General features: G+C 46.6%; 51 protein-coding genes, 1 tRNA gene and 1 pseudogene. 28 read left to right on the forward strand and 25 right to left on the reverse strand.

Annotated features, from left to right (window positions below; translation table 11 throughout):
- Nucleotides 1-119 precede the first annotated feature (119 nt).
- Nucleotides 120-989, reverse strand: a complete 870-nt coding sequence (folD, locus tag QUA56_RS09445) for a bifunctional methylenetetrahydrofolate dehydrogenase/methenyltetrahydrofolate cyclohydrolase FolD (protein WP_333356280.1) — start codon at nt 987-989, stop codon at nt 120-122.
- A 154-nt stretch (nt 990-1,143) separates the two neighbouring features.
- Between folD and QUA56_RS09450 the strand changes: the two genes are divergently transcribed.
- From QUA56_RS09450 to QUA56_RS09480, 7 genes are all read left to right on the forward strand, one after another.
- Complete coding sequence (locus QUA56_RS09450; protein ID WP_333356283.1) at nt 1,144-1,587, forward strand: DNA-binding protein; 444 nt, start codon at nt 1,144-1,146, stop codon at nt 1,585-1,587.
- Between the two features lie 210 nt (nt 1,588-1,797).
- A complete protein-coding gene (locus QUA56_RS09455) occupies nt 1,798-2,244 on the forward strand; it encodes an NUDIX hydrolase (RefSeq protein ID WP_333356286.1) in 447 nt (148 codons plus the stop codon).
- A 133-nt stretch (nt 2,245-2,377) separates the two neighbouring features.
- Complete coding sequence (locus QUA56_RS09460; RefSeq protein ID WP_333356288.1) at nt 2,378-4,639, forward strand: terpene synthase family protein; 2,262 nt, start codon at nt 2,378-2,380, stop codon at nt 4,637-4,639.
- A 31-nt stretch (nt 4,640-4,670) separates the two neighbouring features.
- The gene (locus QUA56_RS09465) at nt 4,671-6,965 is read left to right on the forward strand and encodes a family 2 encapsulin nanocompartment cargo protein terpene cyclase (RefSeq protein ID WP_333356291.1); all 2,295 of its coding nucleotides are present in this window, start codon (nt 4,671-4,673) and stop codon (nt 6,963-6,965) included.
- A gap of 326 nt (nt 6,966-7,291) precedes the next feature.
- On the forward strand, nt 7,292-8,701 hold the full coding sequence (locus tag QUA56_RS09470) for a family 2B encapsulin nanocompartment shell protein (RefSeq protein ID WP_333356294.1): 1,410 nt from the start codon (nt 7,292-7,294) through the stop codon (nt 8,699-8,701).
- A gap of 285 nt (nt 8,702-8,986) precedes the next feature.
- The gene (locus QUA56_RS09475; protein ID WP_333356296.1) at nt 8,987-10,393 is read left to right on the forward strand and encodes a family 2B encapsulin nanocompartment shell protein; all 1,407 of its coding nucleotides are present in this window, start codon (nt 8,987-8,989) and stop codon (nt 10,391-10,393) included.
- Between the two features lie 314 nt (nt 10,394-10,707).
- Nucleotides 10,708-11,157, forward strand: a complete 450-nt coding sequence (locus QUA56_RS09480; RefSeq protein WP_333356299.1) for a hypothetical protein — start codon at nt 10,708-10,710, stop codon at nt 11,155-11,157.
- Nucleotides 11,158-11,606: 449 nt separating this feature from the next.
- Here the strand turns inward: QUA56_RS09480 and QUA56_RS09485 are convergent, their stop codons facing one another.
- Entirely contained in the window at nt 11,607-12,152 is a 546-nt protein-coding gene (locus tag QUA56_RS09485) for a LeuD/DmdB family oxidoreductase small subunit (protein WP_333356301.1), read from the reverse strand.
- A 178-nt stretch (nt 12,153-12,330) separates the two neighbouring features.
- Here QUA56_RS09485 and QUA56_RS09490 point away from each other — a divergent pair, with 178 nt between their 5' ends.
- From QUA56_RS09490 to QUA56_RS09500, 3 genes are all read left to right on the forward strand, one after another.
- Nucleotides 12,331-13,206 carry a hypothetical protein gene (locus tag QUA56_RS09490; RefSeq protein ID WP_333356304.1) on the forward strand — a complete coding sequence of 292 codons (876 nt, stop codon included), beginning with the start codon at nt 12,331-12,333 and terminating at the stop codon, nt 13,204-13,206.
- Between the two features lie 531 nt (nt 13,207-13,737).
- Complete coding sequence (locus QUA56_RS09495) at nt 13,738-15,966, forward strand: GAF domain-containing sensor histidine kinase (RefSeq protein WP_333356307.1); 2,229 nt, start codon at nt 13,738-13,740, stop codon at nt 15,964-15,966.
- Nucleotides 15,967-16,514: 548 nt separating this feature from the next.
- Nucleotides 16,515-18,194, forward strand: coding sequence for an AarF/ABC1/UbiB kinase family protein (locus QUA56_RS09500; RefSeq protein ID WP_333356310.1), 1,680 nt, complete (start codon nt 16,515-16,517; stop codon nt 18,192-18,194).
- A gap of 527 nt (nt 18,195-18,721) precedes the next feature.
- Here QUA56_RS09500 and QUA56_RS09505 read toward each other — a convergent pair.
- The 5 genes from QUA56_RS09505 to QUA56_RS09525 form a co-directional block, all read right to left on the reverse strand.
- Nucleotides 18,722-18,794, reverse strand: a tRNA-Glu gene (locus QUA56_RS09505).
- 84 nt (nt 18,795-18,878) lie between these two features.
- Nucleotides 18,879-19,925, reverse strand: a complete 1,047-nt coding sequence (locus QUA56_RS09510; RefSeq protein WP_333356313.1) for a M42 family peptidase — start codon at nt 19,923-19,925, stop codon at nt 18,879-18,881.
- 231 nt (nt 19,926-20,156) lie between these two features.
- Entirely contained in the window at nt 20,157-20,372 is a 216-nt protein-coding gene (locus QUA56_RS09515) for a hypothetical protein (protein ID WP_333356315.1), read from the reverse strand.
- Between the two features lie 418 nt (nt 20,373-20,790).
- Nucleotides 20,791-21,357, reverse strand: a complete 567-nt coding sequence (locus QUA56_RS09520; RefSeq protein WP_333356318.1) for a transposase — start codon at nt 21,355-21,357, stop codon at nt 20,791-20,793.
- Nucleotides 21,344-21,895 (reverse strand): hypothetical protein, encoded by a 552-nt coding sequence (locus tag QUA56_RS09525; RefSeq protein ID WP_333356321.1) that lies wholly within the window; start codon nt 21,893-21,895, stop codon nt 21,344-21,346. Before QUA56_RS09525 ends, QUA56_RS09520 begins: the two co-directional genes overlap by 14 nt.
- Before the next feature lie 129 nt (nt 21,896-22,024).
- Here QUA56_RS09525 and QUA56_RS09530 point away from each other — a divergent pair.
- Nucleotides 22,025-22,129: pseudogene (locus QUA56_RS09530) on the forward strand (IS5/IS1182 family transposase); the annotation flags it as partial.
- Between the two features lie 73 nt (nt 22,130-22,202).
- A complete protein-coding gene (locus QUA56_RS09535) occupies nt 22,203-23,921 on the forward strand; it encodes an ATP-binding protein (RefSeq protein ID WP_333356324.1) in 1,719 nt (572 codons plus the stop codon).
- Nucleotides 23,922-24,309: 388 nt separating this feature from the next.
- On the opposite strand, the gene QUA56_RS09540 is transcribed toward QUA56_RS09535, so the two are convergent.
- The gene (locus QUA56_RS09540; protein WP_333356326.1) at nt 24,310-24,489 is read right to left on the reverse strand and encodes a hypothetical protein; all 180 of its coding nucleotides are present in this window, start codon (nt 24,487-24,489) and stop codon (nt 24,310-24,312) included.
- Between the two features lie 285 nt (nt 24,490-24,774).
- Between QUA56_RS09540 and QUA56_RS09545 the strand changes: the two genes are divergently transcribed.
- Complete coding sequence (locus tag QUA56_RS09545; RefSeq protein WP_333356329.1) at nt 24,775-25,521, forward strand: FkbM family methyltransferase; 747 nt, start codon at nt 24,775-24,777, stop codon at nt 25,519-25,521.
- A gap of 564 nt (nt 25,522-26,085) precedes the next feature.
- On the opposite strand, the gene QUA56_RS09550 is transcribed toward QUA56_RS09545, so the two are convergent.
- A complete protein-coding gene (locus tag QUA56_RS09550) occupies nt 26,086-27,009 on the reverse strand; it encodes a histidine kinase (protein WP_333356332.1) in 924 nt (307 codons plus the stop codon).
- Between the two features lie 831 nt (nt 27,010-27,840).
- Nucleotides 27,841-29,268, reverse strand: coding sequence for an S-layer homology domain-containing protein (locus QUA56_RS09555; protein WP_333356334.1), 1,428 nt, complete (start codon nt 29,266-29,268; stop codon nt 27,841-27,843).
- Between the two features lie 75 nt (nt 29,269-29,343).
- Here QUA56_RS09555 and QUA56_RS09560 point away from each other — a divergent pair, with 75 nt between their 5' ends.
- The 5 genes from QUA56_RS09560 to QUA56_RS09580 all read left to right on the forward strand — a co-directional run bounded on the left by QUA56_RS09560 (nt 29,344) and on the right by QUA56_RS09580 (nt 35,102).
- Nucleotides 29,344-29,883 (forward strand): hypothetical protein, encoded by a 540-nt coding sequence (locus QUA56_RS09560; RefSeq protein WP_333356337.1) that lies wholly within the window; start codon nt 29,344-29,346, stop codon nt 29,881-29,883.
- 33 nt (nt 29,884-29,916) lie between these two features.
- On the forward strand, nt 29,917-30,078 hold the full coding sequence (locus QUA56_RS09565; RefSeq protein WP_333356340.1) for a hypothetical protein: 162 nt from the start codon (nt 29,917-29,919) through the stop codon (nt 30,076-30,078).
- Between the two features lie 247 nt (nt 30,079-30,325).
- Nucleotides 30,326-30,808 carry a BON domain-containing protein gene (locus tag QUA56_RS09570; protein WP_333356343.1) on the forward strand — a complete coding sequence of 161 codons (483 nt, stop codon included), beginning with the start codon at nt 30,326-30,328 and terminating at the stop codon, nt 30,806-30,808.
- A 545-nt stretch (nt 30,809-31,353) separates the two neighbouring features.
- On the forward strand, nt 31,354-32,562 hold the full coding sequence (locus QUA56_RS09575; protein WP_333356346.1) for a general stress protein: 1,209 nt from the start codon (nt 31,354-31,356) through the stop codon (nt 32,560-32,562).
- 1,478 nt (nt 32,563-34,040) lie between these two features.
- Entirely contained in the window at nt 34,041-35,102 is a 1,062-nt protein-coding gene (locus tag QUA56_RS09580) for a pentapeptide repeat-containing protein (protein ID WP_333356349.1), read from the forward strand.
- 33 nt (nt 35,103-35,135) lie between these two features.
- Here the strand turns inward: QUA56_RS09580 and QUA56_RS09585 are convergent, their stop codons facing one another.
- Nucleotides 35,136-35,315, reverse strand: a complete 180-nt coding sequence (locus QUA56_RS09585; protein ID WP_333356352.1) for a hypothetical protein — start codon at nt 35,313-35,315, stop codon at nt 35,136-35,138.
- Between the two features lie 168 nt (nt 35,316-35,483).
- On the opposite strand from QUA56_RS09585, the gene speD reads away from it, so the two are divergent.
- Nucleotides 35,484-35,906 (forward strand): adenosylmethionine decarboxylase, encoded by a 423-nt coding sequence (gene speD / locus QUA56_RS09590; RefSeq protein ID WP_333356355.1) that lies wholly within the window; start codon nt 35,484-35,486, stop codon nt 35,904-35,906.
- Between the two features lie 84 nt (nt 35,907-35,990).
- Here the strand turns inward: speD and QUA56_RS09595 are convergent, their stop codons facing one another.
- A complete protein-coding gene (locus QUA56_RS09595; RefSeq protein ID WP_333356358.1) occupies nt 35,991-36,596 on the reverse strand; it encodes a hypothetical protein in 606 nt (201 codons plus the stop codon).
- A 144-nt stretch (nt 36,597-36,740) separates the two neighbouring features.
- On the opposite strand from QUA56_RS09595, the gene queF reads away from it, so the two are divergent.
- A complete protein-coding gene (gene queF, locus QUA56_RS09600) occupies nt 36,741-37,160 on the forward strand; it encodes a preQ(1) synthase (RefSeq protein WP_333356361.1) in 420 nt (139 codons plus the stop codon).
- 350 nt (nt 37,161-37,510) lie between these two features.
- On the opposite strand, the gene QUA56_RS09605 is transcribed toward queF, so the two are convergent.
- Complete coding sequence (locus QUA56_RS09605; RefSeq protein WP_445242886.1) at nt 37,511-37,645, reverse strand: transposase; 135 nt, start codon at nt 37,643-37,645, stop codon at nt 37,511-37,513.
- 549 nt (nt 37,646-38,194) lie between these two features.
- On the opposite strand from QUA56_RS09605, the gene QUA56_RS09610 reads away from it, so the two are divergent.
- The gene (locus QUA56_RS09610; protein ID WP_333356364.1) at nt 38,195-38,443 is read left to right on the forward strand and encodes a hypothetical protein; all 249 of its coding nucleotides are present in this window, start codon (nt 38,195-38,197) and stop codon (nt 38,441-38,443) included.
- A gap of 648 nt (nt 38,444-39,091) precedes the next feature.
- Here the strand turns inward: QUA56_RS09610 and QUA56_RS36795 are convergent.
- The 9 genes from QUA56_RS36795 to ndhC form a co-directional block, all read right to left on the reverse strand.
- Nucleotides 39,092-39,325, reverse strand: coding sequence for an IS1/IS1595 family N-terminal zinc-binding domain-containing protein (locus tag QUA56_RS36795; protein WP_445242887.1), 234 nt, complete (start codon nt 39,323-39,325; stop codon nt 39,092-39,094).
- Between the two features lie 238 nt (nt 39,326-39,563).
- Nucleotides 39,564-39,800 carry a hypothetical protein gene (locus tag QUA56_RS09615; protein ID WP_333356367.1) on the reverse strand — a complete coding sequence of 79 codons (237 nt, stop codon included), beginning with the start codon at nt 39,798-39,800 and terminating at the stop codon, nt 39,564-39,566.
- A 32-nt stretch (nt 39,801-39,832) separates the two neighbouring features.
- Entirely contained in the window at nt 39,833-40,081 is a 249-nt protein-coding gene (locus tag QUA56_RS09620; protein WP_333356370.1) for a DUF4926 domain-containing protein, read from the reverse strand.
- 368 nt (nt 40,082-40,449) lie between these two features.
- Nucleotides 40,450-41,829: a class I SAM-dependent methyltransferase gene (locus tag QUA56_RS09625; protein ID WP_333356373.1), complete on the reverse strand. Its 1,380-nt coding sequence runs from the start codon at nt 41,827-41,829 to the stop codon at nt 40,450-40,452.
- A 149-nt stretch (nt 41,830-41,978) separates the two neighbouring features.
- Nucleotides 41,979-42,164, reverse strand: coding sequence for a hypothetical protein (locus QUA56_RS09630; protein ID WP_333356376.1), 186 nt, complete (start codon nt 42,162-42,164; stop codon nt 41,979-41,981).
- A gap of 236 nt (nt 42,165-42,400) precedes the next feature.
- Nucleotides 42,401-42,658 (reverse strand): hypothetical protein, encoded by a 258-nt coding sequence (locus QUA56_RS09635; RefSeq protein ID WP_333356379.1) that lies wholly within the window; start codon nt 42,656-42,658, stop codon nt 42,401-42,403.
- Between the two features lie 35 nt (nt 42,659-42,693).
- Nucleotides 42,694-43,197 (reverse strand): NAD(P)H-quinone oxidoreductase subunit J, encoded by a 504-nt coding sequence (locus QUA56_RS09640; protein WP_333356382.1) that lies wholly within the window; start codon nt 43,195-43,197, stop codon nt 42,694-42,696.
- Nucleotides 43,190-43,915, reverse strand: coding sequence for a photosynthetic/respiratory NAD(P)H-quinone oxidoreductase subunit K (gene ndhK / locus QUA56_RS09645; protein WP_333356385.1), 726 nt, complete (start codon nt 43,913-43,915; stop codon nt 43,190-43,192). The genes QUA56_RS09640 and ndhK overlap by 8 nt, the downstream gene beginning before the upstream one ends.
- Nucleotides 43,906-44,268, reverse strand: coding sequence for a photosynthetic/respiratory NAD(P)H-quinone oxidoreductase subunit C (gene ndhC, locus QUA56_RS09650; protein WP_006635500.1), 363 nt, complete (start codon nt 44,266-44,268; stop codon nt 43,906-43,908). Before ndhC ends, ndhK begins: the two co-directional genes overlap by 10 nt.
- Before the next feature lie 544 nt (nt 44,269-44,812).
- Here ndhC and QUA56_RS09655 point away from each other — a divergent pair.
- From QUA56_RS09655 to QUA56_RS09685, 7 genes are all read left to right on the forward strand, one after another.
- Entirely contained in the window at nt 44,813-45,148 is a 336-nt protein-coding gene (locus QUA56_RS09655) for a rubredoxin (RefSeq protein WP_015176848.1), read from the forward strand.
- Entirely contained in the window at nt 45,135-46,148 is a 1,014-nt protein-coding gene (locus tag QUA56_RS09660; RefSeq protein ID WP_333356388.1) for a photosynthesis system II assembly factor Ycf48, read from the forward strand. The genes QUA56_RS09655 and QUA56_RS09660 overlap by 14 nt, the downstream gene beginning before the upstream one ends.
- Before the next feature lie 56 nt (nt 46,149-46,204).
- Nucleotides 46,205-46,453, forward strand: coding sequence for a cytochrome b559 subunit alpha (gene psbE, locus QUA56_RS09665; RefSeq protein WP_333356392.1), 249 nt, complete (start codon nt 46,205-46,207; stop codon nt 46,451-46,453).
- Nucleotides 46,454-46,473: 20 nt separating this feature from the next.
- Nucleotides 46,474-46,611 (forward strand): cytochrome b559 subunit beta, encoded by a 138-nt coding sequence (psbF, locus tag QUA56_RS09670; RefSeq protein WP_006635504.1) that lies wholly within the window; start codon nt 46,474-46,476, stop codon nt 46,609-46,611.
- Between the two features lie 9 nt (nt 46,612-46,620).
- Nucleotides 46,621-46,743 (forward strand): photosystem II reaction center protein L, encoded by a 123-nt coding sequence (locus tag QUA56_RS09675; protein WP_333356395.1) that lies wholly within the window; start codon nt 46,621-46,623, stop codon nt 46,741-46,743.
- A 69-nt stretch (nt 46,744-46,812) separates the two neighbouring features.
- Nucleotides 46,813-46,932 (forward strand): photosystem II reaction center protein J, encoded by a 120-nt coding sequence (locus QUA56_RS09680; RefSeq protein WP_333356398.1) that lies wholly within the window; start codon nt 46,813-46,815, stop codon nt 46,930-46,932.
- Between the two features lie 337 nt (nt 46,933-47,269).
- Entirely contained in the window at nt 47,270-49,522 is a 2,253-nt protein-coding gene (locus QUA56_RS09685; protein ID WP_333356401.1) for a transglycosylase domain-containing protein, read from the forward strand.
- Nucleotides 49,523-50,023: 501 nt separating this feature from the next.
- Here QUA56_RS09685 and QUA56_RS09690 read toward each other — a convergent pair.
- The 3 genes from QUA56_RS09690 to QUA56_RS09700 form a co-directional block, all read right to left on the reverse strand.
- A complete protein-coding gene (locus QUA56_RS09690; protein ID WP_333356403.1) occupies nt 50,024-50,614 on the reverse strand; it encodes a cytochrome b in 591 nt (196 codons plus the stop codon).
- A gap of 291 nt (nt 50,615-50,905) precedes the next feature.
- Entirely contained in the window at nt 50,906-51,715 is an 810-nt protein-coding gene (gene cobA, locus QUA56_RS09695) for a uroporphyrinogen-III C-methyltransferase (protein ID WP_333356405.1), read from the reverse strand.
- A complete protein-coding gene (locus tag QUA56_RS09700) occupies nt 51,712-52,446 on the reverse strand; it encodes a sirohydrochlorin chelatase (RefSeq protein ID WP_333356552.1) in 735 nt (244 codons plus the stop codon). Before QUA56_RS09700 ends, cobA begins: the two co-directional genes overlap by 4 nt.
- Nucleotides 52,447-52,518 lie beyond the last annotated feature (72 nt).

The raw sequence follows: 52,518 nt of genomic DNA on the forward strand, positions 1-52,518 counted from the left end.
CGACAATATTCAACTACGATATACAATCTCACAGCGACGCACCCTACAGTGGAGTAAGGTGCGTCGCCAGCGACAATCTTCAAATCCAATATAAAATCTCACAGCGACGCACCCTACTTCTACTTGATGCTGTAACTCGAAACGGTATTTTCCAAAAGCATCGCAACAGTCATCGGCCCGATTCCTCCCGGCACCGGCGTGATAAATTCGGCTACTGTTTTAACAGCATCAAAATCAACATCTCCGGCCAAACGGCTAGTACCGTCTGGATTGACAACGCGGTTAATACCGACATCGATTACTACCGATCCAGGTTTGACCATATTAGCTGCAATCATTTCTGTGCGGCCGACTGCGGCTATTAGAATATCGGCTTGATTGGTGATGGATTCTAGGTTTTGCGATCGAGAATGAGCTACTGTCACAGTACAATCGGCTTCTAAAAGCATCAGCGCCATCGGTTTACCCACCAAAATACTGCGGCCCAAAACTACAGCGTTTTTTCCTTTCAAATCAATCTGGTATTCTTGCAAAAGCCGCATCACTCCGGCGGGAGTACAACTCCGCAAACCTTCTTCCCCTCGCACGAGACGGCCTAAATTTACAGGGTGAAGCCCGTCAGCATCTTTATCGGGAGCAATTTGGTACAGCAGGGAAATTGCGTCTAAGTGCTCTGGTAGCGGCAGTTGCACTAAAATGCCGTCTACTCGATCGTCCTCGTTTAGTGCATGAATTGCAAGTTCTAGTTCGGCTTGAGTGACGTTGGCTGGGTAGTGCTGGCCGAAGGAAGCTATGCCAACTTTAGCGCAGGCTCGCTCTTTATTGCGAACATAGGCTGCGCTAGCTGGGTTGTCGCCCACCATCAGCACCGCAAGTCCCGGAGGACGACCCTTTTGCGGTTCTAGGGCGCGGACTCGATCGCTCAGCTCGCTTTGGATCTTTTGGGCTAAAGCTTTACCATCTAATATGCGAGCAGTTTTGGCTTCCATTGTAGACTGTGGGTTTGGGGTAAGAAACGGCTGACGATTTTAGATTTTAGCTTAACCGCTGACAAGCACTGTGCAGCAGTCTCTTCTGAGTTGCGATCGATTTTTCTAATTCTGTTACAGTAAGTCGTATCTCAAATTTAAAATCATTTGACTGATGACGACTGCAATTAAGCAAGTTTGGGTTAAGTTTTTTATCAGAGAGGGCTGCATCGGCTCTTTATCGCTCATGTTCGCCAGCGCTTTGTTCAGTTGTGGCAATTTACCTCTGTCTCAACTTAATCTAGGCTTTAATGTGGCTAGCATTGGCGAGGTTCAACAAAAGCGGCAAGTGGATGCTGAAGTTTATCTCCGGGGAAAGGTGGAAAATCGCGCTCCGTTTGTGGGGAATGCAGCTTATCAACTTGAGGATGGTACTGGCAGTATTTGGGTTTTAACCAAGCAAGATTTACCAAAGCTTGGGGATGAAGTGTTGCTTAAGGGCGAAGTCCGGTATAAAAGTATTACGTTGAAGGAATTGGCAGGTAAGGATTTAGGTGAGGTTTACGTTGAGGAAATAGAACAGTTACAGCGCACTCCCAGTTCAGAAAAGGGGAAATAGGCAGAAGGTAATTGGTTGTTTGTTATTTGTTATTTGTTATTTATTAATTGCTCCTGTTTCGTTCTTCATTCTGCGTTATTCCTTCTTCCTTCTTCCTTCTTCCTTCTTCCTTCTTCCTTCTTCCTTTTTCATTCTTCCTTCTTCCTTCTTCATTCTGCGTTCTGCGTTCTGCGTTCTGCGTTATTCCTTCTTCCTTCTTCCTTTTAATTGATGACTAAAATTCACGTTGCGATCGCGATTTTGTACCGAGACGGCAAGTTTCTCTGCCAGTTGCGGGACGATATTCCTAACATCAGGTATCCGGGACATTGGGCGTTGTTTGGCGGACACTTGGAACCTGGAGAAACGCCGGAAGTTGCCTTACTTCGGGAATTGCAAGAAGAAATTAGTTATGCTGCTCCTCCTCGAAGTATCTCTCTTTTTTGTTGCGATGTCGAAGGAGATGTTGTCCGCCACGTTTTTTATTCACAACTTAGTGCGGATGTCAAAGATTTAGTTTTGCTTGAGGGTTGGGATATGAAGTTGTTGGCGCCGTCTGATATTCGGGCCGGCAAATGCTTTTCTGAGCAGTCAGGAGATGTGCGACCTTTTGGGATTGCTCACCAACGTATTTTGTTAAATTTTATTGACTCGATCGCTACCGTGAATATGAACTAGCGTACAGTACAATCACTAACAAACCACATATGAGACCTGGCTAGGGCGGCGAGAATGTTCGCCAACTGCCACAGCTCAGCCGTTGGTCGGCAAAAAATATCAACAAGACCCAACAGAAGGTTACGCGCAGATAATGCAACCCTTTAAACTGCCAGATTTTTATATGCCTTGGCCGGCGCGGCTGAACCCAAACCTGGAAGCGGCGCGAGTGCATTCCAAGGCGTGGGCCTATGAGATGGGCATACTTGGTTCAAAAGAGGAAGCGCAAGGGCAGCCTATTTGGGACGAACGCCAATTCGATGCCCATGACTACGCTTTACTTTGCTCTTACACCCATCCAGATGCACCAGGGACGGAACTTGACCTAGTAACCGATTGGTATGTGTGGGTATTCTTTTTTGACGATCACTTTCTGGAAATCTATAAGCGCAGTCAAGACTTGGTTGGGGCGAAGGAATACCTCGATCGACTACCCGCATTTATGCCAGTTTACCCCACAGAAGCCCCTCCCGTTCCCACCAACCCGGTAGAGCGAGGCTTGGCCAACCTGTGGTTTCGCACCGCTTTTACCAAGTCCGTGGAATGGCGGCAACGGTTCTTCGAGAATACCAAGCACCTCTTAGATGAGTCGATGTGGGAACTCGCCAATATCAATCAAAATCGGATTGCCAACCCGATCGAATATATCGAGATGCGGCGCAAAGTCGGCGGCGCACCCTGGTCAGCCAATCTCGTCGAACACGCTGTGTTTGTAGAAGTTCCGGCTAAAATTGCCGCCACTCGACCGATGCGAGTCTTAAAAGACACATTTGCCGATGGAGTGCATCTACGCAACGACCTATTCTCCTACCAAAGAGAAGTGGAAGATGAAGGTGAAAATTCCAATTGTGTGCTTGTACTTGAGAAATTCCTCAATGTTGACGCCCAAGAGGCCGCTAACATCACCAACGATTTGCTCAGCTCGCGGTTACACCAATTCGAGAACACCGCAATCACTGAACTTCCCCTGCTCTTTGCAGAGAACGGCATAAACCCCGTAGAGCAGGTAAACGTTCTCCTATATATCAAAGGACTTCAGGATTGGCAGTCGGGCGGCCATGAATGGCACATGAGATCGAGCCGCTACATGAACGAAGAAGCGGAAAATTCTTCAGCCACAGGGCGATTGGCGATCGGCCCCACAGGGCTGGGAACTTCCCTAGCGAAGATTTTTGATTTACCAAGGGATACCAAGCGTCCAGGAGGATTGAAGACACCGGAGAAAGTCAAGGACGAGTTCACATACGAGTTTGCATTTCCCAACTTTTATATGCCGTTCTCAGCCCAGGTCAACCCCCACCTGGAAGCAGCCCGCGTGCATATCAAGGCGTGGGCTTCTGCAATGGGGATGTTAAGCCCCGTAGAGGATACACTGAACCTTGGCATCTGGGACGATCGCAGGTTCGACTCAATGGATCTCGCTTTCTTTGCAGCAGCAACCAATCCAGATATGACCGTTCTGCAACTGGAACTGGTGGCCGATTGGTGTGTCTGGATGTTCTTCGAGGATGACTACTTCCAGGAAAGATATAAACGACCTCGGGATCTGGTGGGGGCCAAAGATTTCATCAACCGAATACCAGCCTTCATGCCAGTGGACTTAACCCCTCCCCCTGTGCCAACCAACCCCTTGGAAAGGGCTTTGGTCGATCTATGGCCCCGCACAGCCTCCCACCTGCCGCTGGAATGGCGGCAAAAGTTTGCTAACCATATGCAAAACTACGTTGATGGGGAATGGTGGGAAATTAGCAATGTCGTCCAAGATCGAGTCCCTGAACCAGTGGACTACGTTGAGATGCGTCGCCAGACTGCTGCCGGAGAGATTACGATCGCCCTGGCTCAATATGACCTCAGCGACGACATCCCGCCGGAAGTTCACTCTAGCCGACAAATACAATCGCTAAACCACATCACAATTGATTGGATCGGTTTATCAAACGACATTGTTTCTTACCGGAAAGAAATGGAGTTTGAAGGCGGAATCCACAATAGCGTGTTAGTCATCCAGCGATTTCTTGACTGTCCTTTACAGGAATCGGTCAACATTGTTAACAATCTCTTGACCGCTCGATTGAATGAGTTTGAACATATCGTCGCCGAGCTACCAAATCTCTTTGACCAGCTCAACCTAGACGCAAATGCCCGCGAGCAATGCCTTGCCTATGTCAAAAGATTGAAGATTTGGATGGCGGGTAATTTTGTTTGGACTCAAAAAACTCGCCGCTATACCGACTTTCCTTCCCCCAATCTTCCGAAGGCACAGCCAGGAGTCAGCACTCCCAAATGGCTCGGAAATTCAGCTTTCAATATCGGCTCTTTCGTCGGTACGAGCAATCCTTTTGTCAACAATCGCTAGACAAGACTTGAGAATAGTTTAGACACAAATTATGCAACCATTTAAACTGCCAGATTTTTATATGCCTTGGCCGGCACGACTGAACCCAAACCTGGAAGCAGCGCGAGTTCATTCCAAGGCTTGGGCTTACGATATGGGAATACTTGGCTCAAAAGAGGAAGCGCAAGGGCAGCCTATTTGGGACGAACGCCAATTCGATGCCCATGACTACGCTTTACTTTGCTCTTACACCCATCCAGACGCACCAGGGACGGAACTTGACTTAGTAACTGACTGGTATGTGTGGGTATTCTTTTTTGACGATCACTTTCTGGAAATCTATAAGCGCAGTCAAGATTTGGTTGGGGCGAAGGAATACCTCGATCGACTACCCGCATTTATGCCGATTTTCCCTAACGAAACCCCTCCCGTTCCCACCAACCCAGTAGAGCGCGGTTTGTTAAACCTCTGGTCTCGCACTGCCTTTACTAAGTCTGTGGAATGGCGGCGGCGATTCTTTGAGAGTACCAAACACCTCTTAGATGAGTCGATGTGGGAACTCGCCAATATCAATCAAAATCGGATTGCCAACCCGATCGAATATATCGAGATGCGGCGCAAAGTCGGCGGCGCACCCTGGTCAGCCAATCTCGTCGAACACGCTGCGTTTGTAGAAGTTCCAGCTAAAATTGCCGCCACTCGACCGATGCGAGTCCTCAAAGACACATTTGCCGATGGAGTGCACCTTCGCAACGACCTGTTCTCCTACCAGAGAGAAGTGGAAGATGAAGGTGAAAATTCCAACTGCGTGTTGGTTTTGGAGCGTTTCTTGAATATTAGTACCCAAGAGGCAGCTAATCTCACCAACGAGCTGCTGAACTCGCGCTTGTATCAGTTTGACAACACTGCTGTTACCGAGTTGCCCTCCCTCTTTGAGGAGCACGGAGTAGACCCCGTAGAGCGTGTGAACGTTCTCCTCTATATCAAAGGACTTCAGGATTGGCAGTCGGGCGGTCACGAGTGGCACATGAGGTCGAGCCGCTACATGAACGAGGAAGCGGGTAATTCTGCGACACCGACGCTGAATCTAGGCCCCGCAGGGTTAGGGACATCGGGGTTGCGGTTGGAATCGTTATACGCCGCCTTGGGTTTGGGAAGGTTCAATAGCTTCACTCACGTTCCATACCAGCACGTAGGCCCAGTAAAGCTGCCCAAGTTTTATATGCCCTTCTCTACCACTTTGAATCCCAATCTGGATGAGGCCAGGAAGCATTCCAAGGACTGGGCGCGCCGGATGGGGATGCTGGACGAGCTACCGGGCGTTCCTGATGGCTTTATCTGGAATGACCACAAGTTTGATGTTGCCGATGTCGCCCTATGCGGTGCGTGGATTCATCCCAAAGGGTCTGAGGATGAGCTAAATCTGACAGCGTGCTGGCTGGTGTGGGGAACCTATGCTGACGATTACTTCCCAGCAATCTACGGAAACAACCGAGACATAGTTGGTGCGAAAGTGTTCAACGCCCGAATGTCGGTCTTCATGCCTCTCGACGACTCCACTCCCCCTGCCGTGCCGACTAATCCGGTGGAACGGGGCTTGGCAGATATTTGGTCTCGCACTGCTGGCCCCATGTCCCTCACCGCGCGGACTGAGTTCCGCCGTGCGATTCAGGACATGACTGACAGTTGGGTGTGGGAACTCGCCAACCAGATCCAAAATCGGATTCCTGACCCGATCGATTACATTGAAATGCGCCGCAAGACGTTCGGGTCGGATTTGACGATGAGCTTGTCCCGACTAGCCCAGGGCGGCGAGATCCCGATGGAGATTTACTACAGCCGGCCGATGCGATCGCTGGAAAATTCTGCGGCAGACTTTGCCTGTTTCACTAACGACATATTCTCTTACCAGAAAGAAATAGAATTCGAGGGCGAAATCCATAACGTCGTGCTGGTTGTTCAAAATTTTCTCAACTGCAACATACCCCAGGCTGTCGAGATTGTGAACAATCTGATGACCGATCGGGCAAAACAGTTTCAACACATCGTCGCTACTGAATTGCCTGCCCTTTTCGACGATTTCAACCTGGATGAAAGTACCCGCGAGAAATTGCTGGGATACGTCGAGAAATTAGAAAATTGGATGTGCGGCGTACTCAGGTGGCATATCAAGGTAGACCGCTATAAGGAATTTGAATTGCGTAATAGTGCTTCCCCGATAGCGCGAGTCCTCGGCGGCCCCACAGGGCTGGGAACCTCGGCGGCACGTATTGGATCGTCGATCGGCGGGGGACTCAATTTTGTCAGTAATGGATCTAGCAATTCAAACCTTTCTGTAAGAGAATAGGTTTTGCTGCTGCAAGTTCTTTTGTCAGCATTCGGTCATGTAAACCATTGGTAACAAGTTCAGCTAAGAAAGCATTTGTCAATCAGCAATTATGCTCAACATTTACTCGGATTTTGGGCCCAAAACTGAGATTTGGGCGATCGTGCGATCGTGCCGAGAGTGATATTTATATCTACTCCCTCTCAAATCGTGAATGTTCCACTCCTAAACAAGCAGTTTTTTTGAGTAATATTACTGATTGACAAATGCAATGAACTCTTAACTTGTCACCAATGCCTGTAAACCAGCATTGTTTTTGGACTAACTAGATATTTGAGGATTAAGTTGTGACGTATTCTAATGATCCCAATGCAGATGTTGAAGGTCAACGGCCCCAGTTAAGTTTGGGGACAGCCGCCGCCCGTAATTTGGCAACGACGACCAAATCTGCACCGCAGATGCAGGAGATTACCTCCCGGTGGTTGTTGAAGCTATTGCCTTGGGTGCAGACAAAGGGTGGCGTGTTTCGAGTCAACCGTCGGTTGAGTTATACCGTAGGTGATGGGCGCGTCACTTTCACCAACACCGGATCGACGGTGCAGGTGATTCCCCACGAACTTACTGAGTTGCCCTTGCTGCGAGGGTTTGACAACCTTGATGTGTTGACTGCGCTGGCAAATCAGTTTGTGCAGCGGGAGTACGCCCCAGACGACGTGATCGTCGAGATTGGTCAGCCGGCCGATCGGGTGATCCTGATTGCTCATGGCAAGGTGAACAAGATTGGTGTTGGCAAGTATGACGAGCAAATCGTATTGGATGTGCTCGCCGACGGCGACCATTTCGGCGATGAAACTGTGGTGCAGTCCGACGACACTTGGCAGTACACCCTCAAGGCGATTACCAGAACCATAGTGTTGTCGCTACCCCAACAGGCGTTTGAGCAGTTGATCGACCAGTCGGAAGCGTTGCGAACTCATGTTGAGGAGTTCAGAGCCAGCTTGGAACAGCCGCAGAACATGCACGGTGAAGCCTGCATCGACCTGGCAGCGGGACATCTCGCGGAGACCGAGTTGCCGGGAACCTTCGTCGATTACGACCTTGCACCCCGGGAATATGAATTGAGCATCGCCCAAACTGTGTTGCGGATCAGTACCAGGGTAGCCGATCTCTACAATGAACCGATGAATCAGACCGAGCAACAATTGCGGCTGACCGTCGAGGCATTACGGGAACGTCAAGAGTACGAGTTGATCAACAACCCAGATTTTGGGTTACTGCACAACGCTGACCTCAAACAGCGCATTTACACCCGTGGTGGCACACCCACCCCCGACGACCTCGACGAACTGCTAGCAACGGTATGGAAGGAGCCAGCGTTCTTCCTAGCTCACCCCCGCACGATCGCAGCCTTCGGTCGGGAGGCCAACCGCCAGGGCCTCTATCCACAAAGCGTAGATATGAACGGCGCTCAAGTGACGGCTTGGCGCGGCGTACCCATATTCCCCTGCAACAAGATCCCCATCAGCAATGCCCGCACCAGTTCTATCCTCTTGCTCCGCACTGGTATGGAAAAACAAGGGGTGATCGGCTTACATCAAACGGGTATCCCCGACGAATACCAACCCAGCCTCTCTGTCCGCTTCATGGGTATCAGCGAACAAGCCATCATCTCCTACCTCGTCACTGCTTACTACTCGGCAGCCGTCCTAGTACCTGACGCACTCGGCATCCTCGAAGATGTCGAAATCGGGCGCTAAGAATTCCTGAGAGGTTAAGGGAAATGACTTTTGTCAATGAGTAATTACGCTTAAAATCGATCGTAAAATCCAGTAATTCTTGACAAAAGCCTTATAACTTACATCTTGCACCCTTCTCAGAAACGGGCTCTCCGGCCCGTTCCACAAAGAAAGCTTTTTTTTGTGGGGTGGGCCGAAGAACCCGCCCCTGAAAGCCTTATTGATAATGGTGCAAGATATGAGTTATCACCTTAACCTCTTATTTATTGGCTCGGGCACTTTTGTTAGTAACTAGAGGATGAGGTAATGACATATTCTAATGATTCGGATTTGGATGTTGAGAGCAGACAACATCAACTGAGTTTGGGTACAGCCGCCGCCCGTAAGTTGGCGACGACGACCAAATCTGCACCGCAGATGCAGGAGATTACATCGCGGTGGTTGTTGAAGATGTTGCCGTGGGTGCAGACGAAGGGTGGCACCTATCGGGTTAACCGTCGATTGACCTATACGGTGGCGGATGGCAGGCTAACTTTCACCAACACCGGATCTGTGGTGGAGGTAATTCCCCAAGAACTTTGTCAGTTGCCATTGCTGCGAGGGTTTAACGACAGCCAGGTATTAAGCGCATTGGCGAGTAGGTTTGTCCAACAGGAGTTCGCACCGGACGAAATCATTGTGCAGTCAGGTCAGGCAGCCGATCGGCTTTTCTTGATCGTTCATGGCAAGGTCAACAAGGTGGTTGTTGGCAAGTATGGCGATGAGCCTTTGCTGGATATGCTGGCAGATGGCGACCATTTCGGCGATCGAGTGTTGGTGGAGTCAGAAAGCACTTGGAAGTTTACAATCAAGGCTGTGACCCGATGCACCGTATTGGCGCTACCACAACAGGCGTTTCGGGAACTGCTCAACCAGTCGGGCGCTCTGCAAGCTCAGGTTGAACAGTTTAGGACTCGTGCCGAACAACCGCAGAACAAGCAGGGCGAAGCTGCGATCGCACTGTCTGCCGGTCATCTTGCGGAAACCCCGTTGCCAGGGACTTTCGTTGATTACGAACTCTCGCCCCGCGAATATCAATTAAGCATTGCCCAAACTGTCTTGCGGGTGAATACTCGCGTCGCGGATCTGTACAACGAACCAATGAACCAGACGGAACAACAAATCCGACTGACCGTGGAGGCATTGCGGGAACGTCAAGAACACGAGTTGATCAACAACCGGGAATTCGGGTTGCTGCACAATGCTGACCTGAAACAGCGTATCTACACCCGCAGCGGTCCTCCCACCCCCGACGATCTTGATGAATTGATTACTCGTCGGAGGAAGTCGAAGTTCTTCCTCGCTCATCCCCGAACTATTGCGGCCTTCAGTCGGGAGTGCAACCGCCAGGGCATTTACCCAGACAGCATTGACATGGATGGTAGCAAGGTAATCACTTGGCGCAATACACCCATTCTTCCCTGTAACAAGATCCCAATTACCAAGAACCAGACCAGTTCTATCTTGGTGATGCGGACTGGTGAGGAAGACCAGGGCGTGATCGGTTTGCACCAAACGGGTATCGCCGACGAATACCAACCTGGCCTGTCTGTCCGATTGATGGGCATCGAGGAAAAGGCTATTATTTCTTACCTGGTCAGCGCCTACTATTCGGTTGCCGTTCTTGTTCCCGACGCCCTCGGTATCCTTGAAGATGTTGAAATCGGGCGCTAGGAGAGTTTGAGGTTTTTTGACCCTGAAAGACGATCGCAAATATTAACGATCTAGGGCACAAAAGTCCTTGCATTTTCGTAAAAATTGAGAAAAGATAATAAACGTTGCGTGCGCTGATGAAATACATCCAAAGCAACTTCTAGCCTCCTTCGATAAGAGTTTAAACTCGGCGTGGTGGCTAGTTACAGAGTGGCTACTTTTATGCCTGCAAAGGCGAAATATATTTTCCTCCTCTGAGTAGACACTAAATATCCCCTCGCAAGCATGGATGTGTCTTTGTTCGTGCATCGCTACCGTTAATTTCTTTGGTCTAAATGCAAGAACCATACTTGCAGACCAACAAGTCAAGTCAATTTAAAGTTAGGAGAATTTCCACAATGAGAAAGATGCTCGTTGCATTGTTATTAGTGCTGGCTTTGACTCTATCACTAGGTCAGGAAAAAGCGTTAGCTGACTGTAGCAACGAAACAATAAATACGGGTGCAGCAACCGTTGTTACTCAATTGTACGAAAGCCAGTGTGCGATTCTTGGTTGGAGTAGTGGTGTGATCACAAAAGATATGACGGCTAACTGCTGCGGTCCATCTGCCGTAATCAGAGTTAACGGAAATGACTGGAATAAACTTGTTGGTGAGGGAAAACTAGATGGTCTTCGCTATGTACGTGTGTCCAAGAGTAACGAGGGTGCGTATCAGATCGAGCCAAGAAAAGTGACAACTGGCGGTAAACCTGTGACTATATCAGGAGGGGATTTTTTCAAGTAAAGAAAACATCGAACTTAGAAATTTCTAGCAAGTGAGTAGAGTTGCGTTAGCTGATGAGGTACAGCTATGGAGCAGGTTCTGTTGCAAAAATTGTCCGATCCGAGACCCCGATTGCTTCCCCTAAATCCAGATCGCTAGCCAAGAAAACCTTCACTCAGCAACGCCAGAGTTCCCACAAAACTCTAGGATATCTCATTACTTTAGGAATTGCGGCAGTGTAACAAGTAGTAAGGTGCTCTACTATCCCAAACTTTCGAGCGTCGCCCTATAACGAAAGTAGTAGAGTACCCTACAATTCCATAGAAATGAGCCACTTGCGTAATGTTTATACTGTTAGGCACTACTAACTTTCAAAATTAAAGTAGGCGGACATCAATAAAAACAAAATTAAGAAACCCGGTTTTTGTAGGCAATCCCCCCGTGCTTGCCCTCGGGTTTCTTTGCAGTTTTTACCTAGCAGCAATCATTCCCGTTTGGCGCGCGTAGTCAAACAATCCTCCGGCATCAATTACCGGGCCTACTTCTCCTAAAGGTTTGAGCGAGAAAGTTCGATCGAGAGTGTGGTTGATAATTTGCTCTGCTGTAAAATCGATCGTCACTTCTTGCCCCGTTACAAACAAGTCGCACAGCCGCTCGACTGATTCTATCGGGTACAATTCGCCAGTAGCCGAGCAATTGCGAAAGAAAATGCGCGCGTAAGACAAAGCCACCACTGCTGTGACGCCGGCGGCCCCCAGAGCGATCGGAGCGTGCTCCCGCGAAGAACCGCAGCCAAAATTTTCCCCGGCAATTATAATCGGATACCGGGTTTTCTGTTCGCCGGATTCGATAAACTTACCGTAGCGATCGGGCAACCCAATCATCGCATAACTGCCTAGTTTCTCGTACTCGTCCGGCTTCGAGGGAACCAGGGTCAGGTATTCGGCAGGGATAATTTGATCTGTATCGATGTTGTCGTCTACAACAAAAATTTGACCGCTAATTACTTTACCCATAGTTTATTTCCTGTTAGCCTCGCTCGATGCTGTGGTGATAATTTTAAGTGGATCGGTATGCAAAATTTGCATCTGTTCATTTTAACCTGGCAGTGTCAGTGATAACCTGTATGAGTAAAAATTAGATCCGAGACTTTGGGTTAACAATTAACGGCTTGCTAAGCGTCAAGATAGTTTTATGGCGAATCCAATAGATGACATTGCTCGACAAGCTCGCGAGGGCTCGGTTGCAGCGATTATTCAAATCCTTAACGACAAACTGGCACAGGTAAGTGTCAGGGCCAGAGCCGTGTTTGCAGAGGGTGTGCTGCAACTGCTGTGCGAAGCTGCAACACCTCAACTGCTCGAACAGTCTAGCTTGGTCGATCGAGTCCGAGAAATATTGGAGGGCATTTCGCCCCACAATATTCGCCGAGTCAACATCAACAGCCGGCTTGTCCGAGAACACCAATTGCTGTGGCTCGAAGAAATTAGCCGCGATCCCGAGAATCAACTGTTGTGGTCTCAAGAAATTAAGCTCAGAAAGCCCAATTTGTTTAAGCGTTTGGCCACCGCCCATCACGAACGCCAAGCTCTTGCAAGCAAGCGGGCTTTGCCGAGAATGGCTGTACCTCGATCGATGCAGGAACCGCGGCAATTTCAGCGCGGTATCGTCGGCGGCATCAGCTTGACCGTGCTGTTGCTCGGGGCCGCGGCCGCCATCTACAAAGGACTCAATTTCCAAGCGCTCAACAGCACACAAGCCACCAGCCCAGCAGTTGCTACTGCTGCTCCCTCGGAGGCAAAAGCTGTTTTGAAAATTTCTAAGGAGACTGCTAATTCTGCTGTTGACTCTTTTGCACAAGCAGTGCGAGTCGCCTCGCAAGCAGCCACCGACAGCAAAACCGCTCAATCTCGCGAGGATTGGTTAGTCGTAGCTGCTAAGTGGCAGCAAGCTTCGGATTTGATGGCCGCCGTGCCCTCTAAGCATCCCCGCCACACAACGGCTCTGAACCGGACGGCACTTTACCGCCAAAATAGCGATAAAGCCCAACAGGAAGCACAAAATAAGTAAGCAGCTAAGTCGGATAAATATAAGCAGAGAGCTTGCCCCGCTGCTCTAGGAGTTGTGAAAAATGAGTTTTTGAGAAAAAACGTCGGAAACTCTCAGCTATGTTATGAGTTATAATTTTTTGATTTTGAATTTTTTGCGCTCGGCATCACTCGATCGGCGGATTTGTATCACAAGAAAAATTTGTTAGGATCGCAAACTTAAAGAGGAAACATCACAGAGTGAGGAGAGGGGTATCACTAAGCGGTCTCTAGAAAAGCTTCATACTACTAATAACGGTCAAAATTAGCGGGAATGGGAGAAATCCCGCTTTCCTAAAAGATGGTAAAGTTCGTCCCGTACAGATCGAAGGGTAGAAAACAGGAAAATAGAAATCGGTCAGCTCTGGGTATATTTTCACATATCTAGTGACCCGCCGACGGGCTGCACAAACACAGAAAGCACGATCGTAACAGTGAAGCCGACAGTTGTGGATAGGTTCTATATTTGCAGCGCGAGTCGGCTCAAACATCTTAGAATAAAGGCTTGGTTGCCATGATAGATCGCCAGGGAAATCAAGACTTTACTCCGATCGACCGATCGCCGTCAGAGTCTTGCACTTTGCATTTACCGCCAATCGCAGAACCAGTATCAGTCCAAAACTTTTTGGATCGTCTTATGCAGTACCAGGTCGATCCTGCCCTTCTCGGGTGGCAAATTTGCCAAATTCTCGCGACCAGCTTCGATCGAGAAATCCTGCAGCAGCAAATAGCAAATACTTTGGGGGTTGCTTTTCAGGCAGATTTCTGTTTCGTTGCTGCTGTGGTCGATCGGAAAGTAGTAAATCCGAATGCTTGCTGGCAAAATAGGAGCGATCGTCCAAATGCTGCCGGTGCAACAGCGGATTCAACTCAAACACCGGAACACTCCCAAACCACAAGATTAAAATCGCCTAGCATATCACTCGAACATCCCGTCTTGGCAAACGTGCTAGCAAACGGCGAGATCGTGGCGATATCCGACTATCTTGACAGTCCGGCAGCTTCATCGCCCAATTCCCCTGTGACACCGCTGCCTTTTCGGGCAATTTTGGCAGGGCCTGCGCGATTTGGAGGGGCTGTAAATGGCATGATGATTGTTGGTAAGTCGCAACCTCACGAGTGGTCGGCAGGCGATCGGCAGCGCCTTGAAGCAGCATCGGATGCGATCGGCATCGCGATTTCTCACATTCAAAAAAATCAAGAAATTGCCACTTTAAACCAACAGTTACAGCAACAAGCTAAATACAAAAATCTCCTCGACTCAGTTGCTGCTTCGATCGACACCAGTTCAGAAATCGATCGAGTTTTGCAGCAAGTTATTGAAAATACCGTTGACACCCTGGAAGTAGATAGAGGTCAAATTCTGCTGTTGAAATATACAGACCCCCTCTTAAAACCTTCCTCCCCCAATCAAACACCCAAAGCAAAAATTGTATTAGCTTGCGAATCTGTTTTGACAAAAAATGAAATAAAACAAGCAATAGAACAAAACGATGGAGGTCAACAAAGCTCGACAGCCAAAACAAAAAACAAGGAAAAAACTGCTAATTCCCAATCCCAAATCCCCAACTCAACATCAAATAACTCTCCCGCTTTTTGGATGTCGGAATCTAATTTGTTCGACAAAGCATTCCACAGCGCACCCAAACCAATCGCCCTCGCTGACGCAGGCGAATTAATCGGCAAGGAACAAGAGGGCGTCGCAGAAATCTTGAAACTCCAAGGCATTCGCGCCCTGCTGCTGGTTCCCCTCACGGGCGGTCGCTGCCAGGAAACCGTCTTGGGGTTCTTGGTTTTGCAGGACTCCGAGCCGCGCGCCTGGAGTCCTGAAGAATTGGAAGTTCTGGAATTAGTCTGCGCTCGATCGAGCAGGGCGATTATCCAAACTCAGACGCTCAAGGAAGCGCAAACCCTAGTCGAAGACAGAACCACTCAGTTACAGCAAAGTCTCGACGTGCAGGCGAAACTGTACGAACAATCTGCCATTCAACTAGACCAACTGCGAAAATTGAAGCTGATTAAAGACGAGTTTCTCACCAATATGAGTCACGAGTTACGCACCCCTTTAACAATCATGAAGCTGGCGATTCTGATGCTCAAACAAGTTGAACAGCCGTTAGCAAGTCGGGCTAAGTATCTCGACATTCTAGAGCAGCAGTGTTCTAAGCAAACCTCTCTGGTTAACGATTTGCTGGCCCTCAAGCACTTTGAGCCTCAACAAGCCCCTATTTCTCTAATCAAAATCGACCTCAAGCGTTTAATTCAAGATTTAGCTAGGGATTTTGAGAAACAGTGGGCGGATAAGGAATTGACTCTGAAGTTAGATTTGCCCAAGTTTGCCCCTTGCTTGGAAACCGACCCAGACAGTCTCAAGCGGGTGCTGCTGGAACTGCTGACGAACGCTGGAAAATACTCGGCTTCTGGAACTGCGGTAGTTTTCGAGGCGTCTGAGGCGGCCGGCTGTATTGTCCTGAGCGTTTCTAATTTCGGGCCCGGCATTTCTGCTGCTGATTTGCCCCACATCTTTGAAAAGTTCCGCCGCGGTACTGGCATTACTGACCAAGCTATCGCCGGTACGGGTTTGGGTCTGGCGCTGGTAAAGTGTTTGGTGCAGCACTTGAATGGTACTATTGATGTGTCTAGCAGTCCGGCAAAAAGTTCTGAAACTGACGAGTTGTGGCGCACATCTTTTACTCTGACTCTGCCACAATTTCCAGCGGAACTTTGTAATCTAGAATCATAGTTCGGTTGAGAAGCGGCCTTTCATTGGCAGCGAACAGGCGAAGACTTGCCAGAAGAGGGAGATTTGGAAATATTGCAAACGCTATAAAATCCTCCTTTTTGATTTGTTTTTCTGGTTGCCGGTCTACATTGTCAATTCTCCATTGCTAGTTCTCCCCAGGACTTATATGATGTCCACTTATTTGCCCGTAATTAGCGCCTGTTTGTAGTGAGTACGATCGTCTTCTATTTATGAATAGATCGGGACTAAAGTCCTTGGTGCGAACTGAATTATCGTTGTATAGCAATCCTTGCAGGAGTCGTAATTTTTTTACCCCACCCCAACTCTCCCCGAAGCCGCGGGGAGGGAGTAAGAAATTCACAAATGATGCGAGGATTGCGATATAACCAGAGATGATATTACGCAGTCTTGACCGCAGAAACGGGGTTTTTTAACTCTTTCAAAGGCTTGCAACGAAGTGTTTTTTTATTACATCGAAGCCGATTTCTGCGTCCAGGAATGTCCCCCCTAAAAATTGTCGCGGTGCATGGAACTAGATATTGAATATTATGCTAACAAAAGCTGCACCGAAACTCCTGCGTTGGCAACGTTCTAAATATTCGCCGCTAGCACGACAAATAGACGTTTTTGCAGCGGCGGGAAAGTTTATGTTTTTTTTGTGGTGGGATGGACTGCTGCAAAATAATTCTCCTCATACTAGAAGAATTCGCGCTCATTGGTTGGTCAATACTTTGCTGAATTTAGGCCCGACTTTTATTAAAATCGGGCAGTCTCTCTCGACTCGGGCGGATTTGCTGCCGCTGGAGTATGTGAAGGAGTTGGAACAGTTGCAGGATCGGGTTCCTCAATTCAGTTCCGAAGAGGCGATCGCTCTTGTAGAATCAGAGTTAGGCAAGGATATTTATGCTTTGTACCGCGATTTTGACCCGTTGCCGATCGCTGCTGCGAGTTTGGGACAGGTGCACAAAGCGAGGCTGCACACCGGGGAAGATGTGATTGTGAAGGTGCAGCGTCCGGGTTTGGAAAGTTTATTTGATTTGGATGTGAAGGCGGTTCGCCAAGTAATGCGTTTTTGCGATCGCTATTTGCCTGGGACGCGCAAGTACGATCTGGAATCAATTTATATCGAGTTTTTTAAGATTTTATATCAAGAAATTGACTACGTGCAAGAAGGTAAAAATTCCGATCGCTTTAGCCATAATTTTCAAGAATATCCTCAGATTATTGTCCCGAAAGTCTACTGGCAATACACTACTAAAAAAGTGCTAACTGTAGAATACGCTCCCGGTATCAAGGTGGACGACCGCATTAGTTTAGAGGCGATTGGAGTAGATATTGCGAAGCTCAATCAACTCGGAATTTGCTGTTATTTGAAACAGTTGTTAATTGACGGGTTTTTTCAAGCTGACCCGCATCCGGGAAATTTGGCTGTGAAAGAAGATGGCAGCTTGATTTTTTACGATTTTGGGATGATGGCTGAGGTTAAGTCTCTGGCTAAAGACCAAATGGTCAAGACTTTTTTTGCTGTGCTGAGAAAGGATACTGACGAGGTACTCAATACTTTAATTACTATGGGCTTAGTTGAGCCGATGCCGGATATGATGCCGGTGCGCCGGCTGATTGCTTTTTTGTTGGATAAGTTTATTGATAAGCCGATCGACTTTCAAGCTTTTAATGAAATTAAGAACGAACTTTATATCATGTTCGAGCAGCAACCGTTTCGCTTGCCAGCAGAAATGATGTTTATTGTCAAATCGGTGACGACTCTTGACGGCATTGCTAGAACTCTCGACCCAAACTACAATTTCATAGCATCCGCTCAGCCTTTTGTCAAGAGTATTGCGGTGAGCAAGGGGCGGGGAAATGCGATCGGAGAATTGGCAAGGCAAGCGCGAAGTTTTATTACATATAAGTTGCAGCAGCCGAGCAAAGCGCAAGTTTTTCTCAAGCATTTGGAGCAGCGAATTGAAGATGGCGAATTGCAAATTAGAGTGCGAAATATCGAGAGCGAAAGAGCCTTGAAACGGATTAATTTAGCTTTGAAAACTCTGATTTTTGCTTGTCTGACTGGTTTTGCGCTGCTGTCGGGTGCAGTGCTGCTGGTGGGGAGATATCAAACGGGGGCGATCGTCGCTTTTGCGGTTTCGGGATTCGGCGGCTTGTTTTTGCTGCGATCGCTGTTACATTTGTTGGTTAGGGAAAAGCTCGATCGAATGGTTGAAAAATAAATATACTGGGTAATTGGGAATTGCGATCGTAGTCAGGACTTTAGCCCTCGTTGAAAGGGTTAAAGTCCTGACTGCAAACTGCCGGAAATTTGAGCGGCTGAGTCGATCGCGAAAACAGCTTTTGAAAGTGCCTGGATGCTCTACAATCGGGAAAAGTTCAGGGAGGCTGCACAACTGTTTGAACCCACATTCCGCCCTTTGACTTTCACATTCAGATATTTTTAACTAAGCGATGAGGTTTGGATCGATTTTGACTGAATTCCAAGTCAACATTTCCTAGTTGTTGAGAATGGGTTTAAGAGGAGATGGTTTTTCCTATGAATGTCTGAAACTTTTTCACAGCAGGAGGTTCAGACTCGTGAAAGGCGAAAACTATCACGGTGTGACAGTCAAAGGGCGGAATGTGGGTTCTAATCAAAGACCAAATTTCTCGCCCCAAAAACCAAAATGACACCTAGCGTGTGGAGCGGGCTTTTTGCCTTTACCAGTTGCTAGATATCACTTTGATATCGAAGTTAAATTTTCAATACCCCCAGGGGAATTCGAATCCCCGTCGCATCCGTGAAAGGGATGTGTCCTAGGCCTCTAGACGATGGGGGCGCGTTGCGTTTGCTTGTGTTCCGCACCTTTATTACCTTAACTAATCTTTCCCAATCTGTCAACTACTTTGCGAAAGTTTTTTTTCTAGTCGTCCCAAAGCTCGTCACAGTAGGCTTTGAGGATGGCGGCGCAGTTGTCGATCGCCCCTAGATGAGCAATTTCAAAGCCGTGGGTGTTCTGGGTGGGGAAAGCCAAACAAGCGGCGCGGGCTACGTGGCCGAACTTCATGGCGATCGAAGCATCGCTCCCAAAACCGCTAATTACCGCCAACTGCACCTCTACATCGGCTGCTGTGGCTGCTGCGCGCAATTGGGCGTTCAATCCTTCATCGTAGACTCCGTAGCCGTCCTGAACCAGCAAAACCGGGTTTTCGCTGTCAAGAATCGGGTATTCCGGCGCCAGAGGGCAAATTTCCAAAGCGATCAGCGCGTCCAACGGCTGGCGCTGCGTGAAATACAAAGCTCCGATCGCCCCAACCTCCTCCTTCGCCGACGCTACCAAATAAACATTCACCGCAGGCTCTTTCAAACATTCCGCCAGAGCCAGCAAAATCGCCACTGAAGCCTTGTTGTCCAGAGTGTAGCTCGCGATCCAATCCTTCAACCGCAGCGGGCGCTTGCGGTGCTTTCCCACCACCATCCGCGTGCCCGGTCGAATTCCGGCCTCGGCTAATTCCTCGGCGGTACACTTAGTTTCGATCCAGGCATTTTCCCACTTTAAACAAACATCTTCCTGCTGAGCTTTCTGAGGAGATTCGTGAGAAACATGGCGGGAACCGAAGCTGAGAATGCCGCTAATTGTTTGCTTGTCTCCGAGCAAATCCACCACGCCTTCGCCGTAAACCCAAGGAAACGCGCCGCCCAATCTGCGGACTTCCACGCGGCCACTCTCGCCTATTGTTTTAACTAGGGCGCCAATTTCGTCTTTGTGGGCGGTGATGGCGATCGACTTTTCGGGATTGCGGCCCTTAATTAGGGCGATCGCATTGTCCGCGCGATCGAGCCAAGCATTCACTCCCAAGGCGGCGAATTTTTCCATCAACCGCTGGTTAATTTCGGACTCCTCACCGCTGGGTGAGTGCAGCATTACTAATTCTTCGATTGTTTGGAATAGGCGCTCGAACTCTAACATTTTTGATTTTCGTTTTTAGGAGCGAATTTTGACATATATTAAAGCAGATTTACCCTCTATTTCCCCGGCGGTACGCTTAGTTTTAATTCAGGCATTTTCCCACTTGAAAGAAACATCTTCCTGCTGAGCTTTTTGAGGAGCCTAGGAATGAAGCAATTGGACACACCAAAGGGGCATTGAGTAACAAGATTCATGCGAGCGCGTGGATGCGTTGGGCAATCCGTTGGGGTTTCACCTCGCCCCCGGACAAGCTTGTGACGCGAGAAGGAGCCGACTAACTGCCGCCGTTACTGGTAGCAGGTACACTGCTGGCTGACAAAGGGCTATGATGCAAATCAGGCTGTGATTAACCGCCTCAATGCCGAGAGGAAGAGCGCCGTGATTCCACTTCGCCACCACCGCAAGACCCAGCGAACTTACGATACGGAATTGTACAAAGCCCGTCATTTCAATACTTCGGACAGTTTTTAAGCAGCGAGAGTACCATAGGATAGGACTGACGGAAGGTTAGGGTGATTTAAAATTAAATTCCGGTCTAAATCTAACTTATCAATAAAGGTGTAAAGTATATGCCTATTGAATTCACGGCGTTTATAAGAGGTCATGGAAAACACGAATGGCTTGGGAGATGAATGACGATTATAAGCTTCATATTTGGCTAAATTTAAAGGTAAGGATTCAGGTCACTGAACTCCTTGCTGGGCAAAGACTTTAGATATGGAGCTTGATACTAAATCAATCTCTATTCTCAATAAGCCACGAAAAACTGTCACTTCTCCTCGTTTATTGACAATTAACCACGAAAGACAAAAACCCTTATTTTGCCCTAAAACCCTTGCCAGACAAGCGTTGGAGCCGCAAGTTTTTAGACCTGAATCCTTACATTTAAAGCAATTAGACTGGCGTTAAAATGAAAATCAAGGCATTGACCACTACGAGATTGACAATTGGATAAGCCCGTAAATTGTTTGGCATCACGAAAAATAAACTCAATCTGAAAACGAGCCTGATAATACTCAAGTATTTGCTCACCTGTCAGCTCGATATCAGTGCTGAATAATAAAATATTTTTGATTTTACCATTGGGTTGGAGTTCTGAAAGACAAGCTAAACGTATTTTGCATTTTAAAGAAATACTCCATACTACTAATGAATAAAGCTTAACTCCCGGTTTAACTTCTTTGATGAAGGTTAAGTTTTTTAACTTATTACAGTCTACTTTTCCATCGTATTTACGAGGTGCACCTATTTGATTTTTTTCACCTGTATAGAGGTACTTTAAGTTGGCATCTGAGCGTAATTTACTAATCAAATTTAAATTTGAATTTCGTACAGCATCCCAGAACTTAGCCCGGCAATAATAACCATCAGCTACCAAATAGCGTACAGATTCTGGCAATAAAGAACGGTTTTTTTTTTTAATGTTGAGCATAGTCGTCAACTCTTGTTATCTCAGGCGTTGAGCGTAGTCGTGCTTTTTTTTTAGTTGGTTTTTTTGATTTTCTTTTCCTTTGAGCAGTGAGGGGATTTTTGGGTAGTTCTGTGGGAGGACGCCAGGGTGTTTGTTGTACACTCACACTATAAGACAAATGAGTTTCGACTTCGACCACAGAAATTACAGAAATTTCTAATCCCTCTTCTGGTCTGCCAGCTACACCATTATAAAAGCTAGCTTTACCTTCAGTTTTTTTGCCACTCTTGTCAATAAATGAACAATCGATTACAGCAATAATAGTTTGCTCAGAATCCAAAGCTTTATTGATAAAGTATTGATTAAATTCTGCGAAATCAAAGTTTTTCAAAAAATGCCGACGATAAGTTTTTTCACTCAACGAACTGTAACGGCTCAGACTGGTAAAGTTTACCTTGCCATAAACAAGCAATATGGTGGAAAACAAGGTCACCATAAACTTTTTTTTGGATTGACTAATCCCTGACATTTGTTGTAAAATTGATTCTAGAATATTCATCAGGCATTTTTTTAAGTTCGTCTATTTTTTGAGCTTAATCTAAAAAGTGCCTTTTTTTGGGAGTTTCGGTTAAAATTCCAGGGATTTTTTGTCTCTGTTCGGGGAGCGTCCCTGTTCCAAAACTGTCCGAAGTATTGTCATTTGATTGAGAACTTTTTCGTCAAGCTCAAGCAGTATCGGGCAATCGCGACGCGCTATGACCCTAGGGCGGTGAACTTTCGGGCCTGCGATTGATTCATCTCGCTGCTGGGGTCATCTGGTGGAATTGATAAACGCCCTAATTAACTTGACAGTCCCGTAAACTAATATGCCTGACCTCTTCAGCACATTTTTTTCGACTAATTTCATTCCTCACGGGCATTGCTACCTCTGGAAACCGGGGTTAGTATGGCTGCACTTAACGTCAGATGTATTGACTGTCCTCGGGTATTACTCGGTGGCGGTTGCCATTGTTTACTTTAGGTATGAGCGTCAGGATCTGCCTCCCAAGACGGTGATGCTGCTGGTGGGTTTATTTTTTATCTTTGCCTTATGTGGCACGACCCACCTGATGGGAGTAGTGACACTTTGGTATCCCATCTACTGGGTTTCAGGACTGATCAAAGCGGTCAATGGTGCTTGGTCTTTCTATACGTTCACCTTTTTAGTGATTCCCTTAATTCCAGTGGCGATCGATGCGCCAAGTCCCGCCCAACTCGCCCTTACAAACCAAGAACTAGAGGAGAGCCGCCGCCGTATCCAGGCAATTAATGTGGAGCTAGAACAGCGGGTGCAGGAACGCACCGCCGAACTGGAAGCGTCTAATCGCACCAAAGACGAATTATTGATGCGCGAACAAGTGGTTCGCGCAGATGCAGAGGCTGCCAACCGTGCCAAGGATGAGTTTCTCTCGATTCTTTCTCATGAACTCAGAACTCCTCTCAACGCCATCTTAGGATGGTCAACGATGTTACTGCGGCAGAAAAACCTGAATGATGATAAGGTTGTGCGGGCTTTGGAGACGATCGAGCGAAACGCAAAGTCTCAAGCCCAGCTCATCGAAGACATTCTCGATGTTTCTCGCATCATCACAGGTAAACTGCGCCTTCAAGTCCGTAGAGTCAACCTCGTACCGGTGATTGAATCGGCGATTGACTCTGTACGCTTGGCGGCTGAGGCAAAATCAATTCGCCTGCAAAGCGTGCTCGATTCAGAATCGGGCCCGCTCTTGGGTGATGCAGATCGGTTGCAGCAAGTTGTATGGAATCTCGTTTCTAACGCCATCAAATTCACGCCTAAAAACGGGCGAGTCCAGATTCGTTTGGAGCGGGTTAATTCTCATGTTGAAATTACTGTCAGCGACACTGGACCAGGCATCAGCTCGGACTTTCTACCCTTTGTCTTCGATCGCTTCCGCCAGCACGACAGCACGACCACTCGCAGTTATGGGGGGTTGGGTTTAGGGTTAGCAATTGTGCGTCAATTAGTTGAATTGCATGGCGGGACTGTAACGGTAGTGAGTCCAGGAATAGGACAGGGGACGAGCTTTACAGTCAAACTGCCCGTGATGATTATCCATCTACCAACCAGCGACCCAGAGCGATTAAACTCGATCGTCGAGGCGAATGCGAGGGTTGAGGCGTCACCCACCCTTGAAGGCTTACAAATTTTAGTGGTAGAGGACGAGGCTGACGCGCTAGAGTTGCTGAGTACAATTCTGCAAAAATATGGTGCGGATGTCATCGCTGCGGCTTCGGTCAAGGAGGCGTTGACTATTATTGAAACCGCAACCCGCAGCCCCGATGTTTTAGTGAGCGATATTGGGATGCCGGATGAGGATGGCTACTCCCTGATCCGCAAGTTGCGGCAACTGGAAGCGCAGCGGGGCGGTCGGCTACCGGCGATCGCGCTGACGGCTTATGCCCGGAATGACGATCGTCGGCAGGCCCTATTAGCAGGTTTTCAGATGCATTTGACCAAACCTGTAGATGCTGCCGATTTAGTGGCGGTGGTTGCCAGCCTGACCGGACTTACGGGCAGGTGCTAAAACCCTGGTGTATTGAGCTCGTCCTTTTACTGCTTCTGCCACAAAAATTGTTCGAGAACAAATGTCGGGTTTGAGGATAATTGGGTTCTTGTCAGCTTTGGGTAAAGGCTAGCGGTTGTTCCGAATCAAGCTGGTGAGTGTCGTCTTCAGCACAAACCTCTGTTAAGTTGATTCAGGTAACACGTCTACCGATTTTAGATTTTAGATTTTAGATTTTAGATTTTTAACAGTCAACAGTCAACAGTCAACAGTCAACAGTCAACAGTCAACAGTCAACAGTCAACAGTCAACAGTCAACAGTCACGGACGGTGTAACCGGAATTGATATGACTTCTCGATTCGGTAGGGCGCCAATTTCATTTTTGTCAGCGGTAATCGCGATCGACTTTTAGGGATTGCGGCCCTTAATTAGGGCGATCGCATTGTCCGCGCGATCGAGCCAAGCATTCACTCCCAGGGCGGCGAATTTTTCCATCAACCGCTGGTTAATTTCGGACTCCGCACCGCTGGGAGAGTGCAGCATGACTAACTCTTCGAGAGTTTGCAACAGTCGATCGAACTCTAACATTTTTGATTTCCGCGTTAGGGAGCACATTTTGACAATTAAAGCAGATTTAGTCTCACTTTACGATTCTCCAAAACCAAACAAAATAACTTTCTGTACCGATATCTGGCACCCTTCTTAACAAAATATAATCAGCCGCCGAGTTTGTTGACTAAAAATCTCGCCTTTCAGGTTTAAGCCTCCGCCATAAACCAGGTTTTCAAGCAGTGCAAAATGTGAGTTAGTGCCGAGGGGCTTTCCCATCAGCTAACGTTATTATAAAATATAAAATATTCTCAACTTCTCCCTATGCTTTTCCATAAACTTCAGCAACTCCTGCATCGCAAAATTAGAGCCCAAAAGTTAGGGATTAAATTTAACAGAGTTGCTAGCTTTCAATTGCCCGAACAATTAATTGTGCAAGGAAAACGCTATCAAGTAAACGTACCTTCAGAGAAAGGCATGGACGGAGAATTTATAGAAGTGCTTTTAGACGACTGCTACGGAGTCGAGCAATTATCTGAATCGCTGATGACAATTATTGATATTGGAGCGAATGTCGGGTTATTTCCCATTGCTGCGAGGAACAGGTTTCCCCATGCCGTAATTCACGCCTACGAAGCTAATCCCCACCTGGAAAATTACCTCAAACATCAATCTCAAATCGCAAATTTTACATATTTTCTGGAAGCAGTAGGAGATCGAGATGGTAAAGTAGTCCTTGACATTCGGGAAGTCTCGGGAAAAACCCGATCGACAGTCAGCGAAAGTGGCGACATACCGATGGTATCATTTCGCAGGGCGATCGAGCGAATTGGCGGCAGCGTCGATTTAGCAAAAGTAGACTGCGAAGGTGCAGAATGGCTGTTATTTGAAGATAGAGAGATTTGGCAACTCGTGCAAAACCTTTCTTTAGAATATCACTTGTGGTCTGGTCACACTCACGCAGAAGCCCGAGAAGTTATTGAAAACTTAGGATTTCGGGTCAGAAAGCAAATACCAATAGATAAGTGGTACGGCGTGATTTTAGCATCCCGATCCCCCAATTTTCAATGATATAGCAAAAGGAAGAAGGAATAGTTTCACGCATTAAGAATGTCCTCAACGTCTTGGCGATTGCTATATGAAGAATTCAGTCATCACTACAAACCTATTTTATGGTAAGTAGATGAGTGAGAAAATACATACAGCATATTCCAGGTTTGTGAATTGTAGGGACACGGCAGTGCCGTGTCCCTACGGGGAAGCTCACTATAGGCGAGTGTATTTCATAAATGTGGAATCTGCTGTAAAAGCAGTCAAAAAACACAGAACCAAGCAACTCGGTTTCTTGGAGAAACCGGGTTGTTAAACACAGAACTTGGGTTAAATCTGTTTTTCGCCTTGATTGATATCGTTTCCGGTTGCATCGGAATGATAGTTCGGACACCGCGAGAGCAAGAGTGTCCCTACCCCGATTAATTGTAGGGACTGAGGCACTCGCCGTGTCCTGACTGTGGGTAATATTAATTCCGATGCTATCGGAGTTGATATGAAACGCTGAATTCCTTGATTTTCCTCGATGCGAACAATAGCATCTTCGGCAATATTGAGGATGCCGGTGAATGGATCGCGGCTTGTTTACAAAGCTTGTTCCTTGTTTTTGCGATCGGCAATTTCGCGCTGCAACTTGTCAATTATCCGTTGAAAACTAGCTGCTTGTCTGAGCATTTCTTGTTCTGAAAAATCCAGCATTTCAATCAAAGTTGCAACTTGATATTCCAGAAATTGGGTTTCATAAGTATTGTTGTTTTTCCCAAAACTTACAGCATTTTCTGACGAATTAAATACAACTTTTTCGTCGGAAAGCGACAGGGCTGTTTTGACACTCAGTGCCAGATGTTTAAACATTTCAGCCGTGCGATCGGGAATTTTAACTTTCAGGAACATCACTACAGCAAACAAACTTCCAGATCGCAGAAGTCCCCCAAATCCCAATACAGACTTGACTTGGTAGGGGATAATTAAGGAATCTTGTTCGGGAATAAAGGGGCTGCCTTTTGCCTCTGATACGTGAAAAATATTTAATACTGCGGGTTCTAATTGCAAGAACCTTTCTCGCTCAATTCCGAGGACTGTAGGAATGTCTAAACCGAACTGCCGAATTATTTCGGAAATCGCCGGCATTTGAGATACTAATTCGGCGCTAACTAACGGAATAGCTGTATTTTTTGCTGCTGTGTGCCGAGAATTCCACTGCGGTTCTGTGCCTGCTGCTGCTAGCAGAGTCCAGCATTTCATGTCGGCGGCGGGGAAATTGCCGTTCATCAAGCGGCGGGCGGATTGTTGCAATGAGTCTTCTAATCCGCCGTAGGGATGAGTTTTGAACAAACGCACTGAGGCACAGGTATTTTCTCCCGTTTGCGAATCGCAAAAATGTTGGTAAATATATTTAACAATCTTTTGGCTGCTGGCTTCCATACTAGCAGTATTTCTACCTAACTGGCGCAGGACTAAGCTGCATTTCGCCATGTCTTGCGGGGTAAATAGGGTAATATCGTACATTAAAAAACGCTCTCCTAGAGCTCAAACACTCTTTTTCATTTATCGTTAAGGCCGCTACCGAATCCGGAATACTACTGAGAGTTTTGAACAAAGTATTACTTAAAATATGTACAAAATTTGCCCGCAAAAAGCAGCGGTTGTGTGGAAGGATACACAAACTAAGATTAAGGCAAAAAAAATCTATCCCGTAGGGTGTACACCGCCCACAGAGAAGCCGATGTGTAGTGTTTGAAAGGATTTTTTACAATGAAGGAGCGCAGAGGGATTAAAGAAGCGGGGTTTTTTAACCGATATCCCTCGCGTTTTACTGCACATTTTTGTAGATAAAACTCGGTTTTTGGGTAATACCAATTCTCGCCTCCAGAAAGCAACAATGATGAGTGTAGGTTTGTTTACGCTCACTATTCTGCACCGGTGCGTCGCTCAAAGATTGTGGATATTATTTAAGATTTGTGATGGCGACGCACCCTACAGATACTTTTGCATGAGTTTTGAGAATTAGTATCAGTCATATCAAATCCGGTAGCATCGGAATTATATTACCCAAAATCAGTACAGGGCAGTGCCGTTGCCCTACCCCGATTAATTGTAGGGAACCGGCACTGCCGTGTCCTGCGTTTATATGATTCCGGTGTTACCGGAATTGATATCATATTCACAGAAATCTTAGAAATCCAAGCTGAAATTTTTCGGGCGGGCGATCGCGCGCCGATGTGTCAAAACTTGCTACAATTTCGTCAGTCTTGGACGCAAAAACCGGGTTTTGTTACAGACAAAAAACCCGGTTTCTTGGTATTGGTAAGTAGATGCTTTGTTCAAAACTTTACAACTCTATTGAGCTGGTTGAGTTTTTGCTTCCAAAGCATCTTTAGCAGACAATCCCTGATCTTGAACGCCCAAATACCACAAACTAGCAGCCGCTTCGGCGCGAGTCACGGATTTCTTCGGCTGAAACAGAGTAGTAAAACCAAAAACGCGGCGAATATTCGCTAAGTCTCCATTGTTAAAATCAGCTAAAACTGCCCGCGACGCCTGGGAATCAATCTTAGAAGCATCTTGAAAACCCCACTTTTCTTTCACTCCGTCAATGTTAGCTGTGGGCAAAACTTGACGAGTATCTAAAGGTACTTTCCAAAGAATCATTGTTTCGCGAGTTAAAGGTGCATCCGGGCGAAATTTTACATCTTTAGTTTCTCCAGAAAGCGAACTTGGAATTAAACCGGCTTCTGCTAAACCTTGAATTGCTGAAAAATCCGGGTCTGTTTTGGGTACGTCAGAAAATGCCGGTTCGCTAGAGTCTACTGCTAATCTAATTTGTTTGGCTTGACGGCTAACATAAATCTGATTGTTAGCTGCTACTAACCAGCGGGCGTATTCGCGGCGAGTGGCTATTTTGTTGGGTTTGGGCAAAGTGCTGGCAGTTTCTAAATTAGCATTTTCTGTCGTTAGCGAAGCCCTCGGAGAGGATCGCACTTTCAGCACTTCCAACTGACTTAAATCTGCCACATACTGCCGCAACTGTTGAGGAATTTCGCTTTCTTGTTGGCTAACTTTTGCTGATTTTGGCGAGGCGGATGGGGTTGGAGTAGTTCCCTCGGAATTAGATGGAGTTGGTGAAGCGGTTGGAGATGCGCTAGACTCGGAATTCTTAGGTTGAGGACTGGCAGCAATTTCTGGGCTGTCTTTGCTGTAGTCGATCGTAAATTCTGTAGAACCTCCTACTTTCTGAGTAGGAGAAAGCGACACTGTTACCCGCAAATTATCTCGGGTTGCTACCAAAGAACCTTGTCCCTCGGCGGTTGGGCGGCTGACTATTTCCCAGTTGCTGCGCCCAAACTCTGTGGAGTAAAAGTTCTGAACCGAATTAACGGGATCTGTGCTTTCCCAGCGCAGCCGCACATTTTTTTGGGACGGATCGGTTTGCCCGCCAACTTCGATTAACTCAGCATTAGGATAGAGTGGAATCTCTGTCGGGAAATCGGGAGGAAGTTTGGCGGTAGAGTTTGTCTCAACTGCTGTCGCTGGTGGCGGGGAAGAGAAAACCACTGGATTTTGTTTTAATTTGGGATCGGCGGCTAAAGATTCTTCGAGTGCCTTGCTGTTGGGGCTGTTTGCACAAGCTGTGACAGCAGCCAGCAGACACACAGCCAGCCAAGTATTTACAGCAGCGAGTATATTGGTTTTATTGGTTTTACTGGTTTTAGCTGGTTTTAGCCCTTGAGAGTCGCCTCGCCGTTGAGTAAATATAATATTCAGCATAAATCCCCCCTTTGCGGATATATTTCTAGGCTAACGCAGATCGATCGGGCAAATATAATTTTTACGGAAATAAAATTGGTATATTTACTTCTAGTTACTGCTACATTACTTTTATCCCCTGTCAAGTTTGCCCGTCCCGCTGCATCTCAACCAGCCCCGCTGCAGACAGCAATTCAGACGCCAGAGTGGCAGCCATTTTGCTCGGCGATGGGTCAGTTTGCGATCGATATGCCGGGAAATCCCAAAATTAATTCGGAAACTTTTTCAACTCAAGTTACCGCTCATACATACAGATCGATCTTAAAAAACAAAGAAACTTATTTACTTCAATACTTTGACCTAGATTTCCGGCAAAGTAACAATAATATTAAAATTACTTTAAATAATGCCGTTGATTTCTTTGTCGTGGGGGCGAATGCTAAATTGTTGCAAGTGCGGGATATTTCCCTCGGAGGCTATCCGGGAAAAGAGTTTGAGTTTCAGCCGCTTTCCCCGACTGAACCTGTAGGTGTAGGTCAAGTTTTTTTGGTGGAAACGCGCATTTACGGGCTGGTGGCCACTACCCCAGAACCAGAAAATGCTCAAAAATTTCTCGACTCTTTTCGTTTGTTTTGAAGCAGAAAGTTCGGCAGCGGGCAATATACGGGATTGACCGGATTTAACGGATGGATGTTGAGGTTAGAGGAAAAAGGGGGAAATAAGTTGGGAATGGCGATCGAATTTATTAATAAAATTTACGCTATTGAACTTGGTTTCTGCGAAAATATTGGCTTTTGCAACCAAAAATGTCGGCATCAACCGGGTTTCTGAGGAATAATACGCTCAGAACTAAATTAAGTTAAATTTGATCCGAGACCTTATTTTGTTTTTTGTACTCTATCTAACGACATAGATAAAATTTACACCCGTGGAGCGATGTAGATACTTCCTCAAATTTATATATTTGAGATAATGATTTTTAAATCACAGAAAGCACAAACCAAAGATTCTGTCTGGCTCCATCTGGGTCAACGAAGTCTGGACCGTCAAAAGCTTACCCGGAGGGTATTAACATATTATGAACAAACTAACACCAATTCTCCTCAGCGGCATCCTATTATTTGGAGCTGCTGCTTGCAGCGACGGGGCTAAAACTAGCGCTGATTCTCCTAATTCTACCACAGAAAATACCACCACCCCGCCCCCAGCCGAGACAGTTCAAAAAACTCAGGGTGACGCCACTAGCGATATTCGCAAAAACCAAGCAAATTCTGATATCAGGGCCAGAGAACAGCGCAACAATGTGACGGGTGGCGATGCAATGAGAGCCGATGGCGACCTCAAAAGTGAAGTTCGCTCGAAGTTGGAAGTAAACATCACTAAAGGTCAGCTAACTGTTGAGGCAAAAGACGGGGCTGTCACCGTAGGCGGCACAGTTCCAAGTCAAACTGATTTAGCTAAAATTGAGCCGCTAGCTAAAGAGATTAAGGGTGTCAAAACGGTGAATGTTACGGCTGTTGTCGCCCCTGCTGCACCCGCATCGCCTAGCAGCAAGCAATAAATTAGGAGTAAGTTCGGAAACGCGCAGTGTAGGGGATTTAACGGATTTAACGGATGGATTTTTGAGGGAAGTTTGGGCATTTTAAGATTGCTTTCGGAGCGGTTAGCAGCGCTTAGATCGATCCTGAAAAGTAGGGCGACAGATAGATTTTACCCGATCGTCTGTAGGGACACGGCAATCCCGTGTCCGACGCCTGGATCTGTGACATTTAATGATTGTTATCAGATTGAGGATTGTAGCAAGATTTGTTTAAATTGGTATTACGTGACTCTCTAGAGGGAGCGGGGTTTTAAGTTAAAGAGTTGAAAATTAAAAATTCACGAACTCAAAACTCGCGCACGCAGTACCTGCAAAGTCCTATTCCCAAATTACGATTTACCATCCCGGAGAATTAGTTGAAAACCAGCCTGAAGATAGAGTCCGAAGTTATTCCCAGCGACCGATGAAAAATGTTTGGAAAAAATGACTAAATGTGATTGATGGCGGCAAGCAGAGCATAAATTCTGTAGTTGTGTAAAAGTAGTATATTTTCAAGGAGAAAAAAAATGGCTTTAGGTCAACACAAGCGAGCTGTAGGAGCATTTTCTAATTACCGAGATACGGAACTAGCCCTGACGGAACTGCAAAGTAGCGGGTTTCCGATGAATAAAGTTTCGGTAGTTGGGGAAAATCTCGATCGCAGCGAAATTGCCGGCGCTAGCGCTGGTAAGAGTACCGACGACAAAGTGGGCGGCGGCGCAAAAGCAGGCGCGACAGCGGGAGCAGTGACGGGCGGTTTGATTGGGTTGCTCGGAAGCATTGGAGCGCTAGCGATTCCAGGAGTTGGCCCGGTGATGGCGGGGGGCGCGATCGCAACTCTGCTGGCCGATACTGTAGTCGGAGGCGCGATTGGGGCTGCTGCGGGCGGTTTGGTCGGGGGTTTGGTCGGTTTGGGAGTTCCCGAATCAAAAGCTAAAGTTTATAGCGATCGCGTCTCGCGCGGAGAATATTTGGTATTCGTAGAAGGCACAGATTCGGATATTGCCACAGCCGAAAGAATTCTGAGCGTGCGGGGCATTCAGGATTGGGGCATTTACGATGTGCCGGCAGACACCGGCCGCAGAGCTTCGGGCCACCACAAGCGCGCGGTGGGCGTATTTTCAACCCGCCGCGAGACGGAACACGCGCTGTCGGAACTTAGAGCTGCGGGTTTTGACATGGAGCGGGTTTCGGTCATCGCTAAGGATGCTGACTCTAAAGGAGAGATCGCAGGCCTTGACGTGCAGGAAAGCGCGGATAACAAGGCCGATGAAGGAGCGACTAAGGGCGCGCTCACAGGCGGCACTTTGGGCGGTTTGACAGGCTTGTTGGTAGGTCTCGGCCTAGTGGCAATTCCGGGAATCGGGCCGATTATGCTGGCAGGAGCCTCAGCTACGGCGATCGCCACTACACTCGCGGGTACTGCTTTGGGTGCGGCTGCGGGCAGCTTGATCGGAGCTTTAGTCGGTTTGGGAATTCCCGAAGAGGAAGCTAAAGCATACAACGAGCGAGTGGCCAGAGGAGATTACTTGGTACTGCTTGACGGCAGCGAAGCTGAAGTCGCTAGAGCTGAAACCATTCTGAGCCGCGGAGGCATTCAGCATTGGAACACCTACGACTATCCCAGCGTCGATAGTGCTCGGGCCGATTACGGCGCTCCTGGCACTCCGGGCGTTGATACTACGGCTGCTATTTACGATCCCAATCAGGGCGTTACCCGCCACCCTCTGATTTAATACTTCAGACATTGTTTGGGTATTGTTTCTACTTCCTGCAGGGTAGTCGCACTCGCGCCCTCGGATTGTCGAAAGCGATCGAACCAAGACTGGCGATCTAGGCGTTTGCCCTTGGTCGGTAAAAGTATCTCAAAAGTCGGCTTTTTTTATGAAAGCCGGCTTTTGTTTTGTTCTGGAAACTTAAAAAAAAGCGACCTGTCAAAAGTTGAATTTTGATTGGCAAGCTGGGCTTTCTGCCGGTGGCTCGATCGGCTCCCTTAATTTTTACAGAATAAATCCGCTGCGGTTTATTAGTCTGTAACACTCACTACTGCTCGATTGCAAACCCCGCAGTACGATCGAATTTGATGACATAAATTACAACAGATATTGCCCCGTCAGTCAAAGAACGACTATCTTTAACTATGGGTAGCTAATTTCAGCAACTTATACAGGTGAAGTAGCCAGTCCCGCGCGCCGAGTACGGCCTGCAGTGGTCGGCAACTATTAGAATAATATTGTCGTCGCCTTCCCGCAAGACTTAGGCTGGTCATTGGTTGACTGTAGCAGCCCAATTGCTGTTGGCAACACCTGCGGCATGAATACAGTTTTTCTGGGAATGCCTCAGAGAAGCATTTGAGAAGCCCAGGAACAGCTTTTATGTCCGGGAGCGCGTCTGGTGTCGGGTGTTCTGTTAATTAGAACCGCAAGCGCTCATGGATCTAGTAAAAATTAACAGCAAGCACAGCAGCGCGGGAATACGGGAACGGCTCGCGGTGCATTTTTTCGCGAAATCTTCGGCTACTAGCAGCGTATTCCTTGCTTCGCCTGCGACTTGCTCAGCACTCCGAGAGAAACAGCCTTCCTGTTGGTTTACACTGGCACGGAACACAGTGGGGGGAGGTGACACTAGCTGAGCTGGCCTGGCGCTGCTGTCCGGGTTGCTCGAAGGTAGAAGGCACTTATCTAGAAGGCATTAGGGGTTGAAGCTCCGATATCTTTTTTCTTGATTGCACTAATAAATTCGATCGCCTGTACCAGCAATTTTTCGGGTCAGAATGCGGCGCGGATGCCGCCAGCAATACCCCAAATATGCGATCGACCTTGACAAGATCGATCGACAACTTCTCGGTATTTTGGTAAATGGTTAGCAGTTAATAGTTAGTGATTAGCAGTTAGTATAAATACAACTAACAATTAACAACTAACATCAACCGCCCGCTCATTACTAGCAAAATAACACTTACAGGACTTACACGCGGCGAGAAACTCGGTTTCTTCATGACTTCTGCGGGCAAACCTCAGATTTTACCAGCACCCGGTTTCTTTTCGTAAGTTATAACTAGGTTAGCAGGGCGATGCTAGGAATCAAGCAGTTTTGACAATTGTTACGCTCGGCAGTATGGGTTTAAAAAACTGACTGGCAAACACGATCGTACAACAAACTTTCAGACAACATAGAACATCGAGAAATTAAGGAAACTCACTCAACTTTTTTTATGAATTTCACTGAGATTTTAAGTGCCGATGAACTTTTAATTAGACATAGAAACGGGGAACGAGATTTTCGAGGGGCTAACCTCATTGCAGCTCACTTGAGTGAAGCTAATCTCAGTCGAACAAATTTGAGCAGCGCTAATTTGAAAGACGCCAACTTAATTAGAAGCAAACTGATTGGAGCTAATTTAAACGGCGCCGACTTGAGCGGGGCTAATTTGTCTAAGGCGAAATTAATTGAAGCAAACCTCGGGAGTTCTAGTTTAACTGGAACTGTGGCGATCGCAGCAGATTTGAGCGGAGCAAATCTCAGCGGAGCAATATTGTCTCAGGCTGACTTGAGCAAAGCTGTTCTGACTGGAGCGAGTTTAGTAGGAGCTTGTTTGCTAAGTGGCTCGAAACTAACTGAGGCTAATTTGAGCGGGGCGACGCTGAGCCGAGCAATTATGAGCGGGGTGGATTTAAGCAGAGCAAATCTGACTAGAGCGATTATGAGCGAGGTTGATTTGAACGGGGCGAATCTGAGCGGAGCAACTTTAATTCGGGCTTATCTAAATCGCGGAAATCTCAGCGGTGTTAATTTGGTTGGGGCTTCTTTGAGCGAAGCAAGTCTGCGGGAGGCTTCTATTTGCGCTGCTAATTTGAGCGGTGCTGACTTGAGCGGTGCTGACTTGCAATCCGCTAATTTAAATGGCTCTAATTTGAGCGGTGCTGACTTGAGTCGAGCTAATTTGAGTAAAGCTAATTTAAATGGTTTGATTCTGCACAATGCTGATTTGAGGGCTGCGAATTTGAACAAAGCTTCTTTGCGGGGAGCTAATTTGAGCGGTGCGAATTTGTCTGGTGCTAGCTTGCTGGAAGCGGATTTGCGGGGGGCGAATTTGAGTCACGCCAATTTGTCGGGAGCGGGTTTGCTGCTGAGTTCTCTGACAGGGGCAAATTTGACAGGAACTAATTTGTCGGAGGCTAATTTGATTGGGGCGAGCTTGAATGTTGCTAATTTGAATGAAGCAGCTTTGGGCGGGGCGATTTTGCCGAATGGAGCTACTCACAGCCGGGATTGATGAGTCGATCGACCATAATTAAGTAGCTCAACCTCAAAAAACCGAACACCGAGAAACCCGGTTTCTGTAGGGGCCGTGCCAAGAGTGCCGGCCCCTGCGGGTTTCTACCATCTCTATCGCCACGGGCAAATTCAGGCGGTTGGGCTTTAACCGCATTCTACCGAAAGCCGATTTTGGCAGTAGTAAATATCGATCGCCCTTATCGAACTTCAATCGAACTCAACCTGCACTCGACCACGGCCAAAGCGCAAAAAAACCCCCGGTGCGATCGCGCTCGTCGCTATTTTTGATTTTTTTGGGAAATATACTTGAAAATTTCTGGACAGCGTGCTATCTTCAAAAGGTTTGAGACATTATGAGTTAGAGGTAAAACCCCGCAGAATGAAACAATTGGGAACCCATCTGGTCGCTGATGCTTGGCAGTCTCCTGGAGACCTGCTCAACGATCCTGAACGTATCCGCCGCGCCATACTCGATGCGATCGAAGCCGGAGGAGCTACTCTCATCGATTTGTGCGTACACCAGTTTAGTCCTCACGGAGTGACAGCTACTGCTACTTTGGCAGAGTCTCATATAGCAATCCATACTTGGCCTGAACACGGTTATTTTGCTGCAGACTTATTTTTCTGCGGGGCCGGCGACCCTCACCGAGCCATGAAGGTGCTACAGACAGCTTTGGAAGCTAAACAGGTAAAACTCACTGAGTTCACGCGCGGTTTCGAGCCAGGGGTGGGCATCGTAGGTTCTGCTTGTGAAGAGCAGTATGCGCCTCGTTTAGTAGAAACGAGTGCCACCAGAGGATGATGGCCAATTAGCGTAACTTTGAACATTTTATGCTAGGTTTTGTTTAAAATCCCACGGCTCGAGCCGTGGGATTCTTGTTGCAATTTACTTCCCCTTCAATAAAGGGCGCACAACTAAATAACCTGCGCCGAAAGCTGCAATGACAATCAGAAAAATCGCGATCGCCAACCACAATCCGCTTAAGTCTGAAGCTTTTTTGGGTTTAGAACGCAAACGGTAAGGAATTTCCGGTACGTCTGTAAATAATTTTTCTGGAAGTGGCTGCGGCATCGAGGAGGCTGTTGGCTCCGCTTCTGGTAGGGGGAAAGGGAAGGAGACTGTCCCAGGGGCGGGGGGTGCTTGAGGTAAGGCAGAATTAGTCTGTGAGGTTGCAGGTGCTAGGGGCGCAGGTTCAACACTGAAATTGAATTTGACAGGGGGCATTTGAGGCATCCCTGTCTGGGTGAGGCTCTGAGCCGAGTTGACTACTTGCTGTAGCTGTTGGGATACTTGAACTACTGTTTCTACTTCTCGCCGCAGTTGTTGATTTTGTTGGACTAATTGCTGGTTGTGGGTTTTGAGGGAGTCGAGCATCGCTTGGGCGGCTTGCAGCTCCGCCGTGACTTCTCGATACAGGGAAATCGGTACGGATGGAGAGTAACTATTTGAGTTTTCAGGGGAAGTATTGTCAGGTAAGGTAGTATTTTGCATAATTGTAGATGGCGAGGGTGAACTTTTTTAGTTTAGCCTGAGAATATTTGCAAGTAGATCGATCGCAACACAATTCGTCAAGATATTTGTTACAGATATCGATCGTAAATTTAATTAAATGTTACAAGTTATTAGTCAATCGCTATGAACAACTACGCAGCCGAACAAAGTATGTCCCAAAAGTCAAGCACCGAGGAAATTAAATACGGCGAACGCCAGATTTTGGAAGGGGAGTTAATTACTTTCCCAAATCCGCGAGTCGGGCGGCGCTACTCGATCAACATTACTTTGCCGGAGTTTACTTGCAAATGTCCGTTTTCTGGCTATCCAGATTTTGCGACAATTCACGTTACTTACGTGCCCGACGAGCGGGTGGTAGAGTTGAAAGCGCTGAAACTGTACGTTAACAGTTATCGCGATCGCTACATTTCTCACGAAGAATCGATCAATCAAATTTTAGACGATTTTGTGGCAGCTTGCTCGCCGCTGGAAGCGACGGTGAAGGGCGATTTTTCGCCGCGGGGGAACGTCCACACCGTGATTGAGGTGCAGCACCAGAAGTAGCACGCAGAGGCTTTAGATGTGCGTTCCCAGGGCTGTTAGATACCCGACTTCTTTTTTAAGAAGTCGGGTATCTGAGTATTCTGTTTTTTTAGTCGCCGATCGCTGAACGAGATAAATTGTTAGAAAAGACTAAAGATTATCCGCTGCTGATGGGAGGCGATATTGTTCGCGGACACTCCTGAATGACTCAGTATAAAAACCATTTGGTTTTAATACTAAGTCACTTGCAAAAGCTCTTCTCTTGGTCATGTTTGAGGTTGATTACCCGCCGAATTTCTTTCGCCTCCTCACGAGAAATACAGTTCTTCGGTACAAAGTCATGCTAAATCTTTAGGAAAATGCCAAAAAAGTCAAGCTCGCATTTCAAAGTTTTTAAAATATCTCAATCCGAATCTACTGCGTTTTAACAGCTTTAACTTATTGTTAATGCCTTCAACCATTCCGTTATTTGTTCTTTGTTCAAAATACCCTACTACCTCTGCCAACCCAGGCGGGGTGACAACCCCGATTATTCATCCACCCTAAAATGACTTACCTTCTCATTCTAGTTAACAACAGATCGCCCTCTTAAGTCAACTCTGTCAACACTTGATGTCATTATTTTATATATTTCTTTAGTTTAATTCGGTTTTTAATTATATTTTTAGCATACTAGGTGATGAAGAACCACAAATGAAAAAACAACTCAACAATCAATAACTGGTTGAACGAAACAAAATTTTAACCAGAAAATTAATAGACTGTATTAAATACTACTCACGAGAAATTGAAAATCTTAAGCACAAGTGTAATCTGTACAAAAAAAAAATTGAGGAGTTGAAAGAACTAATCCAAAAAACGGGTGGGGATTCAGCTTAGTCACCCGTCGGCAAAATCAGCCTATTTACTTATTGACAATTGATCCTCTCTATTAAATTGTCAGGGATCGAACATATAAAAGTTAAAAATTGTATCAAAAGCAACAGAAAGTACCCAATGTTTTATGTAGTGACCTACAATGGAGAAAAGAAACAAGATTAAGAGGCGCGATCGCTATGGATATCAATGGAGACCTAGACTGGGAAGAAGCATTTGAGTACAGAGCGGGCTTGACAGTGGAATTGAAGTCCCAGCCAGGGGTTTTGGATACGATCGCTTACTATGAAGTGATGATGGTACCGCCCATCTGGTTAGAAAATGACCCCCGTCCCCGCTATCCTCACGAACTGCGAGTCGTTTCGCAGCAGCCAACTGTCTCCAATATTTGCCGGATTTCACAGTCTCCTGTTTTAGTCGCTTCCTAGGTTGTTTCAGCGGGAAATATCGGCGAGGCCATCTAGCAGACAATCAAACCGATGTAGTGATTTTCGGATTGAGATTGCTGTACTTTACTTTGTGGCGATCGCTTAAGATACAGCATATTCGAGGTTGATGAAGTACAGCAGCCGCTATATTTATATTGTGTGATGTTAATCCTCCGGGTGCGGATCTGCGACCTTTTAAATGGAACTTGCAGATTGACTCTGAAAGCGACGCACCTTACTTACTACAAGATTGTGTGTACCGCATATACATGGAATATGCTGTATTCTTTGTCTCATGCTATTATTAAATCTTTCTATATAGTTTGTCTGACCAGTATCCTTTCCTAATGAAGAGTGTTTTTTTTAGGAAAAACTCTTCCTTAAGAAAGGACAAAAGTCTGTATAACTCACAGCACATTGACGATATACTGGGCGCACGTGAATCCCACAATCCCCTCGCACTCTTGTTCATCTCTTTTGCCAATATATACTCCTACAATCTCTTTATTTAACACATTAATTGCTAACCAAATCCACTGCTTGTTACCCTTGTTTTAAACAAATTAGCACAGTTCATCACATTGAATTGTTAGCTAACCCTTTTTTTTTGACTTCACTTCTACTTGTTGCTTGACGGCTCCTAACTTTTTAATAACATAGTATTATAGCCACCTTGGGGAAACCCTGGTAGCCCGCTTCTATTCCAGCCAGAAATATTTTTTCTAATAAAAGTCGATCTATTAACTCTTTTGTTTCTTCCTCCAGCGGCTGATTTCTGGGACTCATCACAAATTGTCGGACACCATCTCGACATTTAAAACTTTGTTTACCAGTGTGAGTGTGACCATTTTTTACAATATATTGAGAGTCGCACCGGGACATTTCATCAGCTAAAAATTAATGCAGATTGAATAAGTAAATTATAACAGGTTTTCCTGACTGTGCAGGACTACCCACTGCCAATAGTTCCTTGTTGTGAGTTTGTTACCCAAGGAAAATTGCCGAGTACAAGCAGTCTATCGCTACACCCATCGACTAACGATGTCCAATCAAATTGAAAGAAATCTCCCTGCCAAATCTCGTATCTATCATCCTGAAATAATTGCTTATTTAGTCTAAATTATTTTAAGTAATTTTGATTTATTTCAACCCCGATAATCTTGTCTGCGGATGGAAATGAACGTGCAGCAGCTTGAATCAAATTACCGACACCGCACGTCGGCTCAATGATGGTGCGAGGATTAACATTAAGTTCTACTAATTTTCGGCACACCCTCTCTGCTAATGCCAGCGGTGTCTGAAAATCGCCGTATTCTAGTTTTGTTTTGCGATCGTTGGAACTCATCCTGAAATCCATTTTTTTATAATGTCCGCAAGTTATTTTGCCGCTTATGCTGTAATCATTTCGGGTTTGCGATCGGGTGATGCTGGCTCAAAGTACAACACCATGATTTGGTCTGGATGCAACCCGACTGATTCATAAGTGCGTCCGTTGCGATCGCTAAATTCAACCTCAAACGCTGCACCATCAGCCAACAGTTCAACCACAGTCCCTACTTGTCCTCGCCACAGATTGTATTCAGGAACATCAACTGTCAAGGCAACGACATCTAGTAATTTAATTGTATTCTTTGCCACTCTTATTACCTCCAGACATTACAGAGGATAGCAGGTTGTTAATCAGCGCTATCATAGGGCTTACGCAGGTCTCTAATCTGTAGGGTGCGGATCAGTGAGATGTTCAATGGAACTTGCAGATTGTAGATGGCGACGCACCTTACCATATTAGAAACCGAACCATGAATTTGGAAAGATATCACGATTTTTTACGTATTATAGCCTTTCTCAAAAAGATGAGGTATGACTGACAGCTTACATAACCACCCAGACGCTTGAGGGCCGGGGCCCAACAACGTCCGCGAATCTTTCTGAGGATTGCTATATATCAAAAATAGCAGCCTAAATTATCCCCAAAAAAGTCAACATTTAACTGTACTCATCTGCGTTTATCGGCGTGCATCGGCGGTTACAAATTCCCAATCGGCCAGCAGTGCTAAATTCAGACAATTTAAAATGCTGGATTTGATCGGGCGCTTTTCATCCCAAAATACCATCGATGAATAAAAGTTAATTGCTGGCGATGAATTCAAAAGCTCAAAAGTTTTACGTGCAACTCGTTCGTTTTCAAAACTGAGAAAATAAACAGTATCATCGAAAATCACAGGTTTATTAGCGATTTCACTTATTAATCTGAAATCCATTTTTTTATAAAGTCCGCAAATTGCTATCTTCCAAAATTTGAAGCTATAATCGCCCACTCCAAAAATAGAAAAGCGAGGATTGTGCTGATAAATTTTGCTTTTGCGATTGTCTAGATATTGTCCGCACTCCTCCAGATAGCGCCAGGTTTTAGGAGCTATCTGGCTGATAGGCTCGGTTGACTCGCCAATAAATTTTTGAGTTACTAAAATATAGCGATTTGTGGCATTAATGCGATTTTGAGCGACATCCGATCCTTTAAGTAGCGGAAATAGATAAGTTTCCTCAAGCTCGACAGCTTCCCCAAATCCATTGACAAACAAATTATCAATTTTCCTAAATTCCATCACATTCGAGCAGTCATGTTTGACACCAGATCGCCATTTTACTCCTGAATTCACCGCATATAAATTACCCAATTTACTGAAAGAGTTTATATCCTTAACCAGGAGATTGTTGTGATATCCGATTCGGTGGCATTCAGAACTTTCTAAACTGCTAAATACATCGCAGAAGTAGTTTTGTGAGCTTGAGTCAAACTTGCAGAATAACAGACAGGCATCAACATTTGCATCAAAATACTTTTTAGCATCTATTTTGTAAGTTGCACAGCTAGCGAGATTAAGTTTTTTTGAATGAATGTAATTCAATAACTTTCTAGCAACGGAAGTCTTGCAAAGCATTGCCAGAGTGGCGTCACGATTTTGCAACCATTGTATCGCATGGATCAGCATCCATTCTGAGATATCGAAGTTACTTTTACCTGTTAGTGCATCTAAGCCAGTGTGCTTTTGAAAATTACTTTTCTTCGGCAAGTTTTCACTGCCAATAGTTCCTTGTTGTGAGTTTGTTACCCAAGGAAAGTTGCCCAGTACCAGCACCCTATGATTAAATTGGTTGATTAATGATGTCCAGTCAAACTCAAAAAAATTTCCGTGTTTAACCTCACATCTTTCATCCTGCAACAATTCATGCTTAGCTCTTAATTCTATTAAATAACTTTGATTGATTTCAACCCCGATAATCTTGCTGGCGGATGGAAACGAATTTGCAGCAGCTTTAATGAAATTACCGATCCCGCAAGTTGGCTCAATGATGACTTTGGGGTTAACATCAAGTTCTATCAATTTCCGACACACCATCTCAGCTAATGCCAGCGGTGTCTGAAAATCGCCGTATTCTAGTTTTGTTTTGCGATCGTTGGAACTCATCGGTTAGATTTATAAACTGCGATAACGCCTTCCTGTTGTCCGGCACGCTCAATGACTCTTCCATACTAAAGTCGCCACTGCAACGCATTAGAAATGGTCAAAAACCCTTGCAATGGTGGGTTTTTTAGTATTTCGTCGGCAATGTTAGCTGCTTCAATTTCGTCCACAGGTAGATTTTTGTCAAACATGAAAGCAAGCAAATCATCTTTATTGCCTTCGTTGTCTAAAATATTGCGAATTCCACGGGTCATTTGAAAATCTGCTGTTCTTTCGGCACTCACGTAAATTGTATGCAAAATATTCAGTGTTGCACTTCGGATCGTACTGTTGTCTGTCTTTTCGTAAACAAAAATAATCAGTGAATATCCCAGCCCAAAAATTTTTTGCCTTGCAGATTTGAAAGGACATGACGACTGCGGTTGCCTAACGCTTGTTACCTTCACGTCAACTAATATCCCAGGGAAATCGCCACTTGCTGAATTGCCATCTATAAATTCATATTGCTGCTTGAGATAGAGTCTGAACTTTTGCTCCAAATATGTCCCAACAGCCTTCCGTCTGTGATGCCATAAAGCAGAGGTTCCGGGTGTTGAGACTCGGCTGCTGAAAATATTGCCGCCTCCGAACAAAGAATTTCTACGGTCAGAGTCGTCATAGCGAGTTTGCGTGCATCTGCGGTTAAAAAATCAAAATTAGCCAAAAAACAGAGGGCGGGTTCTGCATAAAACTTAACCCAAAAAGTCAAATTTTATGTTCTAAACCCGCCCTCGCAAAACTTCGTTAATAAGCGTCTTGCAATTCGTAGAAATCAGGGGAAATGTAATCTTTCCGCAGCGGCCAGCCTACCCAATCTTCGTTCATCAAAATCCGTTTCAGATTCGGATGTCCTTCGTAGATGATGCCGTACATATCGTAGGATTCCCGTTCTTGGAAGTCGGCTGCTTTCCAAATCCAGTAGACTGATGGCACTCTGGGATCGTCGCGGGGAATGAATACTTTGACGCGGACTTCTTCAGGCTTGGAAGCATTATCTGTCAGTTTAGCCAAGTGGTAAACGCTGACTAAATCTTGTCCAGGGCCTTGGTCGTAGGCGCACTGGCACTGCATATAATTAAACCCGTAGGCGTACAGTGCTGTTGACATCGGAATTAGGAATTCTCGATCGACCTTTAATATCTCCACGCCCAAATTATCGGCCGCTAAAGCTTCGTGATCGAAGCCATTCTGAGTCAACCACTGGGAAACCTTCCCGGCTTCAACAATTGCAGATTCTTGTTCAGCCACGGTTTACCTCCTGTTTTTGTGCAGCCAGCAAAGCCGGTGGTACGGGCATTCCCATAGCTTCCGTCAATTCCTTCGGTGGCGCCATCCGGCCGGGAACTGACAAATACTTGCCATCCAAAATGTCATCTACTACTTTCATTTTGTGGGGTCTGGTGTAGTAGCGGTGGGTGGGCTGCAAGTTGCCGCGTTCTTGCATGGAATCGTTGGAGATTTTTTTCCGCAGTTTGATAATTGCGTCAATAATCGCTTCTGGGCGGGGGGGGCAGCCTGGTATGTACACGTCTACGGGAATCAGTTTGTCAACGCCTCTGACTGCTGTGGGGGAGTCTACGCTGAACATTCCACCGGTGATGGTGCAAGCGCCCATCGCGATCACGTATTTGGGTTCGGGCATTTGTTCGTACAGCCGCACCAAGATGGGGGCGTACTTCATGGTAATTGTACCGGCGGTGATGATCAGGTCGGCTTGTCGGGGACTCGATCGCGGTACTAAGCCGAATCTGTCGAAGTCAAAGCGCGAACCGATCAAAGCTGCAAATTCGATGAAGCAGCAAGCTGTGCCGTAAAGCAGCGGCCACAAGCTCGAAAGTCTCGCCCAATTGTAGAGATCGTCCACTGTTGTCAGGATGACGTTCTCTGATAATTCGGATGTGACTTCAGGGCGAATAGCAGGATTGACAATTAGAGGTTTTTGTGTTTTGTCAGAACTTAAGACCATTCCAAGGCTCCTTTGCGCCATGCGTAGACAAGAGCAATAACGAGAATTGTGATAAAAAACAAGGCTTCAATAAAAGCCAAAAGTCCTAGCTGGTTGAAAGCAACCGCCCAAGGATAGAGGAAGACGGTCTCTACGTCGAAGATGACGAAGACTAGGGCGAACATATAATATCGGATGTTGAACTGAATCCAGGCTCCGCCGATCGGCTCGACGCCAGATTCGTAGGTAGTGCGTCGGTCGTAGGGACGACTTTTGGGGCGCAGTACCTTAGACGCCGTGAGGGCGAGGATAGGGACTAGGCTGGAAATTAACAGGAAGCCTAAGAAATACTCGTAGCCGCTGAGTGCAAACACGGTGAATAATTACTGCCTAGGTGAAAGGGTTCTGTAACTTGTCTGTTACATTATATAGATTTTGGGTAGCTAAAATTACGAGTTGGTTGAGATTAATCGTCCATCTTCTGCAATAATTTTTAATGTATATTTTAAGATTAGCTTACCTACTCTTTTGGAGCTGTCAACGACCCCCGACGGCAAGTCGCGGGCTTCTGGCCTAAAAACTGAAACCCCAAGTTGACCAGCCTCAGTCCCCTTTCGGGGCTACGTTATCGGCAAGAGTTCAAGTTCACACCAAGGAATGCGTAGCTAGTTCCTTGCTCTGTAACCTAGGGATTAAACATCTGTAATGGGTTAAGGAAGTGTCTCTGGGAAAGTACCGACCGATAACATTGGCGAAGCTAACATTACTGGAGTAGCAAGGCGCTTCCCGGCATACAGGGAAATGGATAAGCACTACTCCTCTACTTATCCAACCCCTTTCGGGGGCTCTGAATTTATTCAGCGTCCTGTTTCATACGTGACTATCAAGGTACGCGGTTTCCACACTCCTAGAGATTTTATGAGCGATCGAGCTACTGAAACCAAAACCCTCGATCGGCACGAGTGCCGCGCCTGCGGCTACGTCTATGAGCCGAAAAAGGGGAATCCTAAAATTGACATTGCCCCGGGCACGGCTTTTGAAGATTTGCCCCAAACTTGGGTCTGTCCCGTTTGCGGGGCGCGCAAATCCATGTTTCAAAATCTCGGTCAGATGGAAGGGGTATCGGGATTTAAGGCAAATCAGCGTTACGGTGTCGGTGTCAACGGCATGACCGAAGGTCAGAAAAGTTTGCTGATTTTTGGCGGCTTGGTCGTTGGTTTCTTGTTGTTACTTAGTATGTATGGTTTGCAGTAAGACGATTGTGAGATTTTGGCAACGAATTGTAATGTTATTGGCGGCTGCGCTCATCTGTACGAGTTGCAGCACGATCGGTTCTGTGAGTTACAACCCCTGGCAGGTGATTTCGTTGCCGACGAAAGCTAATTTGCAGGATATTGCCTTTACGGGCAATCCTCAGCACGGCTGGGTTGTGGGTTCTGAGGCGACTCTGCTCGAAACGCTTGACGGCGGTACTAGCTGGAAGTCTATAGGACTGGATATCGACGATCCGAGGTCGCGTTTTGCGTCGGTGAGTTTTTCGGGTTCAGAAGGCTGGATTGTCGGCCAGCCTTCTGTTTTGCTCCACACGAACGATGAGGGGAAGTCTTGGACGCGGATTGCTTTGAGCAGTCAGTTGCCGGGTTCTCCGAGTACGATCGCGGCTTTGGGCCCGAATTCCGCCGAGATGACCACCGATGTGGGAGCGATTTACCGGACTTCTGACGACGGCAAAAATTGGAAAGCTGTCGTGCAGGATTCCTTTGGGGTGGTTCGCAATATCAACCGTTCTGAAGACGGGCAGTATGTTGCGGTTTCCTCGAAGGGCAATTTCTATTCGGTGTGGAAACCCGGACAAGAAGCTTGGGAACCTCACAACCGGAACAGTTCTCGCCGCCTGCAAAATATGGGTTTTACCAAGGATGGGCGTTTGTGGATGCTCGCCCGCGGCGGCCAGATTCAGTTTAGCGACCCGTCCAATCCTGAAGGTTGGGGAAAACCGTTTTTTCCCGATCGCAAGGCGAGTTGGGGTTTGCTGGACATGGCTTACCGGACTGATAATGAAGTTTGGGTAGCCGGCGGCGGCGGCAATTTGCTGTGCAGTTTGGACGGCGGGAAAACTTGGCTAAAAGACCGCGAAGTTGAGGATGTTCCTGCTAATTTTTACAGGATTGTCTTTATCGGCCCCGATCGCGGATTTGTGATCGGCGCGAGCGGTACTCTACTTAAATATCAAGGTTCAGCGGAAGCTGCTTGATAGTAGAATAGTAATAGAGATTGTCTGTCGATTTGTTGTTGAAAGGAGGATTCTAAATGTCTGGTACAACTGGAGAACGTCCGTTTGGGGACATTATTACAAGTATCCGTTATTGGGTAATTCACAGCATCACTATTCCGGCTTTGTTTATTGCTGGATGGCTGTTTGTCCAAACGGGTTTGGCTTACGATGCTTTCGGAACTCCTCGCCCTAACCAGTATTTCACACCGCAGCGGGAAGAAGTGCCGATTATCTCGGATCGCTTTGAAGCTAAGAAACAAGTAGATCAGTTCATTGCCAAGTAATTTAACAAGGATTTGGAAAAATGACGAGCAGAACCCCAAACAATGAGCCAATTTCGTATCCAATTTTTACGGTGCGGTGGTTGGCTGTTCATACTTTAGGTGTCCCAACAATTTTTTTCTTGGGCGCGATCGCAGCAATGCAATTTATTCAACGATAGGAGTTTACAATGCCTGAGCGCCTTCCTAATCCCAACGAGCAGCCTGTTGAGTTAAATCGGACTTCTCTTTATTTGGGTCTGTTGATGATTTTTACTCTGGGTATTTTGTTTTCCAGTTATTTCTTTAATTAACTGGTGTTTGAGTTTGCTTTCGATAGTTCGATCGAATTTGTTTAGCTGTGAATTAGTGAGGTGATGGCTATGTCTAGTGGTGGAAGAATTCCTTTGTGGCTGGTAGCTACTGTCGCGGGTATCGGTGTTCTGAGCATTGTGGGTCTTTTCTTCTACGGTGCTTATGCCGGTTTGGGTTCTTCGCTGTAAGGAGAATCAAGCTGATTTTTCGGCTTTTAACCCCCCTTGAAAAAGGGGGGTTTTAATTATGCGAATTGTGTTGGTAAATCAGGGATAAATTAGATCGAAATTGTTGATTTTTGGGCAAGTTTATGATAGTAAAATTCTCTCGTGATAGCGGGATTTTTTGTGATTGGGTGGAGATTTGCTCGATAAACTATTCCGGGGCAGGTTCAGCAATAACCCCAAAATCGATCGCCATTAGCCGACGATCGCTAAGAGAGTCTGGGCAGATCCTGAAATTAGCCAAAAGTTGCGAGTAGAATAGTGCAAGAGCCGATCGCTCGATCGTAGTGCACAGCGAAATATGACCCCACCGCAGCCGCCCCGCAAACCTCAAACCGTCTTGGGTGCGATTACCCAAGCAGTCCAGACTATTGCTAAGGTAAATTTTAACCAGCTAGCGCTGAAACCGAATGCCAAAGTACCCGAACTGTGGGTACAGGATGCCGGTGCAGCTAAAGCTGAGGTGTATCCGCTGTTGGGCGATCGATATTTGTTAGGTCGATCGTCCAAATCTTCAGATATTGTAGTTCGCAATCCCGTTGTCAGTCACGTGCACTTGTCCCTATCGCGGGATAGTCGGCGGCGGACTCCTTTTGCGATCAAAGATGAAGACTCCACCAACGGCATTTACAGTGGCAAAAGGCGAATTAAAAGTATGTCCCTGCGTCACGGAGACGTGTTCACTTTAGGGCCGCCGGAACTAGCCGCCGCCGTCAGAATTCAATTCGTATATCCGCCGCCTTGGTATTTGGAACTGGTGCGTTACAGCTTTTACGGAGTCAGCGGAATCACCGCTTTGATTGCGGTGTTGGTAGGTATGGAATCGACCAAGTTTCACGTGCGGCCTCTGCCGAGAAGTATCAACGGCCCCGTGATTGTTTACGCCCGCGACGGGCAAACTCCGCTGCGTCCTCCTCAGAATAACGCTCACTTAGAATTAAAAAAATTGCAGGATTTTTCGCCTTATTTATCCAAGGCGGTACTTGCTTCGGAAGACAGCCGCTACAATTGGCATTTGGGGGTAGATCCGCTGGGGGTTTTGCGGGCGCTTTTGACCAATGTTCGCGGGGGAGGAATTCGCGAAGGCGGCAGCACTGTGACGCAGCAGTTAGCGAGGAGTTTGTTTCGAGATTATGTGGGAACTCAAGATTCGGCGGGACGCAAGTTGCGGGAAGCTGTAGTTGCTTTGAAACTGGAGAATTATTACAGCAAAGATGAACTGTTGCTGACTTATTTGAATCGGGTGTTTTTGGGAATTGACCTTTACGGTTTTGAGGATGCGTCTCGGTTTTATTTTGGCAAATCGGCGAAGGATTTAACTTTGTCAGAGGCGGCGACTTTGGCAGGAATTTTGCCGGCGCCAAACAGTTTTAATCCGATTCAAAATTATCAGTTGGCTGTGCAGTACCGCGATCGAGTAATCGAACGGATGCGGGCAATGGGGACGATTTCTCAGGAAGAAGCCGATCGCGCGAGGCGATCGCGAATTGAGATCAATCCGAAAGCTCGCGAATTTCTGCAAAGTACGATCGCTCCTTATTTCTACAATTATGTATTTGACGAATTGGAGTTTTTGCTGGGGGAGCAGTTAGCCAGAGAAGGCAATTTTATTGTAGAAACAGGTTTGAATCCCGGCCTGCAAAAAGTGGCTGAAGCTTCCCTCAGAAATGCTGTAGAAAATGCCGGAGCGAGTGCAGGTTTTTCTCAAGGAGCCGTAGTCACTCTCAATACTGCAACCGGGGAAGTCTTAGCTTTAGTTGGGGGCGTAGATTATTTGAAAAGTCAGTTTAATCGGGCTACCCAAGCTTTTAGACAGCCCGGTTCTACATTTAAGATTTTCACCTATGCAGCCGCCCTAGAACGCGGAATACCACCCAGCCAAACTTATTCTTGCGCCCCCCTTTCCTGGGGCGGACAAAGTTACAGCGGCTGCGAAAGAACCAGCGGCAGTGCTGATATGTATCGGGGTTTAGCACAGTCGGAAAATGCAATTGCTTTGAGAGTAGCACAAGATGTCGGTTTAGACAATGTAGTGGGAATGGCGAGGCGTTTGGGGATTACTTCTGAACTGCGTTCTAACCCTGGTTTAGTATTAGGTGAAAGTGAAGTTAACGTATTGCAATTAACCGGTGCGTTCGGGGTTTTGGCGAACCGGGGTTTGGGCAACCGCCCCCACGTAATCAAGCGAATTATTGACAGCAGCGATTGCAAAGATCCAAATGATTTTAACAGTTGCCGGGTGATTTATGACTATCAAAAAGATGGCATTGCCAATCGCCAGTTAGTTTCTGAAGGCGTAGCGGATACGATGACTGATATGCTGCAAGGTGTGGTGCGGGGAGGTACGGGCAGCAGTGCTGCTTTGGGTTTGGGAGAAGCTGGAAAAACAGGCACGACTAATGATAATAAAGATTTGTGGTTTGTCGGTTATATTCCGAGTCAGCAACTCGTAACAGGAGTTTGGTTGGGAAATGATGATAATTCTCCGACTGGGGGAGGTAGTGCAAATGCCGCTCAATTGTGGGGGGAGTATATGCGGGAAGTGGTGCGTTGAAATCATCAGTCAGTTGTCAGTTGTCAGTTGTCAGTTGTCAGTTGTCAGTTGTCAGTAGTTAGTTGTCATTGGTCATTAGTTAGTAAGCTATTACGCATTTAAACCAATAACAATAGTGCGTAGGTTGGGCACGAGTGAACGAACCCTCCGTTTCACTCCGCCCAACATTTTCGCTACAATTTTCCTTAACCCAAGCGTATTGCTTTATGAACCAGTCTGCCTTCGGCCGACAAAAGTCAAGGAAGTATGTTACCCGGATTTGGTATTAGTAGTCATTAAGCTAGTGTGCATCTAATTTGTCTAGTAATTTTTATTTAAAGTCTTGTGGGGTGTCGGGCCCGCCCAAAAAATCTAATTTAGATGCGCGACAGCTTACTTACTACTAACTACTGACTACTGACAACTAACTACTGACTAATGACTGCTGACTACTGACTACTGACTGCTGACTAATGACTACTGACTACTGAAATACGTAATTGATTCCAAGGCAGATTAAGATTAACTGAGCGATGATTTTTTTAGGGCTTGGGTTGTTCGTCTCCAAAGCGATCGCACATATTTTCGTTGGTCGATCGCGTGCAGTACAATAAAGGCCAGGAAAGTATAAGCAATCCAGAAATGTAAATCTCCTGCAAAATCTACAACCGCTGCATTTTGAGGAAAGATGTCTGGCAAGGTTGCAACCCAGAAGAAAGGGAGATTCCCGCTTTTATAGGAATTAGATAGGAAAAATCCGCTCAGAGGAACCGCTAGCATGAACAGATAAATTGCTGCGTGCAGTAGAAACTTGCGAATCCACTCACCTGTAAACTTGGGAAGGCGGCGCGTATACTTACGCCACCAAACCCGCTGCAAAATGAAAATCCGCCAAGTTAGCAATGCCATTGTCAAGGCTCCAATCGATTTATGCAAAGTATAAGTGTTGCCTCGTAATGGTATATTGTCTGGCATTTTTACCATCCCAAATCCCCCAACAAACAGCAGCAAATAACAGGTTGCCATCACCGCGTGCATTAACCATAATTGCTTGAAGGCTGAATTTGCTCTAGGCTGGGGCTTTGTTTCTTGCGGAACTAATTGGGAACTCATCTAATGCATCCTAAACATGGTGTTTGGGTTCTGTTATTCAATATATGCGAGTTCTATAAATCTGAGATCGACCGTTGATTAAAATTTTTTTATGTTTCTGGTGATTGAGGCAAAGCAGAAAATAGTCTATATTATAGTCTATATTGCAGTACAGGAATCGAAACGGCGCTGCACAATTTGACGATGATGCTTGTGGGGTGTTCCGCCTGCTGTGAAAATACAGCGGACGGGCTGCGAGATCCCATCCCACAAAACAATCAAAATCATCCCGCAATTATGCAACGCCCCCGCTTATTCTACAGTCTGAGAAACGGGGCGACAGCCCGACAATATCGAGTGCAAATTGACGACGTTTCCGATTACGGCGATCGCAGGTGCTGCAAATCCGGCAGCCTCAACTTGCTCTACAATTGTACCCAAAGTTCCGATCAATTCTTCTTGTTCCGGCCGCGTTCCCCAGCGCACTAATGCTACGGGCGTTTCTGCACTCAATTCGGCTGCTGTCAACTGGCCGATAATGTAAGGCAAATTGTGGATTCCCATGTATACTACAATGGTTTCGGAGCCGCGGGCGATCGCCTGCCAATTTACTTCCGGCCGATATTTTCCTGCTGATTCGTGGCCGGTGACAAAGGTGACTGAGGAACTGTACGATCGGTGTGTTAAAGGAATTCCCGCATAAGCAGGCGCCGCAATCCCAGAAGTTACACCGGGTACAACTTCTACCGACACTCCAGCTTTTACCAACTCTTCCATTTCTTCGCCGCCGCGGCCGAAGATAAACGGATCGCCGCCTTTGAGACGAACTACGATCGCATTATCTCCAGCTTTTTCTATCATTAACTGAGTTGTTTCATCTTGCATTAACGAGTGACGGCCTTTGCGTTTTCCGGCATCAATTCGTTCTGCTTGGGGGTTGATTGCTGCCAAAATTTGAGGGCTGACTAAAGCGTCGTAAATCACCACATCCGCACACTCTAACAGAGCTTTTCCCTTCAAGGTCATCAAACCCGGATCTCCGGGGCCCGCACCTACTAAATACACTTTGCCTAAAGACATTTTTCTTTCTTCCCTTACCTCTTCTGTGCCTCTGCGGTTCATTTTTGAATTAAATTCCCAATTAAATCTGCTAATTCTACACTTGCGCCTAGAGGATTTGCCAGATGAAGTTCCGCCGCAGGAAATTGCTGCTTTAGCTGTGCGACATTTTGGGCGATCGCATCTGTAATTCCTCCATTAAATAAGAAGTATGGCACAATTCCAATTTGCTGCTGTCCACCACGAACCAAACTGTCAATTTGCTCTTCCAAACTCGGCTTTACCGACCAATAAGCTGTCTGTGCACCGAGTTGGCTGGCGATTTCCTCAACTGTCGAGTTACCTCCGGGGCGACGGCTGCCGTGAGATAATAAAATCCATTTTGGCCATAGCAGATTGGGGAGAAAAGTCACCTCTTGCATCTGACTTTTTACCAATTTTGTTAAGCCTGCTTCCTGGGAACCTAAATGCGGGCGCAATGCAATTTTTAGCTTGTTACCAAAAGTTTTTTGGGCAATTTCCACCTCTGCCGGTATGTCTTCGGCGACGTGAACTCCCGGCAATAAAAATACAGGCAGTATTTGCAATTCTGTCAGTCCCAGCGACAGGGTACGTTCGCCAAAACTGCAAATTTGTTCGTGCAGCGGTGCCGGGCCGAGTTCTAAGGTGGCGGTTGCTACTGCGGGGAACGAGTCAGCCAAATTTTGAGACAGCAGTTGACCTAGGTTTTCCAAAGCTAGTTGGGGTCTGGGGTCGCGGCTGCCGTGAGAAACTAATAAATAGGTCGATCGCAATTTCAATATGGATTTGATGTTAATGTTCGATCGGGATTTCAAATAATTATAACACCGTAGGGCGCGCGACTT

This window comes from Microcoleus sp. N3A4 (assembly GCF_036701805.1).
GTDB lineage: Bacteria > Cyanobacteriota > Cyanobacteriia > Cyanobacteriales > Microcoleaceae > Microcoleus.

Coding starts and splice junctions, on each gene's coding strand:
- folD (WP_333356280.1), bottom strand. CDS start 989: ATGGAAGCCAAAACTGCTCGCATATTAGATGGTAAAGCTTTAGCCCAA.
- QUA56_RS09450 (WP_333356283.1), top strand. CDS start 1,144: ATGACGACTGCAATTAAGCAAGTTTGGGTTAAGTTTTTTATCAGAGAG.
- QUA56_RS09455 (WP_333356286.1), top strand. CDS start 1,798: ATGACTAAAATTCACGTTGCGATCGCGATTTTGTACCGAGACGGCAAG.
- QUA56_RS09460 (WP_333356288.1), top strand. CDS start 2,378: ATGCAACCCTTTAAACTGCCAGATTTTTATATGCCTTGGCCGGCGCGG.
- QUA56_RS09465 (WP_333356291.1), top strand. CDS start 4,671: ATGCAACCATTTAAACTGCCAGATTTTTATATGCCTTGGCCGGCACGA.
- QUA56_RS09475 (WP_333356296.1), top strand. CDS start 8,987: ATGACATATTCTAATGATTCGGATTTGGATGTTGAGAGCAGACAACAT.
- QUA56_RS09480 (WP_333356299.1), top strand. CDS start 10,708: ATGCAAGAACCATACTTGCAGACCAACAAGTCAAGTCAATTTAAAGTT.
- QUA56_RS09485 (WP_333356301.1), bottom strand. CDS start 12,152: ATGGGTAAAGTAATTAGCGGTCAAATTTTTGTTGTAGACGACAACATC.
- QUA56_RS09490 (WP_333356304.1), top strand. CDS start 12,331: ATGGCGAATCCAATAGATGACATTGCTCGACAAGCTCGCGAGGGCTCG.
- QUA56_RS09495 (WP_333356307.1), top strand. CDS start 13,738: ATGATAGATCGCCAGGGAAATCAAGACTTTACTCCGATCGACCGATCG.
- QUA56_RS09500 (WP_333356310.1), top strand. CDS start 16,515: ATGCTAACAAAAGCTGCACCGAAACTCCTGCGTTGGCAACGTTCTAAA.
- QUA56_RS09510 (WP_333356313.1), bottom strand. CDS start 19,925: ATGTTAGAGTTCGAGCGCCTATTCCAAACAATCGAAGAATTAGTAATG.
- QUA56_RS09515 (WP_333356315.1), bottom strand. CDS start 20,372: ATGACGGGCTTTGTACAATTCCGTATCGTAAGTTCGCTGGGTCTTGCG.
- QUA56_RS09520 (WP_333356318.1), bottom strand. CDS start 21,357: ATGCTCAACATTAAAAAAAAAAACCGTTCTTTATTGCCAGAATCTGTA.
- QUA56_RS09525 (WP_333356321.1), bottom strand. CDS start 21,895: ATGAATATTCTAGAATCAATTTTACAACAAATGTCAGGGATTAGTCAA.
- QUA56_RS09535 (WP_333356324.1), top strand. CDS start 22,203: ATGCCTGACCTCTTCAGCACATTTTTTTCGACTAATTTCATTCCTCAC.
- QUA56_RS09540 (WP_333356326.1), bottom strand. CDS start 24,489: ATGTTAGAGTTCGATCGACTGTTGCAAACTCTCGAAGAGTTAGTCATG.
- QUA56_RS09545 (WP_333356329.1), top strand. CDS start 24,775: ATGCTTTTCCATAAACTTCAGCAACTCCTGCATCGCAAAATTAGAGCC.
- QUA56_RS09550 (WP_333356332.1), bottom strand. CDS start 27,009: ATGTACGATATTACCCTATTTACCCCGCAAGACATGGCGAAATGCAGC.
- QUA56_RS09555 (WP_333356334.1), bottom strand. CDS start 29,268: ATGCTGAATATTATATTTACTCAACGGCGAGGCGACTCTCAAGGGCTA.
- QUA56_RS09570 (WP_333356343.1), top strand. CDS start 30,326: ATGAACAAACTAACACCAATTCTCCTCAGCGGCATCCTATTATTTGGA.
- QUA56_RS09575 (WP_333356346.1), top strand. CDS start 31,354: ATGGCTTTAGGTCAACACAAGCGAGCTGTAGGAGCATTTTCTAATTAC.
- QUA56_RS09580 (WP_333356349.1), top strand. CDS start 34,041: ATGAATTTCACTGAGATTTTAAGTGCCGATGAACTTTTAATTAGACAT.
- speD (WP_333356355.1), top strand. CDS start 35,484: ATGAAACAATTGGGAACCCATCTGGTCGCTGATGCTTGGCAGTCTCCT.
- QUA56_RS09595 (WP_333356358.1), bottom strand. CDS start 36,596: ATGCAAAATACTACCTTACCTGACAATACTTCCCCTGAAAACTCAAAT.
- queF (WP_333356361.1), top strand. CDS start 36,741: ATGAACAACTACGCAGCCGAACAAAGTATGTCCCAAAAGTCAAGCACC.
- QUA56_RS09610 (WP_333356364.1), top strand. CDS start 38,195: ATGGATATCAATGGAGACCTAGACTGGGAAGAAGCATTTGAGTACAGA.
- QUA56_RS36795 (WP_445242887.1), bottom strand. CDS start 39,325: ATGTCCCGGTGCGACTCTCAATATATTGTAAAAAATGGTCACACTCAC.
- QUA56_RS09615 (WP_333356367.1), bottom strand. CDS start 39,800: ATGGATTTCAGGATGAGTTCCAACGATCGCAAAACAAAACTAGAATAC.
- QUA56_RS09630 (WP_333356376.1), bottom strand. CDS start 42,164: ATGACCCGTGGAATTCGCAATATTTTAGACAACGAAGGCAATAAAGAT.
- ndhK (WP_333356385.1), bottom strand. CDS start 43,915: ATGGTCTTAAGTTCTGACAAAACACAAAAACCTCTAATTGTCAATCCT.
- QUA56_RS09655 (WP_015176848.1), top strand. CDS start 44,813: ATGAGCGATCGAGCTACTGAAACCAAAACCCTCGATCGGCACGAGTGC.
- QUA56_RS09660 (WP_333356388.1), top strand. CDS start 45,135: ATGGTTTGCAGTAAGACGATTGTGAGATTTTGGCAACGAATTGTAATG.
- psbE (WP_333356392.1), top strand. CDS start 46,205: ATGTCTGGTACAACTGGAGAACGTCCGTTTGGGGACATTATTACAAGT.
- psbF (WP_006635504.1), top strand. CDS start 46,474: ATGACGAGCAGAACCCCAAACAATGAGCCAATTTCGTATCCAATTTTT.
- QUA56_RS09675 (WP_333356395.1), top strand. CDS start 46,621: ATGCCTGAGCGCCTTCCTAATCCCAACGAGCAGCCTGTTGAGTTAAAT.
- QUA56_RS09680 (WP_333356398.1), top strand. CDS start 46,813: ATGTCTAGTGGTGGAAGAATTCCTTTGTGGCTGGTAGCTACTGTCGCG.
- QUA56_RS09685 (WP_333356401.1), top strand. CDS start 47,270: ATGACCCCACCGCAGCCGCCCCGCAAACCTCAAACCGTCTTGGGTGCG.
- QUA56_RS09690 (WP_333356403.1), bottom strand. CDS start 50,614: ATGAGTTCCCAATTAGTTCCGCAAGAAACAAAGCCCCAGCCTAGAGCA.
- cobA (WP_333356405.1), bottom strand. CDS start 51,715: ATGAACCGCAGAGGCACAGAAGAGGTAAGGGAAGAAAGAAAAATGTCT.